Origin of the sequence: Plantimonas leprariae, from assembly GCF_008802405.1 — a bacterium.
GTDB classification, from domain to species: domain Bacteria; phylum Pseudomonadota; class Alphaproteobacteria; order Rhizobiales; family Rhizobiaceae; genus Plantimonas; species Plantimonas leprariae.
On record NZ_VZDO01000004.1, the window covers coordinates 221,828 to 279,498 of the forward strand.

Genomic DNA, 57,671 nt, shown 5'->3' on the forward strand with positions numbered 1-57,671 from the left:
TCTGGCTCACCGGATGGAGGAAGTCGGGCGGCAGGGCAACGTGCTCTTCGTCAACGACTCCAAGGCGACGAATGCCGAAGCCGCGGCACCGGCGCTTTCCGCCTTCGAGCGCATCCATTGGATCGCCGGCGGCCTGCCGAAGGCCGGCGGCATCACGGCCCTCGCGCCGCTCTTCGACCGGATCGCGAAAGCCTATCTCATCGGCGAGGCGGCGCCGGCTTTCGCCGCGACGCTGGGCGACCGCGTTCCCTACGAGATTTCTGGCACGCTCGATCGGGCCGTGGAGCGCGCCGCCGAGGAAGCCGGCGCGACCGGCCGGGAGGAGGTGGTGCTCCTGTCGCCGGCTTGCGCCAGCTTCGATCAGTTCCGCAACTTCGAGGTCCGGGGCGACAGCTTCCGGACCGCCGTCGGCCGGCTGTCCGGCATCGATCTCTTCCGGAAAGGCTGAAGGCATGGCCGGGCGCACCGAGCAGGGCATCGTCGCGGACTGGTGGCGGTCGGTGGACCGCTGGTTCCTCGCCGCGTTCATCTGCCTGATGGTGGGCGGCTTCGTCCTGTCCTTCGCCGCGAGCCCGCCGGTGGCGGAGAAGATCGGTCTCGAACCGTTCCACTTCGTGAAGCGGCACGCGATGTTCCTCGTGCCGTCGATGCTGGTGATGCTCGGCACCTCGATGCTGACGGCGCGCGGCATCCGCCGCATGTCGATCCTGCTGCTCGGCGGGTCGATCCTCCTGATGATCGGCGCGCTGTTCTTCGGCATGGAGGTAAAGGGCGCGCGGCGCTGGATCGAGTTCGGCCCGCTGACGATTCAGCCATCGGAATTCATGAAGCCGGCCTTCGTGGTCATCTGCGCTTGGCTCTTCGCCGAGCGGGCGCGCAAGAAGGAGATCCCCGGCAACCTGTTCGCGATGATGCTGCTTATCGTCGTCTGCGCGCTGCTCGTCGCGCAGCCGGACCTCGGTCAGACCATGCTGACGGCCGGCACCTGGGGCGGCCTGTTCTTCATGGCCGGCCTGCCGTGGATCTGGATCATCCTGCTCGGCGGCGTCGGCGTCACCGGCTTCTGCGCCGCCTATTTCGTGTTCCCGCATGTGGCGAGCCGCATCGACCGGTTCATGACCGGCGAGGGCGACACGTTCCAGACCGATACGGCGCGCGAAGCGATCATGGGCGGCAGCTGGCTCGGCAAGGGACCGGGCGAGGGCACCGTGAAGCGCATCCTGCCGGACAGCCACACCGACTTCGCGTTCTCGGTGATCGCCGAGGAGTTCGGCATCGTCACCTGCATGGCGCTGGCCGCGATCTTCTGCTTCATCGTGGTGCGCGGGCTGCAGGTCGCCTTCGCGCAGCGCGACCACTTCGCGCGTCTCGCGATCTCGGGTCTGGTGCTGCTGTTCGGCCTTCAGTCGATCATCAACATGTCGGTGAACCTGCAGCTGATGCCGGCGAAGGGCATGACGCTGCCGTTCATCTCCTACGGCGGCTCGTCGATGATGGCGATCGCCATCTCCGCCGGCTTCATTCTGGCGCTGACCCGCAAGAAGGCCGAGAACGCCTCGCAGACCGACGAACTGATGGCGCGCACGATGGCCCTTTACGGGGTTTGAGGTGGACGACAGCACTGTCGGCGGGCTTACGGACGGCGGAAGGAGCAGATCAAGCTGACCGCGAGCTACTTGAACGGGATCGCCGTCGGCCTGACTCTCGTAGGCGGACTTTCGATACCCACGTCGATCGCCTTGAACGGAACGGCGAGCAGCCAGCAGTTGCTCGCCGCCGGGATCAGCTTGATATCTTTCGCGTTGAGTGCCTATGTGCATCGATATGCAAAACGATCGCTGAGGAGGTTGGACGGATGAGCGACATTCTGTACTACGCCCTCGCGCTGATCGCGCTGCCGCTGGGATCGATCCTAGTGGTTTGGTATGCGGGCTGGGACCTTGACCGGCAGCTCAAGTCAGGACGTGAAAAGCGTCTCCATCACTAGGTAGGCCTAATCCCAAGTCCTAGTTCTTGCCTCCGCGGCACGTTGTGACAATTACGTCCTGAGTCGAAGCGTCTTGACGTCTCCTATCCTTCTTTCAGCCGGCGGGACGGGCGGCCATCTGTTCCCCGCCGAAGCTCTCGCGCATGAGCTGAAGGCTCGCGGCTACGAGGTGCATCTCGCCACGGATGACCGCGCCGGGCGCTATGCAGAGCGCTTTCCCGTCGAAGCGATCCACACCATTCCCTCGGCGACGTTCGGCTCGAAGAGCCCCGTCGCGGTCGCCGGCTCGCTCTGGAAGCTCTGGACCGGGTTCCGGACGGCCGGTGCGCTGATCCGGCGTATAAGGCCGGCGGTCGTGGTCGGCTTCGGCGGCTACCCGACCGTGCCGCCGATGATGGCGGCGGTGCAGGCCGGGCGGCCGACGCTGATCCACGAGCAGAACGCCGTGATGGGCCGCGCGAACCGCTTTCTGTCGAAGCGGGTGGAAGCCATCGCCGCCGGCATCCCGCAGGAGCACGCGGATGGCGGCATCGCCGCGAAGACCACCGTCACCGGCAATCCGGTGCGGCCCGCGGTGCTGAAAGCCGCTGGCGTGCCCTACCGCGCGAGCGAGGCGGACGAGCCGTTCCGCCTCGTCGTCTTCGGCGGCAGTCAGGGCGCGCAGTTCTTTTCCGAGGTGATGCCGAAAGCCGTGCCGCTGCTGCCCGAAGCTCTGCGTCGACGGCTGCGGGTGACGCAGCAGGCGCGCGCCGAGCAGCAGGAGGCGGTTCGCGAGTTCTACCGCGCGCAAGGCATCGACGCCGACGTTTCGCCTTTCTTCGGCGACATGGCGGCGCGGCTCGGTTCTGCGCATCTCGTCGTCAGCCGCTCCGGTGCCTCGACCGTTTCCGAGGTCGCGGTCATCGGGCGGCCGGCGATCCTCGTGCCGTACCCTTACGCGCTCGACCACGACCAGGCGGCGAACGCCGCGCTCATCGAGAAGGCCGGCGGTGCCGTCGTCGCGCGGCAATCCGAGCTGTCGCCGGAGCGCTTGGCCGCGATGATCGCGGACCTCGCTGGCGATGCGGCGAAAGCTTCCGCCATGGCGGCGGCGGCGCGCTCGACGGGCTTGCCCAATGCCTCTCGGTTGCTTGCCGACCTCGTTGCGTCTATGGCCGCGCCAGCAAGATAACCGCGACGTCATCCGGAGTTTCGTCATGAAAATGCCGCCGAATATCGGGCCGGTGCACTTCATCGGCATCGGCGGCATCGGCATGAGCGGCATCGCGGAAGTGCTGGTCACGCTCGGCTATACGGTGCAGGGATCGGACGCGAGCGAGAACGCCAACGTCCAGCGGCTGCGCGAGAAGGGCGTGCAGGTTTCCGTCGGGCACGCCGCCGAGAACCTCGGCAAGGCTGAGGTCGTGGTGGTCTCGACCGCGATCAAGCGCTCCAATCCCGAACTCGCCGCCGCGCGCGAGCGCCTGCTGCCGATCGTGCGGCGCGCGGAGATGCTGGCCGAGCTGATGCGGTTCCGGCAGGCGGTCGCGATCGGCGGCACGCACGGCAAGACCACGACGACCTCGATGGTCGCGACGCTGCTGGATGCCGGCGGGCTCGATCCGACCGTCGTCAACGGCGGCATCATCAACGCCTACGGAACGAACGCCCGCATGGGCGGCGGCGACTGGATGGTGGTGGAGGCGGACGAGAGCGACGGCACCTTCCTGCGCCTCCCGGCGGACGTCGTGATCGTCACTAACATCGATCCCGAGCACCTCGACCACTACGGCACCTTCGACAAGGTGCGCGCCGCCTTCCGCGCCTTCGTCGAGAATGTGCCGTTCTACGGTTTCGCCGTGATGTGCCTCGACCATCCGGAGGTGCAGACGCTCGTCGCCGAGATCGAGGATCGGCGCATCATCACCTACGGCGAGAACATCCAGTCCGACGCGCGCTTCGAGAACGTCAGGATGGACGGGCCGCGCTCGACCTTCGACGTTGTGATCCGCGACCGCGTCTCGGGGGAGAAGACCGAGATCCGCGATATCCAGCTGCCGATGCCCGGCCGGCACAACGTCTCCAACGCTACCGCGGCCGTCGCTGTCGCACACCGGATCGGCATCTCGGCCGACGACATCCGCAAGGGCCTCGCCTCGTTCGGTGGCGTGAAGCGGCGCTTCACGCATACGGGGCAGGTGAACGGCATCGACGTCTACGACGACTACGGCCATCATCCGGTGGAAATCCGCGCCGTGCTCGCGGCGGCACGCGCTTCCGCCAAGGGGCGCGTCGTGGCGGTCGTCCAGCCGCATCGCTACACGCGGCTGCAGAGCCTGTTCCCGGAATTCGCCGCCTGCTTCAACGATGCCGACACGGTGGTGCTCGCGCCGGTCTATGCGGCCGGCGAGGAGCCGATCGAGTTCGTGAACTCCGAGATGCTGGTGGAGCGCCTGAAGCTTGGCGGCCATCGCGATGCACGGCTGATCGACGGGCCAGCGGAGATTGCGCCGCTCGTTCACCAGCTCGCTTCGTCCGGCGACATGGTCGTCTTCCTCGGCGCGGGCTCGATCACGCAATGGGCCTACGCGCTGCCGAAGGAACTCGAAGCGCTGAACGCCAAGTACCCGCAATGAGCCTGTTCGACCGGCTCGGCGAGCGCTTCGCGGGCGTACGCGGCCGCATCACGTCGAACGCCGAGATGGAGAAGATCACTTGGTTCCGCGCGGGCGGGCTGGCCGAGATGCTCTTCCAGCCGGCCGACGAGGAAGACCTCGCGACGTTCCTTCGCGTTCTGCCGGAAGAAGTGCCCGTAACCGTCGTCGGCATCGGCTCGAATCTTCTCGTGCGGGACGGCGGTATCGATGGCGTCGTCATCCGGCTGTCGGCGAAGGGCTTCGGGCAGGTCGAGCGCGAAGGCGAGACCGCGCTCCGCGCCGGTGCGGCCTTGCCCGACAAACGGCTCGCGGCTGCGGCGTTGGATGCCGGGCTCGGCGGCTTCCACTTCTTCCACGGCATTCCCGGCTCGGTCGGCGGGGCGTTGCGCATGAACGCCGGCGCCAACGGCGTCGAGACCCGCGAGCGTGTCCGGGAAGTGCGGGCGGTCGACCGACGCGGCGAACTGCATGTGCTTTCGAACGCCGACATGGGCTACGCCTACCGGCATTCCTCGGCGTCGCCGGACCTGATCTTCGCCTCGGCGCTGTTCGAAGGCGAGCCGGCGGAAGAAGGCGCGATCCGCGCCAAGATGGACGAGGTGCAGCATCACCGCGAAGCGGTGCAGCCGATCCGCGAGAAGACGGGCGGCTCGACCTTCAAGAACCCGGAAGGTTCGTCGGCCTGGAAGGAGATCGACCGTGCCGGCTGCCGCGGCTTCCGGGTCGGCGACGCGCAGATGTCCGAGATGCACTGCAACTTCATGATCAATACCGGCGCGGCCAGCGGGCACGATCTGGAAACGCTGGGCGAAACCGTGCGCGAGCGTGTCCACGGCACCTCCGGCATCCTGCTCCACTGGGAGATCAAGCGCCTCGGCCGCTTCGCCGCCGGGCGCGAGGTGCGGGTGTTCGAGGCTTAGCGTCGACGCAGTCTTGGGCCGACCCTTCGAGCAAGGTCGTCATTGCCGGGGCAGGCCCTGAGAATGACGATCGGCGCGTGGGGTTCTGAAGACAGCGGCCGGAAAGCCTCATCCGAACAATCGCTTCACACGACCTTTCGATTTTCTTTCAAACTCTTCCCACCGTTAACTCCCGTTTAACCAAGCGGGCCGCATGAATGGGACCGAGCCCGCACGGTGGGCGCAAGGTCGTGTTTTCATGCCGAAACATGTCTCGGTTCTGATGGGCGGATGGTCGAGCGAAAGGCCGGTGAGCCTTTCCTCGGGCACCGCCTGCGCCGACGCTCTGGAGGCGGCCGGCTTCGACGTGACCCGGATCGACGTCGACCGCGACGTCTACAAGGTTCTGTCCGATCTCCGCCCCGACGTCGCGTTCAACGCGCTGCACGGGCCGTTCGGCGAGGACGGCACGATCCAGGGCGTGCTCGAATTTCTCGAAATCCCCTACACGCATTCCGGCGTGCTGGCCTCCGCGCTCGCCATGAACAAGGTCAAGGCGAAGACGATCGCCAAGGCCGTCGGCGTTTCGGTCGCGGAATCGAAGGTGCTGGAGCGCCGCGTCATCGCCGAGAAGCACGTGATGCCGACGCCTTACGTCGTGAAGCCGATCGCCGAAGGATCGAGCTTCGGCGTCTTGATCGTGCGCGAGGATCAGGCGCATCCGCCGCAGCAACTCCATGCCTCCGACTGGGCCTTCGGCGAAACGCTGATGGTGGAGCGCTTCGTCGCCGGCCGCGAGCTGACCTGCGCCGTGATGGGCGATGTCGCCCTGCCGGTCTGCGAGATCACCACCGAGGGTCACGCCTTCTACGACTACGATTCCAAGTACGCGCCGGGCGGTTCGGTTCACAAGATTCCGGCCGAGATCCCGGCCGCCGTCGCGAACCGCGTGCAGCAGTATTCGCTCGCCGCGCACCGGGCAATCGGCTGTCGTGGGGTGTCGCGCTCCGATTTTCGCTACGACGACCGGTTCGGCGAGGGGGGCGAACTCGTCTGGCTCGAGATCAACACGCAGCCGGGCATGACCCCGACCTCGCTCGTGCCGGACATCGCGCGGGCCGTCGGCCACGAATTCGGCGAACTGCTCACATGGATGGTGGAGGACGCGTCATGCCGGCGCTGAGGCACCACGAACGCCGCGATCCGCCGATGGAGGCGTCGCTCAGCCGTCGCGGCGCGTTCCGCATCTCCTTCCTCGGCCGCAAGCTGGCGAATGCCGGCCGCGCGTTCGGGAGGCTGCCGCGGCCGAGCTTCAACGCGCTCGCCGCCCTGTTCCTCGGCAGCACTGCGCTCTACGGCATGGTCCTCGGCGGCCATACGACGGGCGTCATCGACAACGTCTCGCAGCCGCTCGGCTTCTCGATCGACAAGGTCGACGTGTCCGGCAACGCCGAGACGTCGGAGATCGACGTGCTGCAGGCGCTTTGGTCGACCGGCGCGCAGAGCCTGCCGTCGCTCGACGTCGACGCCGCTCGCCAGACGCTCGAAGCCATGCCCTGGATTCAGTCCGCCTCGGTCGCCAAGACCTATCCGGACCGCGTGACGATCTCGCTGGTGGAGAAGCATCCCTTCGCCGTTTGGCAGAAGGGCGGCGAACTCCTGGTGATCGACCGCGAGGGCAGGGAGATCATGCCCTACCTGCCGAACCGCTTCGCCAGCCTGCCCTTCGTGGTCGGCCCCGGCGCGAACGAGGACGCGGCCGAGTTCCTCGATGCGATGGATGTCCTGCCAGAGCTTCGCGCAAGGGTCCGCGCCTATGTTCGCGTCGGCGATCGCCGCTGGGACCTCAGGTTGGAGAACGGTCTCACAGTGCGACTCCCGGAGGATGGGGCTGTGGAAGCTGCCGCCGAGTTGACGCGGATGGACAAGGAAACGGGGCTTCTGTCCCGCGACATCGCCGGCGTGGACATGCGGGTGGCCGACCGCGTCATCGTGCGCCTGACGCCCGATGCGCTGAAACGGCGCGATGCGGCGGTGAAGGAACGCGACAAGCTGATCAAGCGCAGCCAGAAAGAGAAGCCCGCATGAGCCTCGGTCCGTTCAATCGAGGGGCGAAGTCGCTGCCGCGCATGCGCGCGCTGCCGGGGAAGCGCACCCGCATCGTTTCCGTGCTGGACGTCGGCACGACCAAGATCACCTGCATGATCGCGCGGCTGAAGCCGCGGCCCGACAGCGAGGTGCTGCCCGGCCGCACGCATCTCATCGAGATCGTCGGCATCGGCTGCCAGCGCTCGCGCGGCATCAAGTCGGGCGTCGTCGTCAACCTCGAAGCCGCCGAGAAGTCGATCCGCTATTGCGTCGACGCGGCGGAGCGGATGGCCGGCCTCACCGTCGAGTCGCTGATCGTCTCCGTCACGGCCGGCCGTCTGAAGAGCGTGCGCGGCAGCGCCGAGATCGGCGTCGACGGCGCCGGCGTCTCCGCCGGCGACGTGAAGCGCGTCCTCGCGCAGGCCGTGCGGTCTCCGATCGAGCGGAACCGGCTCGTCCTCCATTCGGTGCCGTTCGACATGGCGCTGGACGGCGAAGGCGGTCTCGACAACCCCGCCGGCATGGTCGGCCAGCGGCTCGCGGCCGACATCCATCTTCTCTCGGCGGAAGAGACGCCGCTGCGCAACCTCGAAGCCGCGATCAACCGCGCCCAGCTCGCGGTGGAAGCCTTCGTGGCGACGCCTTTCGCGTCCGGCCTCGCCACCCTCGTCGACGACGAAGCGGACATGGGCTCCGCCTGCATCGACATGGGCGGCGGCTCCACCACGATCGCGATCTTCCAGAACGGCAAGTTCGTCTACGCCGACTCCGTCGCGCTCGGCGGCCATCACATCACGATGGACCTCGCGCGCGGCCTGTCGATCAGCCCCGAACATGCCGAGCGGCTGAAAGTCATGCACGGCTCGGCGATGGCGGAACTGCAGGACGACTCCGACACGATCGAGGTGGCGCCGCTCGGCGACCACGAGGCCGACGCGCCGATCAACGTCGCCCGGTCGCTGGTCGCGCGCATCATCCGGCCGCGCGTCGAGGAGACGTTCGAACTGATCCGCGATCGCCTGGCTGCCTCCGGCCTCGGCCACGTCATCGGCAAGCGGGTGGTCATCACCGGCGGGGCCAGCCAGCTTTCGGGCCTCGGCGGCGCAGCCCGCCAGGTCATGCAGCGCAACGTGCGTCTCGGCCGGCCGCTCGGTGTCGCCGGCCTCTCCACCGCCAACAAGAGCCCGGCCTTCGCGACGCCGGTCGGGCTCCTGATCTATCCGCAGGTCTCCACCATGGAGCACTTCGCGGAACGCTTCTCGCCGGGCCAACTCGTGTTCGACGAGCGCACCAAGGTCGGGCGCGTCGGCAACTGGTTCAGAAAGAGCTTCTGACGGGCGGTTCACGCTGCCCGCCGAACACCCAACAGCGCGCGCCGCGCGCCCCTCGAAGCGAAACCCAGACGACGGCCGGCGCGGCGCTGCGGCCCGAGATCGAGAAAAGGACGAAGGACATGCCGATCAATCTCGCCAAGCCCGACATCACCGAACTGAAGCCCCGGATCACCGTGTTCGGCGTCGGCGGCGGCGGCTGCAACGCGGTCAACAACATGATCGACGCCGGCCTCGAGGGCGTGGAGTTCGTCATCGCCAACACCGACGCGCAGGCGCTCCGCTCGTCCCGCGCCGAGCGCATCATCCAGATGGGCGTCGCGGTGACGGAAGGCCTCGGCGCCGGCTCGCAGCCGGAAGTCGGCCGCGCGGCCGCCGAAGAGTCGCTCGACGAGATCTGCGATCACCTGCTCGGCTCGCACATGTGCTTCGTCACCGCCGGCATGGGCGGCGGCACGGGCACGGGCGCGGCGCCGGTCGTGGCACGCGCCGCCCGCGAGAAGGGTATACTGACGGTCGGCGTCGTGACGAAGCCGTTCCACTTCGAGGGCGCGCGCCGCATGCGCATCGCCGACCAGGGCATCGAGGATCTGCAGAAGAACGTCGATACCCTCATCGTCATCCCGAACCAGAACCTCTTCCGCATCGCCAACGACAAGACCACCTTCGCCGACGCCTTCGGCATGGCCGACCAGGTGCTCTACTCGGGCGTCGCCTGCATCACCGACCTGATGGTCAAGGAAGGCCTGATCAACCTCGACTTCGCCGACGTCCGCTCGGTGATGCGCGAGATGGGCAAGGCGATGATGGGCACGGGCGAGGCCTCCGGCGAAGGCCGCGCGATGGCCGCCGCCGAGGCCGCGATTGCCAATCCGCTGCTCGACGAGACTTCGATGAAGGGCGCGAAGGGCCTGCTGATCTCGATCACCGGCGGCCGCGACCTCACCCTCTTCGAGGTGGACGAGGCGGCGACCCGCATCCGCGAGGAAGTCGACTCGGATGCGAACATCATCCTCGGCGCGACCTTCGACGAGAACCTCGAAGGCGTCATCCGCGTGTCGGTCGTCGCGACCGGCATCGATAAGGCGATGGAGATGATGGAGCGGCCGATCGAGGTGCGTCACGCACCGATGATGCAGCGCCCGATCGCCGCGCCGCCGGTTCCGATGCCGGCTCCCGCCGCGGTCGCGGCGGAGATGCCGTACGAAGCCGCGCCGCAGGCCTACGGGGCTCCCGCGATGGCTGCCGCGCCGGTCGAGGCTCTCGAGATGAACGACGACTTCTCGGCGGCGCTGGAAGCCGAGATCGCCGAGGTCGCCATCCGTCCGGCGGCCCCGCAGCCGGCGGTCCGCCGCGAGGCGGCGACGGCGCGCATGCCGCGCGTCGAGGACTTCCCGCCGATGGTGCAGGCCGAGATCACGCATCGCGCCTCTCAGGTCGAGACGTCGCCGGTCGCCGAGGACAAGGGCCCGATGAGCCTCCTCGGCAAGCTGACGCGCAGCCTCGGTCGTCGCGAGGAAGGCGAGACGCCGGAGATGACCGAGACCCGTTCCGCGCGGACGGAGCCCCGCCGCGCCGAGCAGAACCCCTACGCGCCGCGCCGTCCGGCTGCCGAATCGCCGTCGCGGCCGCAGTCGATGCACCGCACGGTGGCCGAAGACGATCAGCTCGAAATCCCGGCCTTCCTGCGCCGCCAGTCGAACTGATCGGGTACGTTGCACAACGACAACAGTCCCGCCGCTGCCCAGCGGCGGGACTGTTCGTTTAAGCTTATGTTTTCGTTAACGATTTTAACGGAAGAATTGCGGTGCGCCATTAACACGAGGTTAGAAACCGTGATTTGGCGCCTATGCAACGTATCCGTATCTTGCTGTCGGGGAAATCAAGACTTTCGGGGGTTTGTCTCGCGGGACGGAGGCAAACCGAAGCAAAGCGGAAGTCGAGCGTCGGGACCCGGGCTTGGGCCCTCTCGACGCGGATTGGCGTAAGGAACTGCTTGGCGTGATCATTTACCAGCAGACGATCGGGGGAAGGGTCGATTTCGCCGGTATCGGCGTCCACAGCGGTGAACCGGTCCAGCTCTCCCTGATCCCTGCTGATTCCGACAGCGGCATCCTTTTCAAGATCAGGTCCGATTGTGGCGCGATCAGGTCGGTGGCGGCCGTTTCCGCCAACGTTCCCGCGACCGATCTCTCCACCATCGTCGGCACGCCCGGAGGCGTACATGCGGCGACGGTCGAGCACTTGATGGCGGCCCTTTACGCCATGAACGTCGATAACGTCGTGGTCGAGATCGACAGCGGCGAAGTGCCGATCATGGACGGCTGCTGCGAGGCTTTCGTGGAGGCCATCGAGCGCGTCGGGCTGGTCAAGCAGGATGCCAAGCGCCGCTACATCCGTGTCGTCCGGCCGGTGCGCGTCGAGACCGCGAACGGCTGGGCCGAGTTCGTGCCGCACTACGGCAGCCGCTTCGAGATCGAGATCGATTTCGCGACGAAGGCCATCGGCCGTCAGGCGTTTTCCGGCGAGCTCACCGCTTCGATGTTCAAGGCGGAACTGGCGCGGGCCCGTACCTTCGGCTTCATGAAGGATGTGGAACGCCTTTGGGCTTCCGGGCATGCCCTCGGGTCGTCGCTGGACAATTCGGTGGTGATCGGCGACGACGACCGCATCATCAATCCGGACGGGCTCCGCTACCCGGACGAGTTCGTCCGCCACAAGACGCTCGACGCGGTCGGCGACATCTCGCTCGGCGGTGGTCGCATCCTCGGCTGCTATCGCTCGTTTCGCGGCGGTCACAAGCTGAACGCCCTCGCACTGCAGGCTCTGCTGCGCGATCACTCCGCACACGACATCGTCGAACTGCCGGCTCGTCGCCGCGACATCGTCCGCCATTCGCCGCTGATCGCCGCGGTCGCCGCGCCGGCCTACGGCCCGCAGACGCTTTAGACTCCGCCGCCTTTCCTCGATTGGTGACGATCTGCCGCCGTTGGACGCTAGACTTCCGACGCGGCGGCAGGCGAAGCAACGCGCCTGATGATTGCTTGCGTCATGTCGTTTCCAGACGATGCGTCATAAAAAAGGCGTCATAAAGCTTTTCTCGAAGATTGTGGGTTCGCGGCGGCTGACATAGAACGCGGCGGTCACGAGGGGACGATCAGGGGAAAATCGCAGCCATGCGCAGCATGTCGATGCGGGCGTCGTTCGTCCGTCTGTCCATCTGCCTCGCCGCCGCGGTCGGCGCGACGACGCTTTCGGGCTGTCTGTTCGGCGGCGGCAAGGACGATGTCGACCCGCTGGCGCTCGCGGCGCAGACCGAGCCCGCCGACCAGCTCTACAATCAGGGGCTCGCCAATCTCGAAGGCGGGCGTCTCGGCGAGGCGACGAAGAAGTTCGACGCGATCGACCGCCAGTATCCCTATTCCGAGTGGGCGCGCAAAGCGCTGGTGATGCGCGCCTTCGCCTCGTACCGGAACGGCGACTACGATACGGCCGTGACCTCCTCGAAGCGCTATCTCGCCACCTATCCCGGCACGTCCGAGGCGGCCTACGCCCAGTACATCCAGGGCCTTGCTTACTTTCGGCGGATCCCCGACGTGACACGCGACCAGCGCGACACCGCGCGCGCCGTCGCCGCTATGCAGGAAGTGGTCGATCGCTATCCCGACTCCGAATACGCCGAGGATGCGCGCTCCAAGGTGCGCGTCGCGCGCGACCAGCTCGCCGGCAAGGAGATGCAGGTCGGTCGCTATTACCTGGAGCGGCGCGAGTATCTCGCCTCGATCAATCGCTTCAAGACCGTGATCGAGACCTATCCGAACACCCGGCACGTTGAGGAGGCGCTGTCCCGCCTGACCGAAGCTTATTACGCCATGGGCCTCACCCAGGAGGCGCAGGCATCGGCCTCCGTGCTCGGACAGAACTTCCCCGATTCGCAATGGTACAAGGACTCCTACGCGCTTCTGGAGTCCAAGGGTCTGAAGCCGCAAGCAGGCGGCAGCGACTCGTGGTTCGCGAAGGCCGCAGGACTCATCACCGGTCGCGGTTGAGGCCGCCGCTTTGAAATCGGGCGCGAACTGATCTATCTTGGCGGAGTAGATGGCGGTCGAAACCGCCATCCACGTTGCTAGAGAATGAATTGGACCCGGAGCGTCACTCGCCAGTGTCTCCGGGTTCTTTTCATCTCAAGCGTGACGGTCAGCGGTAGAAACCACATCGCATCACCTCCGGTTCGAGAGCGAGGCCGTTGCCGCAGCCGGGGTGGCCCATCCTCCCCGGTCGCACCGCTGGCTCGGTGCGGGCTGCTTTCGCGCTCGAATGCACCCGGTCTAGCCGAGACGTCTTAACCGCCGGTTCGCTCGCAATTCCGCTTTCTGAAGCCGCCTCCAGAACCTATCTTCCCGTCGCTTGCCTTCAATCGCGTCCTGGACTAGCGACTCGGCTCCTATGCTTGTTCACCTTTCGATCCGCGATATCGTGCTGATCGAGCGTCTCGACCTGTCGCTGAAGGATGGTCTGTCGGTGCTGACCGGCGAGACCGGCGCCGGCAAGTCGATCCTGCTCGATGCGCTGTCGCTCGCGCTTGGCGGACGCGGCGACGGCGGCCTCGTGCGTCATGGCGCGAAGCAGGGCGAGATCACGGCTGTGTTCGATCCGCCCGCCGCGCATACCGTCCGCCGGCTCCTGGTCGAGAACGGCTTCGACGACGACGGCGACGTGATCCTCCGCCGCATCCAGAATGCCGACGGCCGCACGCGCGTCTTCGTCAACGACCGCCCATCGAGCGTCGCCCTGATGCGCGACATCGGCGCGGCGCTGGTCGAGATCCACGGCCAGCACGACGACCGGGCGCTGGTGGACCCGGAGGCGCATCGCACGCTGCTCGACGCCTATGGCGGTCTTGGCACCGAGGCCGCCGCCGGCTCCCGCGCCTATGCCGAGTGGCGGGACGCCGAAGGCGAACTCGTGCGCCACCGCGCGAAGGTGGAAGCTGCTGCTCGCGAGGCGGACTATCTGCGCGCAGCGGTAGAGGAACTCTCGGAACTTCAGCCCCTGGCCGGCGAGGAGGAGGAACTCGCCGAGCGTCGTCAGGTGATGATGAAGTCCGAGAAGATCGCGACCGACGTCAACGACGCCTTCGAGGAACTCTCCGGCAACGCCTCGCCGATCCCGGCGCTGGCCGGGCTGCTGAAGCGCCTCGACCGAAAGAAGGACGAGTTGCCGGGTCTGCTCGACGAGCCGATCGAGCGGCTGGACACCGCGCTGGACGCGCTGTCCGACGCGCAGATGGGGTTGCAGGCGGCGCTGCGCAGCCTGGAATACGATCCGCGCGCGCTGGAACAGTGCGAGGAGCGGCTGTTCGCCCTGCGCGCCGCCGGCCGCAAGTATTCGCGCGCGGTGGACGACCTGCCCGAGCTCGCTGCCAAGATGATCGGCGACCTCGCGGACCTCGATGCCGGCGAAGCGCGGCTCGCACAGCTTTCAGTCGAGGTGGCGGAGCGCCGCGCCGTGTTCGATCGGATCGCGGCCGATCTGTCGGGCAAGCGCCATGAAATTGCCAAGCACCTTGAAGACGCCGTGATGGCCGAGTTGCCGGACCTGAAGCTGGAGCGCGCCGCCTTCGTCGTGGAGATGAAGACCGACGCCGAGAAGCCGTCCGCCGCCGGCATCGATACGGTCGAGTTCTGGGTGCGCACGAACCCCGGCACGCGGCCGGGGCCGATGATGAAGGTGGCGTCGGGCGGTGAGCTCTCGCGTTTCCTTCTGGCGCTGAAGGTCGCGCTCGCCGACAAGGGGTCCGCGCCGACGCTCGTCTTCGACGAGATCGACACGGGTGTCGGCGGCGCGGTGGCGGATGCGATCGGCCGGCGGCTGGCGCGTCTCGCGAGCCGCGTGCAGGTGCTGTCCGTCACGCATGCGCCGCAGGTGGCGGCGCGCGCGACGACGCATCTCCTGATCTCGAAGTCGGAAAGCGAGGCCGAGCAGGGCCGGGTGGCGACGCGCGTCGCGGCGCTGGAGGCCGCGAACCGCACGGAGGAGATCGCGCGGATGCTCGCCGGCGAGAGCATCACGAAGGAGGCGAGGGCGGCGGCGAAGCGTCTGATCGGCGCTTCCGCCTGACGACTCCATCTTCACGTTTCGCGGTCTAGAATCCCGGCGACCGCCGGGCGTCGCGTCCGGCACGCATCGGCAGGGCACGGATGGCGAACGGCAAACCCGTCGAGGAACTGACGGCGGACGAGGCGGCGGAGGAGCTTGAACGCCTCGCCGCGACGATGGCCGAGTACGATCGCCTCTACTACGAAGAGGACGAGCCGGCCGTTTCCGACGAGGAATACGACGCACTCCGCGAGCGCAATCTCGCCGTCGAAGCGCGCTTCCCCGACCTGGTTCGCGGCGACTCGCCGTCGCTGAAGGTCGGCGCGGCGCCGTCGGCGAAGTTCAGGAAGATCCGCCATGCGCTGCCGATGCTGTCGCTCGACAACGCCTTCTCGGACGAGGACGTCGCGGATTTCGCCAGGCGGGTGCGGCGCTATCTGAAGCTGAAGGACGACGCGCCGCTCGCCATCACCGCCGAGCCGAAGATCGACGGCCTTTCGCTGTCGCTGCGCTACGAAAAGGGTCGGCTGGTGTCCGCCGCGACCCGCGGCGACGGCGCGGTCGGCGAGGACGTGACCGCGAACGCCCGGACGCTGCCGGACATCCCGAACCGGCTCCACGGCGAGGCACCGGACATCTTCGAGGTGCGAGGCGAGGTCTACATGACCCATGCCGACTTCGCCGCGCTGAACGAGCGTCTGGCGAAGGGCGACGATCCGGCGGCGGAGGAAGCGGATGAGCCCGCATCCGCTGCCGCTCCCGCGAGGAAGGTGCGGCAGTTCGCCAACCCGCGCAACGCGGCGGCAGGCTCGCTGCGCCAGAAGGACCCGGAGGTGACCCGCTCGCGCCCGTTGCGCTTCTTCGCCTATGCCTGGGGCGAGGCGAGCGAGGTGCCGGGCAGGACGCAGTCGGAAGTCGTGGCCGCGGTCGGAGGCTTCGGCTTCCCGATCAATCCGCTGATGATGCGCTTCGACGACATCGGCGGCCTGATCGAGCACTACCGCTCGATCGAGGCGCAGCGCGCGACGCTTGGCTACGACATCGACGGCGTCGTCTACAAGGTCGACGACCTCGCCCTGCAGAACCGGCTCGGCTTCGTGTCGCGTTTCCCGCGCTGGGCGATCGCGCACAAGTTCTCGGCGCAGAAGGCGACGACCGTGGTGCGCGAGATCGTCATCAATGTCGGGCGCACCGGCAAGCTCGCGCCGCTGGCTAAGCTGGAGCCGGTGACGGTCGGCGGCGTCGTGGTCTCGAACGTGACGCTGCACAACGAGGACTACATCGCCGGCAAGGATGCCGACGGCGCGCCGATCCGCGAGGGCAAGGACATCCGCATCGGTGACACGATCGTCATCCAGCGCGCCGGCGACGTGATCCCGCAGGTGCTGGACGTGGTGCTGGAGAAGCGCCCCGCCGGCGTCGAGCCCTATCGCTACCCCGACCGTTGCCCGGAATGCGGCTCGAAGGCCGTTCGCGAGATCAATCCGCGGACGGGCAAGCTCGATTCGAACCGCATGTGCACGGCGGCGCTCACCTGCCCGGCGCAGGCGAAGGAGGGGCTGAAGCACTTCGTCTCGCGCAACGCATTCGATATCGAGGGGCTCGGCGAGACGTTCATCGAGACGCTGTTCGATGCCGGCCTCGTGCGTCAGCCGGCGGACATCTTCCGCCTGCCGTTCGAACCGCTGCGCGCGGCGATCGAGGCGCGCCGGCGCGAGCTTTCCGAGGCGCGCCGCCACGCCGACGGCAAGGAGGAGCCTGCGAAACCCGCGAAGAAGGCCGAAACGACGAAGGCGATCGGGAACCTCCTCGCCGGCATCGACGCGCGCCGCGAGGTGCCGTTGGAGCGTTTCGTCTTCGCGCTCGGCATTCCCGAGATCGGCGAGACGAGCGCCAAGGCGCTGGCGCGCAAGTTCGAGGACGTGACGGCGTTGATCGCCGGCATCGACGCGGCAGCCAGGGCCGAGGCGAGCGACGCGTGGACCGAACTCGGCACGGCGAGGACGATCGGCGGCGGCACGTTCGAGCGCATGATGGCGCTCGATGCGACGACGCTCGCCGACGAGGCTTGGGACCCGTACAAGGACGCCGGACTCGCTCTGAAAGCCAACCAGCGGGTCGCGCTGCGGGAGCGCTTCGGCGAGGAGCCGGCGGCCCTGCGCGAGGCGATCCGACAAGCGCAGGCGGGCGCGCCGGGCGAGGCCTATCTCGACCTCGCGAAGGACGGCGATCTCGGGCCGGTCGCGACGCAATCGCTGATCAACTTCTTCGGCGAGCGGCACAATCGCGAGGCCGTCGAAGCGCTGCTCGCCGCGGGCGTTTCCACGACGAACGAGCGCCCGAAGGTGCCGTCCGCCTCGCCCGTCGCCGGCAAGACGCTGGTCTTCACCGGCTCACTGGAGCGGATGGCGCGGCCCGAGGCGACGAAGCGGGCGGAATCCCTCGGTGCGAAGGTCTCCGGCTCGGTATCGAAGAAGACCGACCTCGTCGTCGCCGGCCCCGGCGCGGGGTCGAAGCTCGGCGATGCCGAGAAGCACGGCGTCAAGGTCATCACCGAGGAGGAATGGCTTGCCTTGATCGGCGAAGGCTGATTCATCATCTCTCCGCAGCCCGGTATTTCCAATTGCCGGGCCCGGAAGCTTTCGCATGACAACCGTCGTCGCCATCGATTTCGAGACCGCCAACCGCTCGCCCACCAGCGTCTGCGCGGTCGGCCTCGCCTTCATTGAGGACGGCGAGGTCGTCCACCGTGCCTACAGCCTGATCCGGCCGCGCGACATGGCGTTCGATCCGATGAACATGCGCGTCCACGGTATCCGGCCGACGGACGTGCTGGACGCGCCGGAATTCCCGGACGTGTGGGGGGAGTTCGGCGACCGGATCGACGGCGCGCTGGTGCTGGCGCACAACGCCTCGTTCGACGTGCGCGTGCTCGGCGCGTCGCTTGCCGCCTACGGCCTGCCGGCGCCCGCCTTCCGCTCGTTCTGCACCGTGTCGATGGCGCGCCGCCTGTGGCCGGACGAGCCGAGCCGCCGCCTGTCGGCGCTGGCAGCGAAGTTCGCGGTCCGCTTCACCCATCACCATGCGGGCGAGGACGCCTACGCCTGCGCGTACATCGCGCTGCAGGGGGTGCGCGAAGCGGAGGCGATCGACGTGCTCGATCTCGCCGAGTCGATGGAACTGGCGAAGCCGGTTCGCGCCGTGGCGGCGCAGAGGCAGGGCGGCATCGCGGCGCGGGCGCTCGCCGCGCGCAACGCGCCGGCCTCGCGCGACGATCTCCTGCGCTTCCGCGTGGCGGGCTCGAAGGGCACGCCCTACGACATGCTGCTGCGGGTCGACGGGCGAGGGGAGCGGACGCTGTTCTGCTCCTGCCCGGGCGCGAAATTTCGCGGCGAATGCCGGCATACGAAGGCGCTGCTGGCCGGCGACCATCGGGCCCTCATCGTCGGGTCGCAGGACGAGGGGCGGCACCTCTCGTCGATCCTCTCGGCGCTGCTCTTCGTGGCCGAAGCCGCCTGATCCCGGCGTCCATCGGCGGCCGGATGACAAAAGCGCTTCTGCGTGCTTAAAGCCGCCTCGTTCAGAACCGCGCTGATGGCAACGAGGAACGCGGCAAGCGGCCAGGAACGGCCGGAAGGTTGAAGTCATGGCCAAGGAATGGACCCCGAAGAGCTGGCGTGGCATGCCGATCGAGCAGGCGCCCACCTATCCGGACCTCGCCGCCCTGGCCGATACCGAGAAGCGGCTTTCCAGCTTTCCGCCCCTCGTTTTTGCAGGTGAGGCGAGGAAGCTGACCCGCGCGCTCGGGGAGGTCGCCGAAGGTCGCGGGTTCCTGCTTCAGGGCGGCGACTGTGCCGAAAGCTTCGCCGAGCACGGGGCGGATAACATCCGCGACTTCTTCCGCGCCTTCCTGCAGATGGCGGTGGTGCTCACCTTCGCGGCTTCGCAGCCGGTGGTGAAGGTCGGGCGCATCGCCGGCCAGTTCGCCAAGCCCCGCACCGCGCCGACCGAGACGAAGGGCGACGTGACGCTGCCGATCTATCGCGGCGACATCGTCAACGGCATCGAGTTCGACGAAACCTCGCGCGTGCCGAATCCCGAGCGGCAGCTCGAAGCGTACCGCCAGTCGGCGGCGACGCTCAACTTGCTCCGCGCCTTCGCGCAGGGCGGCTACGCCAACCTCGACAACGTCCATCAGTGGATGCTCGGCTTCATCTCCGGCTCGCCGCAGGGCGAACGGTACGGCAGCTTGGCCGACCGCATCTCGGAGACGATGAACTTCATGCGCGCCATCGGCATCACCGCCGATACGCATCCCTCGCTGCGCGAGACGGACTTCTTCACCAGCCACGAGGCGCTGCTTCTCGGCTACGAGGAAGCGCTGACCCGCGTCGATTCCACCTCCGGCGATTGGTACGCGACCTCCGGCCACATGATCTGGATCGGCGACCGGACCCGGCAGTTGGAGAACGCGCATGTCGAGTTCTGCCGGGGCATCAAGAACCCGCTTGGGCTGAAATGCGGCCCCTCGCTGGAGCCGGACGCGCTGCTGCGCCTCATCGACGTGCTGAACCCGCAGAACAAGCCGGGCCGGCTGACGCTGATCACGCGCTTCGGCCACGAGAAGGTGCAGGCGCACCTGCCGAAGCTGATCCGCGCGGTGGAGCGGGAAGGGCGGAAGGTGGTCTGGTCGTGCGATCCGATGCACGGCAACACGATTTCGGTGAACGGCTACAAGACGCGGCCCTTCGACCGCATCCTCCAGGAGGTCGAGCGCTTCTTCGAGGTCCATCACGCGGAAGGCACCCATGCCGGCGGCATCCACATCGAGATGACCGGCAAGGACGTGACGGAATGCACCGGCGGCTCGCGCATGGTCTCGGCCGACGATCTTTCGGACCGCTACCACACGCATTGCGATCCGCGCCTCAACGCCTACCAGGCGCTGGAACTCGCCTTCCTCGTCGCGGAACTGCTGAAGAAGGACGTCGCGGCCCAGCCGAAGCAGGCGGCGAACTTCTAAGTAGCGCGTAATCCACATGCTGAAGACGGAGCAATGAGCCTCGGCGCCGGTCTGCTGATGTCAAGGTCGAACCCCTTGACGCTTGCGGGCTTGACGTTGCTGGTCTTCGGCTCCGCCTTGTTGGTGCGCGGCTTCGTCGGCATGGCAAACACCCGACCGCTCGTCGGCGACGTGGTTCAGCTGAGCGGTCGCGTCGTGAAGGTGGACTTTCGAAACGTCTCGTCTCCCAAGTTCGGGGCGATGGAGCGATATCGTATGATCGAGGTCACGTTGCCGGATGGTAGCGCGGCCCTGATCAAGGACGATGCCCTGGGTTTCCAGCAAACCTTCATCGGGGAACTCGTCCCAGTGCTGTACGACGCGGATCAGAATCTATTGCGCATAAGACGGCCGAACGCAGACATGCGTCGCCGCGGCATCGATACGGCGCTGGGCGGTCTGACGCTTCTCTTGGCGGGGTTGGCCTGCTTCGCGGCATTCATGCTGATGCCGCAACAGCCTACGCCGTAGCTTCTTACCGTGCTCGGTCGTTCGCCTCTTCCTTCTGGCGCTCGGCCTTTGTCGTGAACAGCGCTGGGCCCCATTGCCGCCAGGCGAACCAGATCGCCAGCGCGGCCGCGATGACGCCGAGCGTGATGCCGACGGCGTGCTCCATCATCTCCAGCCGCGCGAAGACGAGGTTGATCGCGGAGCCGAAGACGTAGCCGAGCGACGTGAAGATGCCGGCCCACAATCCCGCGCCGACGAGATTGAGGAGCATAAAACGCACGATCGAGATGGACGACAGGCCGAGCGCGATCAGCCCCGGCATGCGCAGGCCGTAGATGTAGCGGTTCACGATCACGAAGAAGGCGTGGAACTTGTCGACGAGCCGGATCGCCTTGGCGAATTTCGGCTTCGTCTTCCAGCGCCGCACCCAGCGATGGTTGGAGAAGAAGCGCGCGAACAGGAACACCGCCGAGTCGCCGCAGAACGAGCCGACGAAGGCGAGCGCCACGATGAATTCGAGCGAGTAGGAGCCGCGATAAGCGAGGAAGCCGCCGATGATCGCGAAGACTTCGCCTTCGAAGAACGTGCCGATCAGGACGATGACCGGACCGAACCTGCTGACGAGATCGAGTATTTCGTACACGAACGCTCCGTAGCGATTCGATCGCAGACCGCGGCTTCGCGCCGACGCGTTCCTATGTCAGGAGGAATGCCGATTTTGCAATCGTCCGGGCCGCATTAGAGTGCCTAACAGAACTCCTGGGCGGAGGGCCGGCGAGGGATTTTTCGTTCCCGGGAGGAGCCGAGCGCAGCCCATGCAGCGCATGGGCGAGCATCGGCGACGATGCGGGAGCGGAAAAGACCCGCCGGACCGATCCCAGGGGTTCTGTTAGGCACTCTTAGTCCGGCGAAGCCGGGTATCGCCCCGATCCGGCCGCTGGAGTGCCGGTTTCGAGACTGCTAGACGCGGCGTCGAACAATGCGCGCGAGCCCCATGCCCAACCGTCCGACCGTCCGCTTCGCTCCGTCGCCGACCGGCTACCTCCATATCGGCAACCTCAGGACCGCGCTGTTCAACTGGCTCTACGCCAAGGTGGAGGGGCGGGAGGGCACGTTCATCCTGCGCTACGACGACACCGACCGCGAGCGCTCGAAACCGGAGTACGCGGAAGTGATCGCCACCGATCTCGAATGGATCGGCATCCGCCCGGACGTGGTCGTCCGGCAGTCGGACCGGCTGGAACTCTACCGAGCGGCGGCGGCGCGGCTGCGCGAGGCCGGGCTGCTCTATCCCTGCTACGAGACACCGGACGAATTGGAAACGAAGCGCAAGCGCCTGCTGGCGCGCGGCCTGCCGCCGGTCTACGGCCGCGAGGCGCTGCGGCTGTCGGCGGAGGATCGCGCGCGGCTGGAAGCCGAGGGCCGCCGGCCGTACTGGCGCTTCCTCCTGCCGAACTTCGACGGCGAGCCCTTCGCGCAGCAGCGGACCGAGATCCACTGGCAGGATCTCGTGCTCGGCGAGCAGACGGTCGACCTCGCCTCGCTGTCGGATCCCGTGCTGATCCGCGCCGACGGCAACGAGCTCTACACCTTCACCTCCGTCGTCGACGACGGCGACATGGGCGTGACGCACGTCATCCGCGGCGGCGACCACATCACCAATACCGGCGTTCAGATCGCGCTGCTCCAGGCGCTCGGCTACGAGGTGCCGACCTTCGGCCACCACAATCTCCTGACGACGATCGACGGCGAGAGCCTGTCGAAGCGCTCCGGCGCTCTGTCGCTCCGCTCGCTGCGCGGGGCCGGCGTGCAGCCGATGGCCGTCGCCTCGCTGGCTGTCCTCACCGGCATGTCGGGATCGATCGAGGCGGCATCGAATCTGCCCGAACTCGGTGCACGGCTCGACCTGTCGACCGTCTCGGCCTCGGCATCGAAGTTCGACCCGGCGGAACTCGACCGCCTGTCGGCCGAGATCACGCATCGGCTGGAGCCGGGCGACATCCGGACGGAACTCGAAGCGATCGGCGTTCCGCCAGAAAGCGTCGAGGCATTCTGGCACGCCGTCCGCGCCAACTGCGTCAAGATGGCGGATGCCGCCGAGTGGCGGGCGGTTGTCTTCGGTGGCTCGCCGGTCCGGCCCGACCTTGGCGAGGACGACAGGCAGTTCACGCGTGAGGCCTTCGATCTGCTGCCGGACGAGCCGTGGGACGAGCGCACCTGGAAAGGCTGGGCGGACGCCGTGAAGGCCGCCACCGGGCGCAAGGGCAAGGCGCTGTTCATGCCCCTGCGCATCGCGCTGACCGGTCTCGATCATGGCCCGGAGCTGGCGAGCCTCCTGCCGCTGATCGGCCGCGAGCGGACGCTTAAGCGGCGACCTTAGGTCGGACGAAGGAGGGCGCTCGTCCGCCGGACGGAGCGCCGGCTTCACGCCTTCTGCACGGCCTCCGCGACGGCGATCGCCGCCATGTTGACGATGCCGCGCGAGGTGACGGACGGGGTCAGGATGTGCGCCGGCTGCCGGACGCCGAGCAGGATCGGCCCGACATGCAGCGCGTCGGTCATCACCTTCACCACGTTCATCGTGATGTTCGCCGCGTCGAGGTTCGGGAAGATCAGCAGGTTCGCGTCGCCCTTGAGGTGTGACGTCGGCATCACCCGCTGGCGGACGCTTTCCGACAGCGCCGAATCGCCGTGCATCTCGCCGTCGATCTCGATGTTCGGCGCGCGCTCCTGGATCAGCTTCAGGGCGCGCCGCAGCTTGCGCGTCTCCTCCGTGTCGTCGGTGCCGAAATTCGAATGGGAGACCAGCGCGGCTTTCGGCGTGATGCCGAAGCGGCGGATCTCGGCCGCCGCCAGCACCGTCATCTCCGCCAAGTCCTCGGCGCTCGGATGGCGCTGCACGTAGGTGTCGAGGAAGAACTTCGTGTCGGACTGGGTGATCAGCATCGACAGCGCCGCGAACTTCGACACGCCGTCGGCGAAGCCGAGGATCTGGCTGATATTGCGGATGTGCGGCGAATAGTTGCCCTCCAGCCCGCAGATCATCGCGTCCGCCTCGCCGCGCGACACGGCGACGGCGGCGATGACGGTGTTCGAGGTGCGCACCAGCGCCCGCGCGGTATCCGGGTTAATGCCCTTGCGGCCGACCTTCGAGAAGTAGTGGTCGACATAGTCGCGGTAGCGCGGGTCGTCCTCGGGGTTCACCACCTCGAAGTCGGTCTTCGGCCTGATGCGGAGGCCGTAGCGCTCCAGCCGGCTGGCGATCACCGACGGACGGCCGACGAGAATCGGCACGCCGATCTCCTCCTCCAGCACCACCTGCGTCGCGCGCAGCACCCGCTCGTCCTCACCTTCCGCGAAGATGACGCGCTTGCCCGAGCCGCGCCCCATCTGGAAGATCGGCTTCATGATGAGGCCGGTGCGGAACACGAAGCGGTTCAGCCGGTCGAGATAGGCGCCGTGGTCTTCGATCGGCCGTGCCGCGACGCCCGTCCGCTCCGCCGCCTTCGCCACTGCCGGCGCGATCTTCAGGATCAGCCGCGGGTCGAAGGGCGAGGGGATCAGGTATTCCGGCCCGAACAGCGGCGTTTCCGACCCGTAGGCCTTCGCCGCCACTTCCGAAACCTCCTCGCGGGCGAGCGCCGCGATGGCGTCCACCGCCGCGACCTTCATCTCCTCGTTGATCGAGGTCGCCGCGCAGTCGAGCGCGCCGCGGAAGATGTAGGGAAAGCAGATGACGTTGTTGACCTGGTTCGGGAAGTCCGAGCGGCCCGTGCAGATCATCGCGTCCGGCCGCACCTCGCGGGCAAGCGCCGGCATGATCTCCGGCGTCGGGTTGGCGAGCGCCAGCACCAGCGGTTTCGCCGCCATCTTCTTCAGGTATTCCGGCTTCAGCACGCCGCCGGCGGAAAGGCCGAGGAAGACGTCCGCGCCGTCGATCGCCTCTTCGAGCGTGCGAAGGTCGGTCTGCTTCGCATAGACCGCCATCCAGCGGTCGATGCGCGCGGGGCGGCCTTCGTAGACGACGCCGTCGATATCCGTGCAGACGATGTTCTCGACCTTCGCCCCGAGCGCCACGAGGAGGTTCAGGCACGCGATCGCCGCAGCGCCCGCCCCGGAGGAGACGATCCTGACGTCCTCGATCCGTTTACCCGCGAGTTCCAGCGCGTTGCGGACCGCCGCCGCGACGATGATCGCCGTCCCGTGCTGGTCGTCGTGGAAGACCGGGATGCCCATGCGCTCGCGCAGGCGCTCCTCGACCTCGAAGCATTCGGGCGCCTTGATGTCTTCGAGGTTGATGCCGCCGAAGGTCGGCTCCAGCGCGGCGACGACGTCGACGATGCGGTCGATCTCCTGCGCGTCGATCTCGATGTCGAAGACGTCGATATCGGCGAACTTCTTGAAGAGCACCGCCTTGCCTTCCATCACCGGCTTCGAGGCGAGGGGGCCGATATTGCCGAGACCGAGCACGGCCGTGCCGTTGGACAGGACGGCGACGAGGTTCTGCCGGCTCGTATAGTCGGCCACCGTCTGCGGGTTCTTGGCGATCTCGCGGCAGGGCGCGGCGACGCCGGGCGAATAGGCGAGCGCGAGGTCGCGCTGGTTGCCGAGCGTCTTCGTCGGCTGGATCGCGAGTTTCCCCGGCTTCGGGTGGAGGTGGTAGAACAGCGCCTGCGCGTCGAGATCGCCGTTCGCCGGCCTGTCGCTTTTCGCGCGATCCTCCGCCGGCCGCCGAACCTCGTTCTGCAGAGCCGAGTTCTCGACGCGATCGTTCATGGGGCAACCTCCGATGCCGGCGTCTTAAACCGTTTTGCGCGCCGGCCTCTAGCCCCAAAGCGCCGACGAGGGCGGCGAAACCGTGGAGCCGGCATAGATCAGCCCGTCCGGCCGGTCACGCTTCATCAGGAGCGGTCCGTCGAGGTCCACGAAATCGGCGCCTTGCGCGATGAGCATCGCCGGCGCCATGGCGAGCGACGAGGACACCATGCAGCCGACCATCACGCCGAACCCTAGCTGGCGCGCTTCCCGCACCAGCACCAGCGCTTCCGTGAGGCCCCCTGTCTTGTCGAGCTTGACGTTGACGCAGTCGTAGCGGTCCGCCAGCGCCGCGAGATCGGACGTCTGGTGCAGCGATTCGTCGGCGCAGATCGGCACCGGGTGCGGGATGCCGGCCAGGACCGCGTCCGCGCCGGCGGGGAGGGGCTGCTCCACCAGCGCCGCCCGCACTTCGGCGGCGACGAGCATGTTCGCGCGGATGTCGCCCGGCGTCCAACCCTCGTTGGCGTCGAGGATCAGGCGCGCGACGGGGCTCGCCGCCCGGACCGCGCGGATGCGCTCGGCGTCCCGGCCGTCGCCGCCGCCGACCTTCACTTTCAGGAGCGTGCGGTCCGCCACCGCGAGGGTCGCCACCGCCATCTCGTCGGGCGCGGCGAGCGAGATCGTGTAGGCCGTTTCCAGCGCCTGCAGGTCGCCGATTCCCGCCAACCCGGCGACCGCGCGGCCGGCAAGCTTGGCCTCGAGATCCCAGAGCGCGCAGTCGACCGCGTTGCGCGCCGCGCCGGCCGGCATGAAGCGCTGGATGTCTTCGCGCGACGCGCCGGCTTCGACCGCCTCCCGTGCCGCTTCGATCTGGGCGCGGACGCTCTCGACGCTCTCGTCGTAACGCGCGTAGGGCACGCATTCGCCGCGCCCGGATCGACCCGCTTCGGAAATCTCCGCGACCACCACCACCGCCTCGCGCTTCGAGCCGCGCGCGATGGTGAAGACCTGCGCGAGCTCGAACCCCTCCACTGTGACCGAAACACGACGCGGCATCGGAAATCCTTTCCCGGCTGGGACTTTGCTGAGGGCCGCGCCATGACAGCACCATGCAAGGATGGTTAACGTCCGCACGGCTTGGAGTCCGCGCTTCGCGACGCGGCTCCGGGTTCCCCTGTTTCCGCCAGCCGAGCGGCGACGGCAAGGCCGCGAGCTTCGAAAGACGACCACGCATGCTGGATCCGAAGGACGAGGAAGCGCCGGCAGGCGGCGACGGCGCGATGGGCCGTCGCGCGGCCCCGCCGTCGCTCACGGCCGAGAAGGCCGACGGCGGCGTCGTCCTGCAGCTTTCCGGCGACTGGCTGGCCCGCACGATCGGCACGGTCGAGAAGACGGTCGACGACACGCGCGAGGCCGACCTCGGCTCGAAGATCGCGGTGGATGTCGGCGATGTCGGCCGGATCGATACCGCCGGCGCGTTCTTGGTCGAAAGCCTCGTTCGGACCATCGGCGAGAAGGGCGGCTCGGTGGAGCTGCGCGGGGTCGACGAGGAGAACGCGCTGTTCAAGGCGGTGCGCGAGGCGATCGAGCGCGAACGCCCGGAGCCGCCGGGGCGCGGGCCGATGCTGTGGACGCTGCCGCTGGAGGCGATCGGCCGCGGCATGTACGCCATCAAGGACGAGATCGTCCTCGGCCTGAACATCGTCGGCGCGTCCATCTACGGCGCGGGCCGCCGCGTCACCGGGCAGACGCAGGTGCGGCTTGCCGCCATCGTCAACCAGATGGATCGAATGGGCGTGCGCGCGGTGCCGATCATCGCGCTGATGAGCTTCCTGATCGGCGGCATCATCGCGCAGCAGGGCGCGTTCCAGCTCCGCTCCTTCGGCGCGGAAATCTTCGTGGTCGATCTCGTCGGCATCCTGCAACTGCGCGAAATCGGCGTCCTCATCACCGCAATCATGATCGCCGGCCGCTCGGGCAGCGCCATCACCGCCGAGATCGGCTCGATGAAGATGCGCGAGGAGGTCGACGCCCTGACCGTCATCGGCCTCAACCCGATCGGCGTTCTCGTCTTCCCGCGCCTCGTCGCCCTGACCCTCGTCCTGCCGCTGCTCGCCTTCATCGCGGACATCGCCGGCATCGCCGGCGCGATGGTGACGACCTGGACCTATATCGGCATCCCGCCAGCGGCCTTCATCCAGCGCCTGCGCGAATCGATCGACGTCGCGACCATCTTCGCCGGACTGATCAAGGCGCCGTTCATGGCGATCATCATCGGCATCGTCGCCTCCTCGGAGGGGATGAAGGTCGGCGGCAGCGCCGAAAGCCTCGGTCTCCACGTGACGGCGTCGGTGGTGAAGTCGATCTTCCTCGTCATCGTGGTCGATGGCGTGTTCGCGATCTTCTACGCCTCCATCGGCTACTGACATGGCGGAAACGGAAACCAGCGAGCGCCCGACGGACGACGACGTGATCATCCGCGTGCGCGGCGTCGACGTCAGCTTCGGGCTGAAGCAGATCCTGAAGGACTGCAACCTCGACGTGAAGCGCGGCGAGATCCTCGGCTTCGTCGGCGGCTCGGGCATGGGCAAATCGGTGCTCTTGCGCACCATCCTCGGCCTCAACCAGAAGCAGGCCGGTACGATCGAGGTGTTCGGCGTCGATTACGAGAAGGCCAGCGACGAGGAGCGCCTCGCGGTGGAGCAGCGCTGGGGCGTGCTGTTCCAGCACGGCGCGCTGTTCTCGTCGCTGTCGGTCATGGAGAACATTCAGGTGCCGATGCGGGAATACCTCGATCTCTCGCCGAAGCTGATGGACGAGCTTGCCCGCCTGAAGATCGACCTCGTCGGCCTGCAGCCGGACGCGGCGCACAAGTACCCGTCCGAGCTTTCGGGCGGCATGATCAAGCGCGCGGCGCTGGCCCGCGCGCTCGCGCTCGATCCCGACATCGTCTTTCTCGACGAGCCGACTTCCGGCCTCGACCCGATCGGCGCGGCGGAGTTCGACGAGCTGATCATGACGCTCAGGGACACGCTCGGCCTCACCGTCTACATGGTGACGCACGATCTCGATTCGCTGTTTCAGGCCTGCGACAGGATCGCGGTGTTGGGTCAGAAGCGTGTCCTGGTCGAAGGTCCGCTCCAGACGATGCTCGAATTCGACGACCCTTGGGTCAAATCGTACTTCCACGGCAAGCGCGCCCGCACGGTGGTGACACCGGAACACGGCGAGGCGTCGATGGCCGAGAGACAAGAGAACTGACCCATGGAAACCCGCGCGAACTACGTTCTCGTCGGCGCCTTCACGCTTGTCGTCCTCGTTGCCGGCTTCCTGTTCGTCTACTGGACGGCCAACGTCGCCAATCAGGATAGCCGCGTCGAGCTGCTGGTGCGCATCGAGGGGTCGGTGAACGGCCTGTCCGTCGGCAGCCAAGTGCTGTTCAACGGCCTTCGCGTCGGCGACGTGCGGAACCTCCGGATCGACCCGAACGACCCGCGTACCGTGATCGCAACGACGCGCGTCGACGGCACGACGCCGATCACCACCTCGACCCGCGCGACGATCGGCTTCGCCGGCCTCACCGGCCAAGCGTTCATCGAGTTGAAGGGCGGCTCGGTGAACGAGCGCAACATCATCCAGTACGCGCAGGAGCAGGGCGCGGTGCCGGTCATCCGCGCCGACCCGTCCGACGTCACCGACATCCTCGCGACCGCCAAGGACATCGCCGACCGGGCGAACAACATCCTCGGCCAGTTTGAGGCGGTCGTGAACGACATCGGGCCGGCGGTGCGCACCACGGCCGACAACATCACGGCGACCTCCGGCAACGTCCGCCGCTTCACGGACACGCTCGCGAACAATTCCGACAACCTGCAGAACTTCCTCGCCAGCGCCGGCCGCCTGGCCGATTCCGCCAATACGGTCGCCACGGAACTGCCGTCGACCGTTCGTGCCGTGCGCGGCGTGGTGGAGGCAGTGAACCCTCAGGACGTGCGGGATACGCTGAACAACGTCGCCGTCGTCACCGCGAAGCTGCGCGAGAAGAACGGCGACATCGACACCATCTTCGAGTCCGCCCGGACCGCCGCGGCCGCCATCGGCCGGGTCGGCGACGCGATAGACCGCAACACGCCGAGCGTTGATCGCCTGATCGCCAATCTCGGTCCCTTGAGCGACAACGCGACCCGCGTCGCCGCCAACCTCAACCAGACCGTCGACCGGACGAATCAGGTTCTCGCCAGCATCGACGGCGACAGCGTGCGGCGGACGGTCGACAACGTCACGGCGCTCAGCCAGACGCTGCGCGACCAAGCCGGCAACATCGGGGGGCTGGTCGAATCGGCGCAGAGCGCCGTGCGCTCCTTCGGCCGCGTCGGCGACGTCTTCGCGGCGAACGCGCCGGACATCGATCAGCTTCTCGATCGGCTCGGGCCGATCAGCGCCGACGCGCAGCGCATCGCGGCCAACCTCAACCAGACCGTCGACCGCGCCAACGGCATTCTCGCCGGCGTCGACACGCAGAAGATCAACCAGACGGTGGATCAGGTTTCGAGCTTCGTCGCGGCTATCAACGCGAAGACGCCGACGATCCAGTCGGCGATCGACGTCGCCGAAAGCACGCTGCGCACGATCGACCTGACCGTCGGCAACTTCAACGGCACGCGCGAGCACGTCGACCAGATCCTCAGCGGCATCAACCCGGACACGATCACCCGCGCCGTGAACAATGTCGGGCAGGCGACCGACAACGTCGCGCGGGCGGCAGACTCGGTGGCGCGCGTCGCCAACGACGTCGGCAACCGGCGCGACGACATCAACGCCATCATCACGGATGCCCGCGAGACGACGCGGAAGGTCAACGAGGCGTCGACGCGGCTCCAGTCGGTCCTCGCCTCCGCCGACCGCTTCCTGAACGAGGATTCGACCAACGGCCTCGTGCAGCGCGCGACGACCTCGCTCGCCGCCGTGCAGGACGCCGCCAACCGCGTCGGCAGCGCGGCGACCGCGCTGAACAACCAGATTGGCCCGATCTCCTCGAGCATCCAAGGCTTCACCGACCGCAGCCTGCCGGACATCCGCAACTTCATCGGTGCGGCGACCAGCACGGTGAACAAGGTCGGTGCCGCCGTCGATTCCCTCTCGTCCAACCCGCAGCGCATCCTGTTCGGCGGCGACGAGATCAAGCAGTACAACGGCAGGACTCGCCGTTGAGCCGTTCGCCGATCAACAACGACGCGCGATCGCCGGCTCGTGCCGCGCGGTCGCGACCCGCAAAGGCCTGTCGATGAGTCACCGCTTCCGCATGTCCGCCGCCCTGGCGCTCGTCTCGGCGCTGAGCGGCTGCGCCGCGCTCGGCGGAACGACGCCGCGCGATACCTACGAGCTGTCCTCGCCCTCGACCGCTGCCTCCGCACCGGCGCGCAAGCGCCTGCAACTGCTCATCCCCGACCCGACGGCGATCAAGACGCTCGATTCGAACCAGATCGTCGTGAAGCCGACGCCTTATTCGGTGGAGGCGCTGCAGAACAGCCAGTGGAGCGACCGGCTGCCGCGCATCGTCCAGCTCCGCATGGTCCAGGCCTTCGAGAACACCGGCCGCGTCGGCGCGGTCGGCGTGCCGGGACAGGGCCTCGCGATCGACTATCAGGTGATCATGGAGATCCGGCGCTTCGAGATCGCGGCCGGGCAGGGCCGGCAGTCGGCGCAGGTCGAGATCGCGGTGAAGATCCTGAACGACCGGAACGGCACGGTCCGCGCGACGCGGACCTTCACCGGCGGCGCACCGGTCTCCGGCACAGGCAACGCCGCCTTCGTCGCCGCGCTGGACAAGGCCTTCGACGGCGTCGCTCGCGAGATCGTCACCTGGACGCTCCAGACCGTCTGAGATCGGGGTGTCTGCCGCGCAGCTGCGGCGACCGGACATGAAAAAGGGCGGCTCGATGGCCGCCCTTTTCGTTTGTCGCCTACCGCCTTCAGCCGTCGAAGCGGCCGGAGGCGTGGGCGAGCATGGTGTAGACCTTGCCGGTGTCGGAGCCGAGATAGGTCCGCGAGAGCGAGCTGTCCTTGTCGCTCTTGGCGATGTCGGCAAGCAGGCTTTCGAAGTCCGCGATGTAGCGGTCCACCGCCGAGCGGAACTCGCCGTCCCGCTGATACTTGCGGCGGATCTCGTCGAAGGTCTGCTGCCCCTTCAGTGTGTAGAGCCGCCGGGTGAAGACGTTCCGCTCGCCCCGGCGGTAGCGATCCCAGAGCTCGACCGAAACGTCGTGGTCGATCGCCCGGGCGATGTCGACCGACAGCGAGTTCAGCGACTCGACGACGTGCTCCGGCGAACGGGAGGCCGCGGAGGCCGGCGCGGTCGGGCGCTCGCCCGCCGGTTCGGCCGCACCCTCCTCGTCGCGCGAGGCGCGGCGCAGGAGGTCCGACACCCAGCCGCCCGAACGGGCCGGCTGGTCGGGTGCGGCGGGCTGCAGCGGTTGAGCCGCCGAGCTTTGCGCGGGGGTGGAGGCGACCGGAGGCTGCGATGCCGGCAGGATGCTGCCGGAAGCCGGACGCGGCGTCGGCGCGGGAGCCCGCTCCAGCTCGACGCTGCCGCGTAGGTCCTGCGCGAGGTTGCCCTCCGTGCCGAAGCGGGCCGCGGGCCGCAACGCGGGCCTCGGTTCCTCGCTCGGCGGCGCGGCCGGGCGGGCGATCGGTTCGAACGCCGCCTGCGCCGCAGCGCCGAAGCTCTTGATATCACGACCGGCCGAAGCGGTGGGGCGCGACTCCGACCCGTTGCCGCCGCGGCGCGCGCCGACGTCGAAGGCGCGGCCGGACTGGGCGACGATGTCACTCAGATCCCGCAGGGCGCGAATCTGATCCGACACCGCCCGGCGCATGGCTTCCGTGCTCTCGCGAGCCTCGTCCGGCAGTTCGAAGACGCCGCGCTTGATCTCGCCACGCGTCGCTTCGAGCTCCTCGCGGATGCTGGTCGCCGTGCGCCGCATCTCGTCGGTCGCACTCGCGAAGCGTTGCGCCGCGTCCTCGACGACGCCGCGCACCACGTCGCGGATCTGCGAAGCGGCCGCGCCGGACCGGCTCTCCACGTCGTCGAGCTGACGCCCGGCTTCGGTGAAGGACGCGCCGATCTCGGAGTTCAGCCGCTCCGTCACGAGACGCGAGCGCTGTTCGGTCCGCTCGAAGAGGCCTTCCACGACCTCCTCGAACGAGCGCATCAACTCGCCGATCTCCTCGGACCGGCGGACGAGGCCGCCGGACAGTTCTTCCAGGCCGCTCCGGCGCTCGGTCAGGGTAGTCTCGAGGTTGGCCTGCGCCGTTTCGATCAGGCGCGCGGCCTCGCCGAGGGCGTTGCCGTGGTCGTCGAACTTCGCGGTCATCGCCTTGACCTGATCGAAGGCCGCGTTCGACAGGCGGTCCAGCCGCGAAGCGTTGCCGTCGAGGAGGCGCGACGAGGACTCGATGACGCCAGCCGCGCGCTCGGCATTGTCGCTGAAGCGTTCGCCGGTCTCGCGAAGTGCCGCGTCGATCGCGCCGAGATTGCCCGCCGCATCGTCGATGAGCGTCCGGAGGCCGCCGTTCGTCTGGGACAGGCGGTCGACCAGCGAGCCGATCTCCCGGCCGAGGCGCTCCCGCGCTTCCGCCGCACCGCTGACGATGGCCTCGCCCGCGTCGGAGAACTGCGCGGCGATCTCGTCGCCCTTCTCGGTGATGGTTTGGCGTGCGGCGTCCGCCTCGCGAGCCAACATCGCCGACACGCCGGCGACGTCGTCCCGGAGCCGGGACGCGACGTCGTCGACATCCGAGCGCATGGTCTCGGACGCGCGGCGCAGCTCCTCGCGGATCGCCCCGGTCGCGCCGTCGAGATTGCCGCGCAGCGTCTCCGACGAGCCGCCGAGCGCATCGGTCAGCCGCTGCGAAAGCGCCTCCATATCGGCGGAGAACCGCTCGACGCGTTCGCTCAAGGTGTCGGCGATGCCGGTGCCGCTGTCCGCCAGCCGCTCCGCCACACCGGCATACTGCTCGACGAACTGGCCGGCGCTGTCGCCGATCTCGCGCTTCGCGGCCTCGGTGCGGTCGCGGATCGCGACCGCGGCCTGGCCGATCTCCGCGGCGATGGCGAGCGCGTCGCTTCGGAGATTGCCGCGCGACTGCTCGCCGGCCTCCCGCAGCCGCTCGGCCGCGGCCGACACCGCGTTGGCGATATCGTCGACCTGACCGTCGATCTGGTCCTTGACGGTCACCGCATCCTCGCGCAGTCGCGCCGCGGCGTTCTGCACGGCGTCGGCGATGGAGCCGGCGTCCTCGCGCAGAATGCCGCGCGAGTCCTCGCCGGCCTGCCGCAGCCGCTCGGCCGCCGCACTGACCGCGCCGGCGATGCCTTCAGCCTGCGTGCCGATATCGCGGCGCACCGAGTTCGCATCATCGAACAGCTTGGCGGACGCATCCGCCACGGCGCGCGAGATCGCCTCGGCCTGTTCGCCGAACGAGGCACGAGCCGCGTCGGCGTCGGCGCGGATGCGCTCCGCCGCCGAGCCGATATTGCCGACGAAATCGACCGCGAGCGTCGCCAGCCGCTCGCGCGCCGCTTCGGCTTCCGAGCGCATCGCGAGCGAGGCGCCGCCGATCTGCGTGGCGAGGCTGGCGCTTTCGGAGCCGAGCGTGTCGCGCGCCTCCTGCGCCTCGCGGCGGATATCGGCCGAGAGGCCGGATATGCTGCCGACGAGGTTTTCCGCCCCTTCCACCAACTCGCGCCGCGACGTGTCGCCCTTCGCGGCGAAGTCGGCGGCAACGGCGGCGAACTGCGTCGCGAGACGCTCCGCCTCTTCCGCCAGCCGGCCGCGAGTTTCCTCGCCGGCGGTGCGGAACACCGTCTCGATTTCCGCGACATGCGCGGAGATCGCCTGCGTCTCGCCTTCCAGGCCCTTGCGCGCCCGCTCCGCTTCCTCCGTCATCGCGGCGGTGGCCACGGTGATGGCGCTGCGCAGCGACTCCGCCACGAGGGCGGTGCGGCTGGTCAGTGTCCGGTCGACGTTGCCGAGGCCGCGCTCCAGCACTTCCGTGATGGTTTCCGTGCGCTGGTCGAAGGCCGTCGTCACCGAGACGGTGCCGGATTCGATCGCGGCGACGAGGTCCTCGCGCCGGGCTTCGAGCGAGCGGGACACGTCGGTGACGCTCTGCTCGATGACGCGGCGGATGTCGTCGGCGCGGTCGTTCAGCGTCGCGCCGGCCGACTGGGTGGCTTCCTCCAGGATCCGCACGATTTCGTCGCGCCGGTCGTCCAGCACCGTGACGAGGCGACCGTCGACGCCGGACAGGAGACCGGTCATGTGCTCGGCCGAGCGGTCGATCCGCTCCAGAAGACCGGACGCGCTGCGGTCGAAGTCGCCCGACAGCCGCTCGGCACGCTCGTCCAGCCCTTCCGCCACGAGGCGGCGGGCATCGTCGATCACGGACTGCAGCGTCGCCGCCTGCGCCGCGATGTTGTCGCGAAGCTCGACGGCACGGCCGTCGAAGCCGTCGACCAGGAGAGTGCGCGCTTCCTCCACGACCGCGCGGAAGCCGGCGGCTCGGGAGTCGAGGCCTTCGCGCAGTTGCGCGGCGCGCTCGTCCAGCGTCGAGGCAAGGCCGAGACGCTGTTCCTCGAGGCCGTTGCCGAGGCCGTCGCGCGTTTCCTCGACGATGCGACGCAGGGCGTCGATCTGCGAGCCGAACTCGCCGGACACGCGGTCGAGCACGTCGCCGAGCGCTCCGCGGACGCCCGAAACGCGCTCTTCCAGCAAGGCGAGGAAGCTTTCCTGCGTCTCGTCCGCCGCCTGGCGCAGCGCGTCGGTGCGCTCGGCCAGCGCCTCGCGGAGCGCGTCCTGCTTCTCGCCGAGCGTGGCGAGGCTGCGTGCTTCCGCCTCGCGGACGAGGGTTTCCGTCGCCGCGACGTGCCGGTTCAGGCTGGTGTCGAAGGTGCCGGCGCGGGCGTCCAGCGCCTCGATGATGCGCGTCGACTGGGCGTCGATATTGCCGACGAAGATGTCCGCGCGCTCGGTGAACAGCCGCTCCAGATGGAGACGCCGTTCCTCGATGGCGGACTGCAGGGCGCGTCCGCGCTCGTCCGTACCGGTGGTGAGGGTCGCTTCCGCATCGGACAGGACGTGGCGCATCCGCTCGACGCCCGCCTCGATGGAGGAGGCGAGGGCGCCGGACCGCTCGTCGAGGCCGCCGATCAGTGTGCGATGCGCCGACGCGAAGGACTGTTCGAGTTCGTCCGTGCGGCGGCCGAGATCGTGCGACAGGCCGCCGACCCGTTCGTCGAGCACAGCCCGCAGCGCGCCGGTGCGCGCTTCGATGCCGCCGAGAAGGCTGTCCTGCGCCGTCGCGAGTGCAGCCGCGATCGCCTCGGAGCGTTCGCCCAGCGAGCCCGCGACGTCGGCGAAGCGCTCGTCGACGATGCGGCGGAGGTTCTCGCTGCGGCCGTCCATGTCGGAATGGAACGCGCCCAGCCGTTCGTCCAGCGCGCCGGTGAGGGTGCCCGCGCGCTCGTCGATGCCGCCGAGGAGGTTGCGCTCGACGGATGCCAGCGCTGCCTGCAGATCCTCGGCGCGGCGGACGAGCGCGTCCGTAAGACCGCCGAGCCGCTCGTCGAGGGTGCCGTCGATGCCGCCGACCTGTGCTTCCAAGGTGGTACGGAACTCGCCGAGACGCGCATCCAGCATGGTCTGAAGCTCGCCGGCGCGACCCGCGAAGGCGGCCTCCGACCGCGCCAAGGCTTCGCTTGTCGCAGAGGCCAGTTCGCTGTTGCCGTTCTGGAAAGCGGCGACGATCTCGCGACTGCGATCGGTGAGAGCGCGCGCGAATTCCGAGGAGCGGTTCTGCAGGACACCGGCGATGCGCTCGCTGGCGTCGACGATGGTCGTGGTGCGCGCTTCGAGCGATTCCACCAGAGCGACGCCCCGTTCGCCGAAGGCCGCGTCGAGCCGGTCCAGACGCTCGTCCAGCCCGCCGACGATCGCGTCGCCGTGCTGCGATAGCAGCGTGCGGCTGCGCTCGCTGCCGGCGTCGATGCTCCGGGCGACCCGGTTGACGAAGTCGTCCTGCTGCTCGTCCAGGCGCTGCGACCGCTCGTCGAAGGCGAGGCTGAGTGCCATGAGGAAGGCCTGCGTCTCCTCGCCGAACCGGCCCGAACGCTCGCCGAGATCGGAGGACACGCTTTCGATCACCCGCCGCTGCTCGTTTTTGAGCGCAGTCGAGCGCTCGTCGAAGATCGCCGCGAGGCGTTCGACGAAGCTGTCGGTTTCGAGCGCGAAACGCTCCTGCCGGTTGCCGAGCTCGGCCGCCACGCCCGAGATGAGCCGCTGCCCCTCGGTTCCAAGGGCCGCCATGCGCTGATCCACCGCCACGCGGATTTCGCGGGCGAAGGCTTCGGTGCGGGCAACGAAGGTCTGGTCGTGCTCGCCGAGATTGCCGTTCATGTCGGCAAGGAAGCGGTCGGCGTCCGCGCCGAAACGCTGCTGCCGCTCGTCCAACGTCGAGGTGAGGTCGGCGAGGAAGCGCTCCTGCTCGCCGCGCACGCCCTCCGCGCGGGAGGCGAGGAGCGTCACGACCTCGTCGCTGACGCCGTTGACGCGGCGATCGAACTCGCCGGTGATCGCCTCCAGACGCTCGGTGAAATCCGCCGACCGGGACTGCCAGTCGGAGGCGCGGCCGTCCAGCGCGGCGGCGATCTCGTCGCCGGTGCGGCGCAACTGCTCCGTCGCCGCGTCGGCGCTCTCGCCGATCCGCGCGAGGAAGCCTTCGGTATTGCCGGAGAGCTGCTGTTCGAGGTTGCGGTTCTGCTCGTCGAACAGGTGCGCCAGCGCGCCGCTGCGCTCTTCGTAGGAGCGGGTCAGGTCGTTGCCGCGCTCGTGCAGCATCGCCTCGAACCGGGAGGATGCCTCCTCGATCCGCTGCAGGATCTCCGACGACGCGCCGTCGACCTCCGACACCAGCTTCTGGTGCGAACCGACCACGGAGGAGCGCAGCTTCTCGGCGTGCGACAGCATGGCCTCGCGCTCGCCGGCAAGGTCCTGGATCAGCGCGCGGATCCGCACCTCGTTGTCGGCATAGGAACGCTCCAGCGCCGAGACCTCGGTATGGACGACGGTTTCCAGCTCGGCGGTGCGGGCGAGCGCCCGCTCGACGCCTTCGCCGAGCCCCGCGATCTCGCGGCGGATCGCCTGACCGATGGTCGCGACGCGATCGGCCGCGATCGATTCCGGCTCGGCCAGACGAAGCGCCACCTCGGCCATCGAGCGGCTCATCAGGCGAAGATCCGAGGAACGGCGCACCATCACCGCGAAGGCGAAGATGAGCAGCACCGGGACGAGAGCGGCGGCGAGCACCAGCGGCAGGCCCGGCGCGGCCGCGACCTCGGACGCCGAGGTCGGCACGGTGAAAAGGCTCTGCCCATAAATCTCGTGGCCGACATAGACGGCGAGCGCCGCCCAGACGACGGACACCACCGCTGCCACATAGATCGGCGTGCGGGACGCGCGGCGGTTCAAGAGAGCCTGCGCGTAGACGGTCTCGCGGCGCGCCTCGTCGTTCGCCGGGCTCGGACGCTGAGTGGTCTGCACCGCCGGCGAGCCGTCGTCGCGGCTCGGCTCGCGGCCGGCTTCGGCGCGAAGGCCGGGCGTCGGCGGCTCGTTGGCCGCGCGCGGCGGAACCGTCGGGCGCGGCGGCATGGAAGCGGCGGCCGCCGCGGCGAGGCCGGCTCCGGCTGCGGCGGTCGGAACCGCCAAGCCGAGGTCGGGAGCGTCCGACGAGGCAGCGGGCGCGGTGTCACGCGGCGCTTCCGCGCGGAGGTCATCGGCGGGCGGCTGGGCTCCCTCGGCGCCAGCCATGAAGACGCCGGTCGCCTCCTGAAGCTGGCGGTCGAATTCCTCGAAAGCGAAATCGATGTCGACCGTGTCGGGCGCGAATTCTTCCGGCTCGATGCGCCCGGCCGCTTCCGCCGAGACGTTCTCGATCACGGCTTCGCCTTCGTCGGGTTCGTCGGGCAGTTCGTCGACGTCGTTGCCGAGCCGGAAGTCCGATTCGAGCGCTGCTTCCAGTTCACTCAGCGCTTCGTCGGACAGGAGTTCGGAGGTCTTGATCTTCGACATTGCCTGCCTCGCTACCCGTTACCCCGAAGCCGTCCGCATCGGCCCCGTGATCCGACCGCCGCGGAAATGACGCGCCGGTCGGCTTCGTTGCCGGCCTCGGTTCTCCAAAGCGGAGCGAAGCCGGCAGTTCCGCGATCTTCACCGTAGTTATGGTGCGATTCGAAAGAAATCGTAAAACCCCGCAATCCCTACAACTTTAAACATACGGTTAACAAACCGGCCGGGGATGCGAAAAATAGCGTCTGGACTCCGGACGTCGCGGGTCCGACGTTCACCCCTTCTACACGATTCCGCCGCACGATCGGCGCGACGCGGGATCAACCTGCGCACGAGGTTAACGCCGGTTCACGTCTCTTTCGCCGAGACGACGACCGCGCCGCAGCCGGGAGCGAGAACAGGCATGAACCAGCGACGACGCGTTCTCGACCGACAATCCGGGGAAACAGCGGAGGCGGCCCGTCCGTCGCGGGCGCGACCGATCGACCTCGTGCACCTCGCCGGCCAGACGCTCGGCGACCGGGCGCTCGAACGCGAGATCCTCGGCCTGATGGCGATCCAGGTCGAGCAGTGCTCGGCCCGGCTCGGCACGGCGAACGATGGCGAGCGGCGTTCACTTGCCCATGCCATCAAGGGCGCCGCCCGCAACATCGGCGCGTTCGCGCTGGCCGACCGCGCCGAGGTCTCCGAGAACCATCCGGGCGACAGCCTCGCGACGGCCTCGCTCCTCGCCGAGATGCAGCGCACCGGCGCCTTCATCCGCACGCTCCTCGGCTGACGGAAGCCCGTCGTGCTCGCGGGCGCGCGTTGACTCCGGGCGGGAACATGCCCTTAGAAGCGTTCCAAACCCGGCGGCCCGCGGCCGCTCGAACGGCGGCGTACATTCGACAATGACAAAACTGACCTTCGTTTCATCCGGCGGCGAGCGCTACGAGTTCGACGTCGCGAACGGCACGACCGCGATGGAGAACGCCATCCGCAATTCGGTGCCCGGGATCGACGCGGAGTGCGGCGGCGCCTGCGCCTGCGCGACCTGCCACGTCTATGTCGATCCCGAATGGACCGCGCTCGTCGGCGAGCCGGAAGCGATGGAAGAGGACATGCTCGACTTCGCCTGGGAGATGAAGCCGAACTCGCGCCTGTCGTGCCAGATCAAGATGCGGGACGAGCTGGACGGCCTCGTGCTGCACGTTCCCGAGCGGCAGGCCTGACGCGCCCCGCCCTATTGCGTCGCGCGCTCGCTTGCCAAGGCCTTCTCGATGTTCCGCTGCAGCAGCCGTTTCAGCCGCCGGTTGACCTCGCGACCCTCGACCTTGTCGAAATCGAGCTGCGCCCGCTCGTGCTCCTTCAGGTAACGCGCGGTGGTGGCGTTCACCGCCGCTTCCATGCTGCGGCAATCAGGCCGCGGCCCGAGATTGCGCACGGCGCTTTCCATCTTGCGCACGTAGCCGCGGGCGATCTTCGCGTGGTCTTCCTCGTGCCGGTAGATGTCCTCGGCGAGGGTGCGCCAGATGATCGCCGTCGCGGCGGAGGCCGAGCGCGTCGGCGTCCAGCGGGGCAGGATCTTCACGAGCTTCAGGGTGAAGTCGGTCCGGCCGACGCGGCAGGCGCGGCCCGACGGCGCATAGGTGATCCGGCCGCCGAAGCTGACCTGCGTCGCGCCCGGATGGCGGTCGCCGGCCGTACCCGCCGACGGCCCCTTGCGATTGAGCTCGCGGTCGAGCTGCTCCAGCGTCGAGCCCCGCACGGCGAAGTAGGTCGTCCGTTCGCTAATGGTCGCGGCACCGGCCGCGCCGGCTGCCCCGAGCGAAGCCGCGACGAGCGCAGCCGGCAACATACGTTTCATCCGGCGCTCCGCGACCTGGCCCAAGCCGAAAGGTTAGAGAAAAGCCGAGGGCGCACAAGCCGCTTGCGCAATCAATGCTCCGGCATCTATCGGCGTGGTGAAAGGAATCGGACGGTGCCGAAATGACACTGCCGGCGACGGCGCATTGGCGGGTCGGCCACGGCCGCACGGTCGAGCTCGGGCCGAAAAGCGTGCTGATCGGCATCCTGAACGTGACGCCCGACAGCTTCTCGGACGGCGGCCGCTTCATGGCGTTGGACGACGCCGTCGCGCAGGCGCGGCGCATGCGCGACGAGGGCGCGGCGATCGTCGACGTCGGCGGCGAGTCGACGCGGCCGGGCGCCGAACCGGTATCCGAGGCGGAAGAACAGCGGCGCGTACTGCCCGTGATCGACGCCCTCGCGGCGGAAGGCTTCCTCGTGTCGGTCGACACCTATCGCGCCTCGACGGCGCGGCTGGCGGTCGCGGCCGGCGCGCATATCGTCAACGACGTGTGGGGCGCGCAGCGCGAGCCCGACATCGCACGCGTCGCGGCGGAAACGGGGGCAGGGCTCTGCCTCATGCATACCGGGCGCGGACGGGAGCCGCTGCCGGACGCGGTGGAGGATCAGGTCGCCTTTCTCGATCGGTCGTTGGCGATCGCGCGTGGCGCGGGGGTCGCCGACGAGGCGATCGTGCTCGATCCGGGCTTCGGCTTCGGCAAGGAGAAAGCGGAGCTCAATCTCGATCTCGTCGCCCGCTTCGCCGAACTGCGCCGGCGTCTCGGCTTCCCGATGCTCGTCGGCACCTCGCGCAAGCGTTTCGTGCGCTCCGTGCTCGGCGAGGGCGCGAATGCCGATATCGCGACCGCCGCGACGAGCGTCATGCTGCGCGAGCGCGGCGCGGCGCTGTTCCGCGTGCACGACGTCGCGGCGAACCGCGACGCGCTGACGGTGGCGGACGCGGTTCTGGCGCGTGGTGCCCGATGACGCGGGCGCTCATCGGTCTCGGCGGCAATATCGGCGATCCGGCCACGGCGATGGCGCAGGCGCTCCGTTGGCTCGACGCGCGGGACGACGCCGAGGTCGTGTCCGTGTCCCGCCTGTACCGGACCCCGCCTTGGGGGAAGACCGACCAGCCGGATTTCCTCAACGCCGTCGCCGCGATCGAGACGAGCCTCGCGCCCTGGCCGCTGCTGGAGGTCTGCCTCGGGGTGGAGCGCGAGCTGAAACGTGAGCGCCGCGAGCGCTGGGGACCGCGGCCGATCGACCTCGACATCCTCGACCACGGCGGGCTGGCCTACCACGACGACGCGCTGACGCTGCCGCATCCGCGGATGGCCGAGCGCGCCTTTGTGCTGGTGCCGCTCGCCGATGTCGATGCCGGTTTCGGGATCGGCGGCCGGACCGTCTCGACTCTCCTCAGCGGCCTCGACCGCGCCGGGATCGAGCCGGCGACGGCGGACGGCTCGTGGTGGCGTTGATCAGTTCTCCAGCGCCGTCTGCTTCACCGGCGCGTCCTCGCGCTTGAGGCTCATGCCGATCACCGGTACGAGTTCCGCGCCGACCCGCACCGAGACCGTGATGTTGAGCTGGTCGCGCTCGGCCAGCTTCGCGATCATCGCGCCGTGAAGCTGCTTGCGGTTCAGGCCGAAGACCACCGTATTCCCGTCGATGTTGCCGGAAACGATGTCGAGGCCCTTGCCCTCCGCACCGTCGAGGAACGAGCCCTCGTAGCCGCCGTTCCGGCGCTGCACCTCGGCGCGGACGTTCTGCGAGAACAGACCCATGCGGCACGAGCCGTCCAGCGCCATGCCCGGCGCCTTCTCGGCTTCGATGCCGGCGAAGTTGCAGACGAACTTCGTGCCCTTGTACTTGCCGGCGACGATCTGGCCGGGGCCGGTCCACTGGCCGACCACCTGGCGGAAGAAAGCTTCGTCGCCGGCGAAGGCGGACGGCGCGGAAACTGCGAAGGCGGCGGCAGCGAGGAAGGCTCCCGCGACGAGCTTTTTCGGCATGTTCGGGATCCCCTCCAGCGAGACCGGCTGACCCCTTGCTTATCGCGCCGAATGGTTAAGCGATACTTTCCCGTGCCCGCTGATCATGTCCGGCCGGGGGCTTGCGGCCTTTCCGCATCACCCTGCAAGCGAACGAGATCGCCCATGAAATCGCCGATCCGCGGCCGGCGGGCGCGGAGGAACGGCAGGGGCCGGCAAAGGTCCATCGCCGCGATGCCGATGCGGGCGGTGAGGAGGCCGTTCACCACGCCTTCGCCGAGCCGGGCCGACAGCCGCGCCGCGATGCCGTGCCCGACGACCTGGCCGACGAGGTTGTCGCCGATCGAGATCGTGCCGGTGACGGCGAGATGGCCGACCACGTCGCGCGTCAGCTTGACGAGGCCGATCGCGCCCGGCCGCGCACCGTAGAGTTCCGACATCCGGCGGATCAGCCGGACATTCTCGAACAGGACGTAGGACACGTCGACGATCGCCTTCGGGCTCGCCGCCGTCACCACCGAGACGCGTTTGGCGGACAGCATCACCAGCGCTCGCGCCTGCCGGTCCACCGGACCGAGCAGCTCGCGTTCGGCGAGGCCGATCATGTCGCGGCCGTCGACCACGTCGTCCTTCAGCGCCGCGAGCCGCGCCCGTCCCCCGGCGGTCTCCGGTCGGTCGGCGAGCAGCGCGACAAGCTTTTCGACCACGGCCGCGGCTTCGCGTTCGGAATCGAGTTCGTAGGCGCGCAGGCCCGCCTTGCGCTCCGCTTCCACCGCCTTCAGTCGCGACAGGCCGAGGAGTTCCCGCGCGACGACGCCGAGAGCGCCGAGCAGGGCGACGAGCGCCAGCGCGAGCGCCGTCCAGCCGAGCCAGTCGGAACGGGCGAAGAGATCACGGACGAGGTTGTCGACCGCAAGGCCGATGGCGATCGAGACGAGCGCGCCGAGCGCCGCGACGAGGATCTTCGCGAAAGGAAAGCCGGCCCTTCGGTGCGGGGCGACGATCGCCTCCTCGGCCTCGATCGCTTCCGCCGCGTCGAGTTCGATGGCGGAAAGGTCCGGCAGCGCGCGGGGGATGCGGACGGCGTCGCCCTCGACCTCCGGCGGGACGGGTTCAAGGTCGGCGTCCAGCTTGTAGGCCGCCGGGCGGCGAGCGGGTTCGTCGCTCATGCGAGCCGGTCTCCCACGAGGAACTGCAGGGCACGGTCGAGCCGGATGTGCGGCAGCGAGAGCTGCACGCCCTCGCTCGTCCGCTCCAGCTTGGGCGGCCGGAAGCGCACGAAGTTCAGTGGATGCCCGTTCTGGGATGCGTCGTCCGGGTCCGCGAAGAGCTTCGCCGGATTCGCGGGCAGGTCGCCGGGAAAGATCGCCGTCTCGCGCGTCCCGTCGAAGCGCTCCGTGCCGATCGTCTCGCCCGCCATCGGCACGCCGACGATCACCGGCAGCCGGCTCCCGCCGTCCGGCACGGTCGCCTCGCGCGTCGCCCGCACCGAGGCGAGCGCAAGCGTCTCGACGCTCGCGCCGCGGAACTTCGCGCGCGCGGCCGCTTCCTCGACGAGACGCCGGACGATGGTCTCCAGCCGCGCATGGCTTTCGCGGTGCAGGTGGTCGGCCTTGGTCGCCGCGACGAGAATGCGGTCGATGCGGCGGGTGAGGAAGCCGCCGAGCCAGCTCGCGCGGCCGGGCCGGAAGCAGAGGAAGATTTCCGTCAGCGCCGTTTCGAGGTCGCGAACCGCAGCGGGGCCGGCGTTGATCGCCTGCAGTGCGTCGATCAGCAGGATTTGCCGGTCGAGACGGGCGAAGTGCTCGCGGAAGAAGGGCTTGGCGACGACGCTCTTGTAGCCTTCGTAGCGCGCGGCGAAGAGGCCGGCGAAGGAGTTCCTCGGGTAGCTCCGTCCGGCGTTGACCGGCAGCGGTGCGAAGGTGAGGGCGGGCGAGCCTTCGAGATCGCCCGGCATCAGGAAGCGGCCCGGCGGCAGCGTCGAAAGCGCCGAGCGGTCCTCCCGGCAGGCGCGCAGATAGGCGGCGAAGGCGCGCGAAAGCTCCTGCGCCGCCGTCTCGTCCGCCGCTGCCGCCGGGTCCAGCGCGTCGAGCCGGGCGAGGAACGGCGCGGCGGCTTCCGCCCGCTGCGGCAGGCGCGTCCGCTCGATCGCCTCTCGCGAGAAGGTCGCGAAATCCTTGTCGATCAGCGGCAGGTCGAGCAGCCATTCGCCGGGATAGTCGACGATGTCGAGCGACAGGCGGCCCGCCGGCAGCACCCGGCTGAGCAGGGAGGCGGACTCGTATTTGATCGTCAGCCGCAGTTCCGAGATCGCCCGCGTCGAATCCGGCCAGATGCGCCGCTCGACCAGCGTGCGCACGTGCTCCTCGTAGCCGAAGCGCGGCACGGCGACATCGGGCTGCTCCTCCAGGAAGCTGCGGGCGATGCGCCCCGACGCCTGCGCCTCGAACAGCGGCACACGGCCGCCGTGCAGCAGGTTGTGGACGAGGGCGGTGATGAAGACCGTCTTGCCGGCGCGCGACAGGCCGGCGACCCCGAGCCGGAGGGTCGGATGGAAGATCGATGTCGCCCGGTCGGCCAGATTGTCGAAGGCTATGCGCGCCTCGTCGGCGATCGATGGCATCGGGCGAAGGGCTTCCGGTGGGTCAGCGGTCTTTCGCGCATATAAGGATGCCGGCCGCGTCCACAAACGCCGATGGAGCGCGGATCAGCCGTTCGGCACGACGAAGTGCGTGAGATAGCCGTCCCGTTCGCCCGCCGACGCGAACGAGGCGCGAAGCTCGAAGCGGGCGAGGGACGCGGTAGGGACCCCCTGACCGTGCTGGTGCAGGGCGAGCGCATCGCCGTCGCCGGTGAGCGTCGAGACGAACTCGGCGACCATCGGGTTATGGCCCACCAGCAGGAGCGACGATGGTTCTCCGGCAGCGTGAAGCGCGGCGAGATAGGCGTCGCGGTTACCCGAGTAGAGGCTGTCGTCGAAGGTCACCTCCGCATCTGCAACGGCCGCGCCGAGATGTTCGAGCGTCTGGCGGGTGCGGGCCGCCCCGGAGCATATGACGCGTTCCGGCTTCCAGCCGCGCTCGGCGAAAATCTCGGCCATCCGGTGCGCCTCGCGGAGCCCGCGCTCGTCGAGCGGGCGTTCGTAATCCTCGCCTTCGGGGTCGCCGGCGGCGGCATGCGCGTGCCTGAGGACGAAGACGGACGGTACGGAAGCTGCCATGCCTAGGCGTAACCCTGTGGCACCTGTGGCGCAATAGTGCTCAAGGCTGGCACCAGCGCTTCATGCGATCGTCGCGCGCATATGCTGAAACACGCTGCAGTCGAGCACAAGACTTGTGCAGGGAAAGACCGGCTAAGGCTTTGCTTTCGCAGCAGGGAACGCTCGCAACCTGTTGCGCGAAAGCTTCTTGTTCACCGAACTTACGCCCGCTATAAGCCCGCCCACCGCCGTCAAGGGGATGCGATATGAGCGACGCCCTGCATATCGAGACCGACCTTTTCGAGAGCGGAGCCTTCATGAACGAGCGGCAGCGGGACTATTTCCGCAAGAAGCTGCTGGCATGGAAGTCCGAAATCCTGCGCGAGTCGCGCGAAACCTTGGCGGCGCTGGCGAGCGACAATTCGAACCTCGCCGATCTCGCCGACCGCGCGTCGTCCGAGACGGATCGCTCGATCGAGCTGCGGGCACGCGACCGGCAGCGCAAGCTCATCGCCAAGATCGATGCGGCGCTGGAGCGGATCGAGGACGGCTCCTACGGCTACTGCGAGGAGACGGGTGAGCCGATCAGCCTGAAGCGGCTCGATGCGCGCCCGATCGCCACCATGTCGCTGGAAGCGCAGGAGCGGCACGAGCGGCGCGAGAAGGTCTACCGCGACGAATAGGTCGGCCATCGCGGCCCGGACCGTTTCAAGGAAAAGGCGCCGCGAGGCGCCTTTTCCGTTCGCGCGCCTCGCGGTGTTCAGCGACGCGTGGCGTTGAAGTCGAAGTCGCCGAGGAGGCGCTCCATCTCCTCTTCGAGCGTCAGGCGACGCTCCGGTTTGTCTCCGTCCGACGCGACCGCCGGGGCTTGAGGCCGCGGCGCATCGGGCCCGCCCTGCCGCGGCGGATTCCAGTCGAGAGAACCGAGGTCGCTGTCGAGCTCGCGCGACAGCTTGTCGTCCAGGGACGGATCGTCCGTCGCGGGGACCAGCTGCTGCGGCTGCCGGGCAGGCGGGGCGGCCGGTGCCACGCGTTCCGGCCGGCCGGCTTCCGGCAGCGAGCGGCGCGATTGGATGGCGGACGCGAAGCTGCGGACGGACAGCGGTCGCCGCTCGGCCTCTTCCGACGCGCCGCTCGGCGCCGGACGCAGTTCGGCGGCAGCGGCCGGCGCCGCCTCCGTTGTCGTCGGATCGAGGCGAGCCAGGACGGGCGTGGCGGAGGGCGCGCGCTCCGGCACGAGCCGCACGGGCTCTGCCGGCCCGACCAGCGGCGGCTCGAACATTGCCGGATGCGCCGCGTCGATTTCCGCTGCGGTCCTCCCGAGGCTGATCGGCGGAATGGACTCGACTTCGGGTGCTTCGTTCACCCGCTCCGCATGGTCGCGCGCGATGGCGGGCATGGATGCCTCGTGCGCCTGCGGCGCCGGGACGGCAACCGGCTCGCTGCGCTTCAGGAAGGCGGGCACTTCCGGGTTCGCATCCCGCCGCTGCGGTTCCTCGGCCAGTGCGCTCGGCTTCGGCGGCGCGGCCGAACGGGTCGGCGGCGGCGCGGCGCGGATGGAAACGGGCTGCGGGCGCGGGGGCTCGACCGCCGGCGGCTTTGCCTGCGCCGCCACGGCGGGGGCCGGGTCGGCGACGATCGCGGGTTCCAGAAGCGGGCCCGGCTGAACCGGTGCGACCGGCCGCTCGCTCCGCGCCGGCGCCCGCTGCGGCTCGATCCTCGCTTCAGCTTCCGCAGGCGCGCTTCGCGCCGGCTGGACCACCTGTTCCGGCTCGCGGCGGGGGAGCGTCCGCCGAAGCGGGCTCGGCGCCTGCTTGCCCGCCTCGGCCGGCATAGGCTGTCGGCGCGGTTCGGGAGCGATCACCGCCGGGTGCGGCACCGGCCGTTCGACGGGCGGCGGCTGGGTGGCGACGGGCTCGACCCTTGCTGCCGGCACCCGTTCCTCCGCGCCGTTGTGGGCGGAGACGGGCGCGCGCAGGATGCCGCTCTCCACGACGAGGTCGTTCTGGCCGCCGATGAGCACGAGATGCTCGACGTCGTCGCGCCGCAGCAGCACCAGCTTGCGCCGCTGGTCCACCGCCGCGACGTCCAGCACCGCGAGCCGCGGCCCGCGGCTGCGGCCGGCCCCGATCGCCCCGCCTCGCTTCATGCGCCGGTTGAGGAAGACGACCAGCAGCAGCAGCGCGAAGAAGACCGCCGTCACCACGGCGTAGGTCGCGAGCGGACCGAAATTCGTTTCCAGCGACTGCGATAGGCCAGAGGGCATCTTCCGCTCCCGTATTTCGCGCGACTGTAGATCGGAATCGATGCGGCAGGACAAGGGCTTTCGCGCCGATCCTCCGTTTCGCCACGATCGTGCGCTCCAGCGCTGCGACAGGTTGCGACGCCATGGTCGCGGCGCGGCCTTCGACAAGCCTTTCGCGCGGCGCGAGGCTCGGCTACGAATGCTGATCGCCGATCCAGTCGAACCTTGGGAACCGAACACCGCGATGGACGGAGGCGGCACCAGCACGGGCGAAAAGTCCTTCATCGACCGTAGCGGCGAGGCGGCGGGCGTGCGCCGCCTGCTGATGCTCGGCGGCTCGCTGCTGTTCCTGGCGGCACTCCTCGCCATGTTCGGCCATGCCTATGGCGGCATGGCGCTCATCGCGATCTTCTCGTTCCTGGCGATGGTCGGCATCGCGGCGATCTTCGCCTTCGCCCTCGGCTTCGTTTCCTTCGGCCAGAACCATCCGACGCCGGAGATCGTGCGGCATTTCCTCGACACGCTGCCGACGGGAACGGTGATCGTCGACCGCAAGGGCCGCATCCTCTACGCGAACCGTGCCTATGGCGAGGCGACCGGTGCCGCGACGGGGGCGGACGCCAAGACGCTGGAGCGCATCCTCGTGCGCGAGCGGGAAGGGGCGGAGGCGATCTACCGTCTCGCCAACAAGGCGGGCAAGGGCGAGGCAGCCACCGAGGAGTTCCGGCTGGAACGGGACCTCGCCGGCCATTCGATGCGCGAGCCGCGCTGGTACCGCGCGACGGTGCGGCCGCTCGACGTGCTCGGCCAGGCGGCGCATGCCTGGCAGATCGCCGACATCACCGCCGAGCGGGTCGAGCAGGAGACCTTCTTCCAGAACCTCCAGAACGCGATCGACCATCTCGACCACGCGCCGGCCGGCTTCTTCGCCTCGGACGAGAAGGGGCGTGTCATCTACCTGAACGCGACGCTCGCCTCCTGGCTCGGGATGGATCTCGCCTCGTTCCGCCCGAGCGAGCGATCGATCGAGTCGATGCTCGGACGCGAAGTCGCCGCCTATCTCGCCGATCGGAGCACCGGCGAGGCCGGCACGATCGACATCGACCTCACCGCCGCCGACGGACGTTCCCGGCCCGTGCGCTTCCACATCGAGCGCGGCCCGGGCGGGGAGCAAGCCGGCGCGCCCGTGCGGGCGATCGTCGTGGCGCGCGACGCGTCCGGCGCGGACGAGAACGCGGTGCAGGCCGCCGAGCAGCGCTTCGCCCGCGTGTTCAACGCTTCGCCGATCGCGATCACCTCGCTCGACGAGAACGGCCGGGTGCTTCGCGCCAACGACGCCTTCGCGGCGCTGTTCGGCAATGAGGCCGCGACGAGCGGCGACCTGGCGGAGTTCATCCGCGAGGAGGGACGCGACACGTTCCGGCAGGCCGTCGCCGCGGCGAAGCGCTCGCGCTCCGTCGCCGCGCCGATCGACATCCAACTCGTCGGCGAGCCGGCCCGTTCGCTCCGCATCTATGTCAGCGGCATCTCCGGCTCGAGCGAAGGCGGGCGCGAGAGCGTCGTCCTCTACGGCGTCGACATCACCGAGCAGCGGACGCTGGAGGAGCAATTCGCCAAGGCGCAGCGCATGCAGGCGATCGGCAACCTCGCTGGCGGCATCGCGCACGACTTCAACAATGTCCTCACTATCATCACCGCCTCGGTGGACTTCCTGCTCCTGAACCACCGGACCGGCGACCCGTCGTTCCAGGACCTGCTCTTGATCAAGCAGAGCGCTAACCGCGCCGCCTCGCTGGTGCGCCAGCTTCTCGCCTATTCGCGCCGCCAGACCATGCGTCCGAAGATGCTGAGCTTGACCGACGTCATCGCCGACATGCATCTCCTCCTGAAGCGCATCTCCGGCGATCTCGTGAAGCTTGAGCGGCACCACGCCCGCGATCTCTGGCCGGTGATGGCGGATATCGGCCAGTTCGAGCAGGTGATCACCAACCTCGTGCAGAACGCCCGCGACGCGATGCCGGAAGGCGGCACGATCACGGTCTCGACCCGCAACGTCCTCGAAGCGGAAGCGCGCTCGTTCGGCTATTCCGAGCTGCAGGAGGGCGACTTCGTACTGGTCGAGGTCGCCGACAACGGTACGGGCATGCCGCCCGAGGTGGCCGAGCGCATCTTCGAGCCGTTCTTCACCACGAAGGAGATCGGCAAGGGGACCGGACTCGGCCTGTCGATGGTCTACGGCATCGTCAAGCAGTCGAACGGCTTCATCTTCGTCGAGTCGGTGCCGGGCGCCGGAACGACGTTCCGCATCCTCCTGCCGCGCCACATCCCGACCGAGGCGACCGCGCCGAAGACGGAAACCGCCGCGGCCATCCCCTCCGAGAAGGAGGACCTGTCCGGCACGGCCTCGATTCTCCTCGTCGAGGACGAGGACCACGTGCGCGCCGGCAACGTCCGCGCCCTGAAGATGCGGGGCTACGAAGTCTACGAGGCCTCGTCCGGTGTCGAGGCGCTCGACGTGCTGGCGGAACTCGGCGGCAAGGTCGACCTCGTCGTGTCCGACGTCGTGATGCCGGAGATGGACGGGCCGACGCTCTTGCGCGAGATGCGCTCGAAGCAGCCGGACCTGAAGTTCATCTTCGTGTCCGGCTACGCGGAAGACGCCTTCGCCAAGAACCTGCCGGACGGCGAGAAGTTCGGCTTCCTCGCCAAGCCGTTCTCGCTGCGCGAGCTGGCAGTAGTGGTGAAGCAGACGCTCGACGAATAGGGCCTATCGCGCGGACAGCGCCTCGCGCATGTCGCCTTGTGCGAGCGCCACGGCGATCCGCGCCGCGAGGCGCGCGTTGCTCTTCACCAGCGCGATGTTGGCTTCGAGCGAGCGGCCGTCGCTGAGTTCGAAGATGCGCTGCAGGAGGAAGGGCGTCACCGCCTTGCCGGAGACGCCGCCGGCCTCGGCGTCGGCGAGCGCTTGGCCGATCCACGCGCCGATCGTCTCGGCGGGTATCTCGCTCGCCTCGTCCAGCGGATTGCCGATCAGCATGCCGCCGTCGATGCCCATCCGCTGCCGCGCGCGCTGGAACGCCGCGATGGCCTCGGCGGAATCGAGACGGAGCGGCGCAGGCAGGCCGGAACGGCGCGACCAGAAGGCGGGGAACTCGTCGGTGCCGTATCCGACGACCGGAACGCCTTTCGTTTCCAAGACTTCCATTGTCTTCCTGAGGTCGAGGATCGCCTTCGCGCCGGCCGAGACGACGATCACCGGCGTCTGCGCCAGCTCCTCCAGGTCGGCCGAGATATCGAAGCTCGTTTCCGCGCCCCGATGTACGCCGCCGATGCCGCCCGTCGCGAAGACCCGCACCCCCGCGAGATAGGCGGCGATCATCGTCGCGGCGACGGTGGTCGAGCCGGTCCGCCCGGCGGCGACCGCATAGGCGAGGTCGGCACGCGACAGTTTCATCACGTTCTTCGCCTGGGCGAGGCGGTCGAGTTCGTTCGCTTCCAGTCCGACGCGGAGCGTGCCGTCCAGCACCGCGATAGTCGCCGGCACCGCGCCCTCCGAGCGAACGATCTCCTCCACCGCGACGGCCGTCTCGACGTTCTGCGGAAACGGCATGCCGTGCGTGATGATGGTGGACTCCAGCGCGACGACGGCCCTGCCATCGGCCAGAGCCGACGCCACCGCGTTGGATGGCGTAAATCGTTCGCCGCTCATTTGGCATCCTCGAATTCGTGGTCGTTCTCGGTCGGCGGCGGCAGTTTCCGTGCGGCTTCCCGGATCGCGTCGACAGTGAAATCGCCGCTCCGGCGCTCCGCCGAAACGTGGAGGCTGGCGGCTACCATGCCGAAGCGGACCGCTTCAAGGAACGGCTCGCCGGCAGCGAAGGCAAACGACGCCGCGCCGGCCAGCGTGTCGCCCGCGCCGGTCACGTCGTGGAGCGACCTGACCTCCGGCGGCATCTGTCGCCGCATCTCGCCATCGAAAACGATCGTGGCCGGGCGTGGTCCGTCGGTGACGACCGCGCGGCGGCAACCGGCTTCCGCCAAGCGCTCGGCCAAAGCGCCGGCCGAGCCGTCGGGCGACGCGCCGGTGATCGCGGCGGCTTCGGCGCGCGAGACGAATAGCGCTGCCAGCTTCGGCAGCGCCGGTGCCAGCCGCACCGCCTTCGCCGGCGAAACGCCGATAGCGAAGATCGGCCGCTTGCCGGCTTCGTTCGCCAAATGCTCGATGGTCTCGGCGGGGAGGTTCGCATCGAGGAGCAGCGCGTCCGCTGCGGCGAGCGCTTCGCGGATATGCCGGCGAGTGAAGACGCGAGGCCGCATCAGGTCGTAGAGCGCCATGTCGGCGAGGCCGCCGACGAGATCGCCGGTGACGTCGAGGATCGCCGTATAGGTCGGCGTGCGCCGATCGAGCCAAGTCATCGACATGTCGTCGATATCCAGCGCGGCGAGGGCCCTTGCTACGACCTCACCGCTCCCGTCGCCGCCTCGCGCCGATACGAGCCTCACCGGCGAGCCGAAGCCGCGCAGGACCCGCGCGGCATTCAACGCCGCTCCGCCGACCAGCTCGGTCATCGTGCCGGGGTTGGAAGCACCGGGCTCAAAAGCGTCGCGACAACGTCCGCGCCGGTCGATATGCGCGCCGCCGGCCACAAAGAAGGCGGCGTCGCGGTATGAGGCGGGATCACTCATGGGCGCGGTTCACAACGGAGCGTTGACCCATGCGAATCAGCTGCAAAAAGAGGGAACAAATGGCGATCATGACTTGCTGGATAGGAACAAAAAGAGTACATCTTCGGCATCGGCGGTGCGATTGCACCGAATCCCAACTGGTGGAATAAGGTGGCTTCAATGGTGCAGCGAACGCTCCGCCTCGTCGAGGAAGTTTCCGTGGACAAGACCAAGGCACTCGATGCCGCGCTCTCGCAGATCGAGCGGGCGTTCGGCAAGGGCTCCATCATGCGTCTCGGTGCGCAGGAGAAGCTCGACATCGACACGGTGTCCACCGGCTCGCTCGGTCTCGACATCGCGCTCGGCATCGGCGGCCTGCCGAAGGGCCGCATCGTCGAGGTTTACGGGCCGGAATCGTCCGGTAAGACGACGCTCGCCCTGCATACGGTGGCCGAGGCGCAGAAGCGCGGCGGCATCTGCGCCTTCGTTGACGCCGAGCACGCGCTCGATCCGGTCTATGCCCGCAAGCTTGATGTCGATCTCGACAACCTTCTGATTTCGCAGCCGGACACCGGCGAGCAGGCGCTGGAGATCGTCGACACGCTGGTGCGCTCCGGCGCGATCGACGTGCTCGTGGTCGACTCGGTCGCGGCGCTGACGCCGCGGGCGGAAATCGAGGGCGAGATGGGCGAGTCGCTGCCGGGCATGCAGGCGCGCCTGATGAGCCAGGCGCTGCGCAAGCTCACCGGTTCGATCAACCGCTCGAAGTGCATGGTGATCTTCATCAACCAGATCCGCATGAAGATCGGCGTGATGTACGGCTCGCCCGAAACGACGACGGGCGGCAACGCGCTGAAGTTCTACGCGTCCGTGCGCCTCGACATCCGCCGCACCGGCGCGATCAAGGAGCGCGACGAGGTGACGGGCAACCAGACCCGCGTGAAGGTGGTGAAGAACAAGCTCGCGCCGCCGTTCAAGCAGGTCGAGTTCGACATCATGTACGGCGAGGGCGTGTCGAAGATGGGCGAGCTCATCGATCTCGGCGTCAAGGCCGGCATTGTCGAGAAGTCCGGCGCCTGGTTCTCCTACAACTCGCAGCGCCTCGGCCAAGGCCGCGAGAATTCCAAGACGTTCCTGCGCGACAACGCCGACCTGGCGCAGGAGATCGAGAGCGCGATCCGGCAGAATGCCGGCCTTCTCGCCGAGCAGCTTCTGACCGATGTCGGCGGCGCGGAGGACGACGACGCCGAGTGATCGGCTCGTATCGGCTGCATGCGGTCCTTCGGTGCCGCCGGGCGTTTGCCGGCGGCATCGGTCTTTCATGCGCGGAGTAAGCGCCGTAGTATCCATTCCGATACGACGGAGGCTTGCGATGCTCGATCGCTTCCAGGCGTGTGGGCATGCTATCGTCCTTTGCGTCGGACTGACGCTGCCGGCGACAGCCGAAATGCCCGCCGGCTCCGTCCCGAAGATCGAGGTTGCGGGCGAGGGTGTGCAGAACATCGCTCTCGATCGCAGCGACCTATCGGCAATGCCGAGCGTCGAGCAGGAGATCGCTTTCCAGACATCGAAGGGTGAGCATCGCGGACGCTACCGCGGCGTCCCGCTGCTCGCCGTTCTCGAGCGGGTCGGCCTGCTCGCCGCCGACGGCCATCACGCGGAGCTGCGCCGCAGCGTGTTGGTGAAGGGGCGGGATGGCTACTCCGTCGCCTTCTCGGTCGGCGAACTGGAGCCGGACTTCGGCGATCGCGCGGCGATGATTGCGCTGACGGAGAACGGCCGGCCGCTGTTCGAGCGCGAGGGGCTGCGGCTGATCATGCCAGGCGACAAGCGCGGTGCGCGATCGGTGATGGATGTGGTGCGGATCGAGGTTAGATAGGACCTGCCACGCCGGCCGCGTGCCGACAGCGGTGATGATGGACAGTCCGGGACCGCGCCGTTAGAACCGCTGCTCGAAGTAGGAAGCCCGCCCGACAGGTGCCGTGGTTTTCTCCCCATGGCATCTCGGAAGGCTTGCGCATGAGCGGCGTCAACGACATCCGGTCGACGTTTCTGGACTACTTCGCCGCGAACGGCCATGAGCCGGTCGCGTCGTCGCCGCTCGTGCCGCGCAACGATCCGACCCTGATGTTCACGAATGCCGGCATGGTGCAGTTCAAGAACGTCTTCACGGGGCTGGAGAAGCGGCCATACAGCCGCGCCACCACGGCGCAGAAGGTCGTGAGAGCCGGCGGCAAGCACAACGACCTCGACAATGTCGGCTACACCGCCCGGCACCACACCTTCTTCGAGATGCTCGGCAACTTCTCGTTCGGCGACTACTTCAAGGAAGAGGCGATCGGCCTCGCCTGGAAGCTGGTGACCGAGGAGTTCGGGCTCGACAAGTCGCGCCTTCTCGTCACCGTCTATGCCGAGGACGACGTCGCCGCGAAACTCTGGAAGCAGATCGCCGGCTTCCCGGACGAGCGGATCATCCGCATCCCGACCTCCGACAATTTCTGGCAGATGGGCGATACCGGCCCCTGCGGGCCGTGCTCGGAGATCTTCTACGATCAGGGCGAAGAGGTCTGGGGCGGGCCGCCCGGCTCGGCGGAGGAGGACGGCGACCGCTTCCTCGAATTCTGGAACCTCGTCTTCATGCAGTTCGAGCAGCAGGCGCCCGGCCAGCGTATCGACCTGCCGCGTCCGTCGATCGACACCGGCTTGGGTCTCGAGCGCATGGCGGCGATCCTGCAAGGGGTTCATTCGAACTACGAGATCGACCTGTTCCGCACGCTGATCGCGGCGATCGAGGACGTCATCGGCTCGAAGGCCGAGGGCGATGCGCGGGCCAGCCATCGCGTCATCGCCGACCACCTGCGCGCTTCGGCCTTCCTGATCGCCGATGGCGTGCTGCCGTCGAACGAGGGGCGCGGCTACGTGCTCCGCCGCATCATGCGCCGCGCCATGCGCCACGCGAAGCTGCTCGGCGCGAAGGAACCGGTGATCTACCGGCTGCTGCCGACGCTGGTCTCTGAGATGGGCCGCGCCTATCCCGAACTCGTCCGCGCCGAGGCGCTGACCACCGAGACGATAAAGCTGGAGGAGAAGCGCTTCCTCGCGACGCTCGATCGTGGCCTCGCGCTCCTCGGGCAGGCGACCGACGGCCTGTCGTCCGGCGCGATGCTGGACGGCGAGACGGCGTTCCGGCTTTACGACACCTACGGCTTCCCGCTCGACCTGACGCAGGACGCGCTGCGGCAGCGCGAGATTTCGGTCGATCTCGCCGGCTTCCAGTCGGCGATGGAGCGGCAGAAGGCGGAAGCCCGTGCCAACTGGGCCGGCTCCGGCGAGAAGGCCGACGAGCGCGTCTGGTTCGAGATCCGCGAGCGGGAAGGCGCGACCGAGTTCCTCGGCTACGCGACCGAGACCGCCGAAGGGCAGGTGCGCGCGATCGTGCAAGACGGCAAGGAGCAGTCCTCCGCCGCGTCCGGCGACGAGGTTTCGGTCGTCCTGAACCAGACTCCGTTCTACGGCGAATCCGGCGGCCAGGTCGGCGATACCGGCGTGATGACGGGCGAGGGCGGCGTCCGCTTCGACGTGGCCGACACGCAGAAGGTCGCGAACGGCCTCTTCGTGCATCGCGGCCGGGTGGCGGCGGGTACGCTGAAGGTCGGCGCAGCGCTGGAGCTTGCCGTCGACCGTTCGCGCCGCTCGAAAATCCGCGCGAACCATTCGGCGACGCACCTCCTGCACGAGGGCCTCCGCGAGGTGCTCGGCACGCATGTGGCGCAGAAGGGCTCGATGGTATCGCCGGACCGGCTGCGCTTCGACTTCTCGCACCCGAAGCCGTTGTCGGCGGAGGAGGTCGCGCGGGTCGAAGCGCTCGCCAACGAAGTGATCCTCGAGAATGCGCCGGTGGAAACGCGGCTGATGGCGGTGGACGACGCGATCGCGCTCGGCGCCATGGCGCTCTTCGGCGAGAAGTACGGTGATGAGGTGCGCGTCGTCTCGATGGGGAATGCGCGCGAGGATACCGCGAAAGCCGCCTATTCGATCGAACTCTGCGGCGGCACGCATGCGCGCGCCACCGGCGATATCGGTCTCGTCCATGTCGTGTCCGAAAGCGCGGTGGGAGCCGGCGTCCGGCGCATCGAGGCGCTGACGGGCGAGGGCGTCCGCGACTACTTCAACGAGCAGGATGCGCGCGTCCGGCGCGTCGCGGCGGCGCTGAAGGTGCAGCCGGCCGATGTCGCCGAGCGAGTGGAAGCGCTGGTCGAGGAACGCCGCAAGCTGGAGCGCGAAGTCGCCGAGCTGCGCCGCAAGGTGGCGCTGGCGGGCGACGGCGCAGGTGCCGGCGGCGGCGCGGCGCCGCGCGAGATCGGCGGCGTCAGCTTCGTCGGGCGGGTGCTGGAGGGCGTCGCCGCGAAGGACCTCAAGGGTCTGGTGGACGAGACGAAGGCCAGCCTCGGCTCCGGCATCATCGCCTTCGCCGGCGTGGCGGACGGCAAGGCGAGCGTCGTCGTCGGCGTCACGCCCGACCTCACCGCGCGGTTCGACGCTGTGGAACTCGTGCGCCGCGCCAGTGCCGCCATCGGCGGCAAGGGCGGCGGCGGCCGCCCCGACATGGCACAGGCCGGCGGACCGGACGCCGCGAACGCGAGCGCCGCCATCGCCGCCGTGGAGGAAGCGCTGGGCCGTCAGGCCGAGGCGGCCTGACGGCATCGGTCAAAGCATGCGGCGGTACTGGATGAAACCGGATCGCTCCGCGACTTTATCGTAGAGTCGCCGGGCGGTCTCGTTCGTCTCGTGCGTCAGCCAGTGGACGCGGCTCGCACCCTCGCGCTTCGCGAATTCGCAAACGGCTTCGATCAACGCCGCGCCAGCTCCAGTGCCGCGCCGGTCGGGCGCGACGAACAGGTCCTGCAGGTAGCAGTAGTCGCCGGCCGTCCAGGTCGACCGGTGCAGGATCGCGTGCGCGATCCCGAACAGGCCTCGATCATCGAACGCGCCGAAGGCGGTCATCGGCTCGCTCGGATCGAGCAGGCGTTGCCAAGTGAGCGCCGTCCCGTCGTCGGCAATCGTGGCACGGTAGAATTCGAGATAACCGCGCCATAGCGGTAGCCAAGCCTCGCGGTCGCCTGCGGCGAGCGGCCGGATCACGACAGCTTCGGTCACTCGTTCCAGCGGGGCATGTTGGCGACGTCGTCGGCGCTGGCCGTCAGGAGGAGGCCGTTGGTCGACATCTGGAAGGCATCGAGCGGGATCGCCACGTCGTCGCGGTCGGCGAAGCCGGCGCCGTCCTCGAAATCCACCACGAGCGCGGTC

General features: G+C 68.5%; 45 protein-coding genes (2 of these 45 running past the window's edge). 31 read left to right on the forward strand and 14 right to left on the reverse strand.

The genetic code is table 11. The features are described from left to right. The 17 genes from murD to F6X38_RS07560 form a co-directional block, all read left to right on the forward strand. Positions 1-448, forward strand: partial view of a UDP-N-acetylmuramoyl-L-alanine--D-glutamate ligase gene (murD, locus tag F6X38_RS07485; protein ID WP_150968974.1) — the 3' portion only. Its footprint begins 944 nt before the window's first position; only the last 448 of its 1,392 coding nucleotides appear in the window; the start codon falls outside the window, past its left edge; its stop codon occupies positions 446-448. 4 nt (positions 449-452) lie between these two features. Further along, positions 453-1,607 carry a putative lipid II flippase FtsW gene (gene ftsW, locus F6X38_RS07490; RefSeq protein WP_150968975.1) on the forward strand — a complete coding sequence of 385 codons (1,155 nt, stop codon included), beginning with the start codon at positions 453-455 and terminating at the stop codon, positions 1,605-1,607. Positions 1,608-1,855: 248 nt separating this feature from the next. Further along, positions 1,856-1,987 (forward strand): hypothetical protein, encoded by a 132-nt coding sequence (locus tag F6X38_RS24095; RefSeq protein ID WP_281353054.1) that lies wholly within the window; start codon positions 1,856-1,858, stop codon positions 1,985-1,987. Positions 1,988-2,060: 73 nt separating this feature from the next. Beyond that, positions 2,061-3,158 (forward strand): undecaprenyldiphospho-muramoylpentapeptide beta-N-acetylglucosaminyltransferase, encoded by a 1,098-nt coding sequence (murG, locus tag F6X38_RS07495; protein WP_150968976.1) that lies wholly within the window; start codon positions 2,061-2,063, stop codon positions 3,156-3,158. 25 nt (positions 3,159-3,183) lie between these two features. After that, complete coding sequence (gene murC, locus F6X38_RS07500) at positions 3,184-4,602, forward strand: UDP-N-acetylmuramate--L-alanine ligase (protein WP_150968977.1); 1,419 nt, start codon at positions 3,184-3,186, stop codon at positions 4,600-4,602. Further along, complete coding sequence (murB, locus tag F6X38_RS07505; RefSeq protein ID WP_150968978.1) at positions 4,599-5,543, forward strand: UDP-N-acetylmuramate dehydrogenase; 945 nt, start codon at positions 4,599-4,601, stop codon at positions 5,541-5,543. The genes murC and murB overlap by 4 nt, the downstream gene beginning before the upstream one ends. A 238-nt stretch (positions 5,544-5,781) precedes the next feature. After that, positions 5,782-6,705, forward strand: a complete 924-nt coding sequence (locus tag F6X38_RS07510) for a D-alanine--D-alanine ligase (protein WP_150968979.1) — start codon at positions 5,782-5,784, stop codon at positions 6,703-6,705. After that, on the forward strand, positions 6,693-7,610 hold the full coding sequence (locus tag F6X38_RS07515; protein WP_246191235.1) for a cell division protein FtsQ/DivIB: 918 nt from the start codon (positions 6,693-6,695) through the stop codon (positions 7,608-7,610). The genes F6X38_RS07510 and F6X38_RS07515 overlap by 13 nt, the downstream gene beginning before the upstream one ends. After that, the gene (gene ftsA / locus F6X38_RS07520; protein WP_150968980.1) at positions 7,607-8,944 is read left to right on the forward strand and encodes a cell division protein FtsA; all 1,338 of its coding nucleotides are present in this window, start codon (positions 7,607-7,609) and stop codon (positions 8,942-8,944) included. Before F6X38_RS07515 ends, ftsA begins: the two co-directional genes overlap by 4 nt. 119 nt (positions 8,945-9,063) lie before the next feature. Further along, positions 9,064-10,647: a cell division protein FtsZ gene (gene ftsZ, locus F6X38_RS07525; RefSeq protein WP_150968981.1), complete on the forward strand. Its 1,584-nt coding sequence runs from the start codon at positions 9,064-9,066 to the stop codon at positions 10,645-10,647. A 295-nt stretch (positions 10,648-10,942) separates the two neighbouring features. Next, positions 10,943-11,890 (forward strand): UDP-3-O-acyl-N-acetylglucosamine deacetylase, encoded by a 948-nt coding sequence (lpxC, locus tag F6X38_RS07530; RefSeq protein ID WP_150968982.1) that lies wholly within the window; start codon positions 10,943-10,945, stop codon positions 11,888-11,890. A 227-nt stretch (positions 11,891-12,117) separates the two neighbouring features. Further along, positions 12,118-12,990 carry an outer membrane protein assembly factor BamD gene (locus F6X38_RS07535; RefSeq protein ID WP_161992653.1) on the forward strand — a complete coding sequence of 291 codons (873 nt, stop codon included), beginning with the start codon at positions 12,118-12,120 and terminating at the stop codon, positions 12,988-12,990. A gap of 397 nt (positions 12,991-13,387) precedes the next feature. Continuing rightward, on the forward strand, positions 13,388-15,061 hold the full coding sequence (recN, locus tag F6X38_RS07540; protein ID WP_150968983.1) for a DNA repair protein RecN: 1,674 nt from the start codon (positions 13,388-13,390) through the stop codon (positions 15,059-15,061). A gap of 80 nt (positions 15,062-15,141) precedes the next feature. After that, positions 15,142-17,631 carry an NAD-dependent DNA ligase LigA gene (gene ligA / locus F6X38_RS07545; RefSeq protein WP_150968984.1) on the forward strand — a complete coding sequence of 830 codons (2,490 nt, stop codon included), beginning with the start codon at positions 15,142-15,144 and terminating at the stop codon, positions 17,629-17,631. Between the two features lie 55 nt (positions 17,632-17,686). Next, entirely contained in the window at positions 17,687-18,559 is an 873-nt protein-coding gene (locus F6X38_RS07550; RefSeq protein WP_150968985.1) for a 3'-5' exonuclease, read from the forward strand. Between the two features lie 127 nt (positions 18,560-18,686). Continuing rightward, on the forward strand, positions 18,687-20,063 hold the full coding sequence (locus F6X38_RS07555; RefSeq protein WP_150968986.1) for a class II 3-deoxy-7-phosphoheptulonate synthase: 1,377 nt from the start codon (positions 18,687-18,689) through the stop codon (positions 20,061-20,063). 33 nt (positions 20,064-20,096) lie between these two features. Beyond that, positions 20,097-20,573 carry a hypothetical protein gene (locus F6X38_RS07560; RefSeq protein WP_150968987.1) on the forward strand — a complete coding sequence of 159 codons (477 nt, stop codon included), beginning with the start codon at positions 20,097-20,099 and terminating at the stop codon, positions 20,571-20,573. Between the two features lie 4 nt (positions 20,574-20,577). Here the strand turns inward: F6X38_RS07560 and F6X38_RS07565 are convergent, their stop codons facing one another. Further along, entirely contained in the window at positions 20,578-21,195 is a 618-nt protein-coding gene (locus tag F6X38_RS07565; RefSeq protein WP_150968988.1) for a DedA family protein, read from the reverse strand. A 351-nt stretch (positions 21,196-21,546) separates the two neighbouring features. Between F6X38_RS07565 and gltX the strand changes: the two genes are divergently transcribed. After that, positions 21,547-22,932 (forward strand): glutamate--tRNA ligase, encoded by a 1,386-nt coding sequence (gene gltX, locus F6X38_RS07570; protein ID WP_150968989.1) that lies wholly within the window; start codon positions 21,547-21,549, stop codon positions 22,930-22,932. A gap of 44 nt (positions 22,933-22,976) precedes the next feature. Here gltX and F6X38_RS07575 read toward each other — a convergent pair whose 3' ends face one another. Next, positions 22,977-25,328 carry an NADP-dependent malic enzyme gene (locus tag F6X38_RS07575; RefSeq protein WP_150968990.1) on the reverse strand — a complete coding sequence of 784 codons (2,352 nt, stop codon included), beginning with the start codon at positions 25,326-25,328 and terminating at the stop codon, positions 22,977-22,979. Between the two features lie 48 nt (positions 25,329-25,376). Then, a complete protein-coding gene (gene dgcA, locus F6X38_RS07580) occupies positions 25,377-26,366 on the reverse strand; it encodes an N-acetyl-D-Glu racemase DgcA (protein ID WP_150968991.1) in 990 nt (329 codons plus the stop codon). 176 nt (positions 26,367-26,542) lie between these two features. Between dgcA and F6X38_RS07585 the strand changes: the two genes are divergently transcribed. The 4 genes from F6X38_RS07585 (at position 26,543) to F6X38_RS07600 (ending at position 31,194) form a co-directional block, all read left to right on the forward strand. Continuing rightward, positions 26,543-27,736, forward strand: a complete 1,194-nt coding sequence (locus F6X38_RS07585) for an ABC transporter permease (RefSeq protein ID WP_150968992.1) — start codon at positions 26,543-26,545, stop codon at positions 27,734-27,736. Position 27,737: 1 nt separating this feature from the next. Then, positions 27,738-28,571, forward strand: coding sequence for an ABC transporter ATP-binding protein (locus tag F6X38_RS07590; RefSeq protein ID WP_150968993.1), 834 nt, complete (start codon positions 27,738-27,740; stop codon positions 28,569-28,571). Between the two features lie 3 nt (positions 28,572-28,574). After that, positions 28,575-30,521: an MlaD family protein gene (locus F6X38_RS07595; protein WP_150968994.1), complete on the forward strand. Its 1,947-nt coding sequence runs from the start codon at positions 28,575-28,577 to the stop codon at positions 30,519-30,521. A 73-nt stretch (positions 30,522-30,594) separates the two neighbouring features. Then, positions 30,595-31,194, forward strand: a complete 600-nt coding sequence (locus F6X38_RS07600; RefSeq protein WP_150968995.1) for an ABC-type transport auxiliary lipoprotein family protein — start codon at positions 30,595-30,597, stop codon at positions 31,192-31,194. 88 nt (positions 31,195-31,282) lie between these two features. Here the strand turns inward: F6X38_RS07600 and F6X38_RS07605 are convergent, their stop codons facing one another. Then, the gene (locus F6X38_RS07605; protein WP_150968996.1) at positions 31,283-38,437 is read right to left on the reverse strand and encodes an apolipoprotein A-IV repeat region-like domain-containing protein; all 7,155 of its coding nucleotides are present in this window, start codon (positions 38,435-38,437) and stop codon (positions 31,283-31,285) included. 400 nt (positions 38,438-38,837) lie between these two features. Here F6X38_RS07605 and F6X38_RS07610 point away from each other — a divergent pair, with 400 nt between their 5' ends. Both F6X38_RS07610 and F6X38_RS07615 read left to right on the forward strand, forming a co-directional pair. Further along, positions 38,838-39,212, forward strand: coding sequence for an Hpt domain-containing protein (locus tag F6X38_RS07610; RefSeq protein WP_150968997.1), 375 nt, complete (start codon positions 38,838-38,840; stop codon positions 39,210-39,212). Between the two features lie 112 nt (positions 39,213-39,324). After that, positions 39,325-39,645, forward strand: coding sequence for a 2Fe-2S iron-sulfur cluster-binding protein (locus F6X38_RS07615; RefSeq protein ID WP_150968998.1), 321 nt, complete (start codon positions 39,325-39,327; stop codon positions 39,643-39,645). Between the two features lie 11 nt (positions 39,646-39,656). Here F6X38_RS07615 and F6X38_RS07620 read toward each other — a convergent pair whose 3' ends face one another. Beyond that, positions 39,657-40,280 (reverse strand): DUF922 domain-containing Zn-dependent protease, encoded by a 624-nt coding sequence (locus F6X38_RS07620; protein WP_150968999.1) that lies wholly within the window; start codon positions 40,278-40,280, stop codon positions 39,657-39,659. A 122-nt stretch (positions 40,281-40,402) separates the two neighbouring features. Here F6X38_RS07620 and folP point away from each other — a divergent pair, with 122 nt between their 5' ends. Beyond that, positions 40,403-41,248 carry a dihydropteroate synthase gene (gene folP / locus F6X38_RS07625; protein WP_150969000.1) on the forward strand — a complete coding sequence of 282 codons (846 nt, stop codon included), beginning with the start codon at positions 40,403-40,405 and terminating at the stop codon, positions 41,246-41,248. Then, positions 41,245-41,742, forward strand: a complete 498-nt coding sequence (gene folK, locus F6X38_RS07630; RefSeq protein ID WP_150969001.1) for a 2-amino-4-hydroxy-6-hydroxymethyldihydropteridine diphosphokinase — start codon at positions 41,245-41,247, stop codon at positions 41,740-41,742. The genes folP and folK overlap by 4 nt, the downstream gene beginning before the upstream one ends. On the opposite strand, the gene F6X38_RS07635 is transcribed toward folK, so the two are convergent. From F6X38_RS07635 to F6X38_RS07650, 4 genes are all read right to left on the reverse strand, one after another. Further along, positions 41,743-42,276: a hypothetical protein gene (locus tag F6X38_RS07635; RefSeq protein ID WP_150969002.1), complete on the reverse strand. Its 534-nt coding sequence runs from the start codon at positions 42,274-42,276 to the stop codon at positions 41,743-41,745. Positions 42,277-42,359: 83 nt separating this feature from the next. After that, positions 42,360-43,424 carry a YcjF family protein gene (locus F6X38_RS07640; protein WP_150969003.1) on the reverse strand — a complete coding sequence of 355 codons (1,065 nt, stop codon included), beginning with the start codon at positions 43,422-43,424 and terminating at the stop codon, positions 42,360-42,362. Then, positions 43,421-44,878 carry a YcjX family GTP-binding protein gene (locus F6X38_RS07645; RefSeq protein ID WP_150969004.1) on the reverse strand — a complete coding sequence of 486 codons (1,458 nt, stop codon included), beginning with the start codon at positions 44,876-44,878 and terminating at the stop codon, positions 43,421-43,423. Before F6X38_RS07645 ends, F6X38_RS07640 begins: the two co-directional genes overlap by 4 nt. An 84-nt stretch (positions 44,879-44,962) precedes the next feature. Then, positions 44,963-45,475: a SixA phosphatase family protein gene (locus F6X38_RS07650; protein WP_150969005.1), complete on the reverse strand. Its 513-nt coding sequence runs from the start codon at positions 45,473-45,475 to the stop codon at positions 44,963-44,965. A gap of 245 nt (positions 45,476-45,720) precedes the next feature. Here F6X38_RS07650 and dksA point away from each other — a divergent pair, with 245 nt between their 5' ends. Beyond that, entirely contained in the window at positions 45,721-46,137 is a 417-nt protein-coding gene (gene dksA / locus F6X38_RS07655) for an RNA polymerase-binding protein DksA (protein WP_150969006.1), read from the forward strand. Positions 46,138-46,214: 77 nt separating this feature from the next. Here the strand turns inward: dksA and F6X38_RS23675 are convergent, their stop codons facing one another. Then, positions 46,215-47,720, reverse strand: a complete 1,506-nt coding sequence (locus F6X38_RS23675) for a flagellar biosynthetic protein FliO (protein ID WP_202617947.1) — start codon at positions 47,718-47,720, stop codon at positions 46,215-46,217. 223 nt (positions 47,721-47,943) lie between these two features. Here F6X38_RS23675 and cckA point away from each other — a divergent pair, with 223 nt between their 5' ends. Then, positions 47,944-50,463, forward strand: coding sequence for a cell cycle histidine kinase CckA (cckA, locus tag F6X38_RS07665; protein ID WP_150969166.1), 2,520 nt, complete (start codon positions 47,944-47,946; stop codon positions 50,461-50,463). A 3-nt stretch (positions 50,464-50,466) separates the two neighbouring features. Here cckA and F6X38_RS07670 read toward each other — a convergent pair whose 3' ends face one another. Beyond that, the gene (locus tag F6X38_RS07670; RefSeq protein WP_150969007.1) at positions 50,467-51,408 is read right to left on the reverse strand and encodes a pseudouridine-5'-phosphate glycosidase; all 942 of its coding nucleotides are present in this window, start codon (positions 51,406-51,408) and stop codon (positions 50,467-50,469) included. Next, positions 51,405-52,385, reverse strand: coding sequence for a PfkB family carbohydrate kinase (locus F6X38_RS07675; protein ID WP_150969008.1), 981 nt, complete (start codon positions 52,383-52,385; stop codon positions 51,405-51,407). The genes F6X38_RS07670 and F6X38_RS07675 overlap by 4 nt, the downstream gene beginning before the upstream one ends. A 159-nt stretch (positions 52,386-52,544) precedes the next feature. Between F6X38_RS07675 and recA the strand changes: the two genes are divergently transcribed. The 3 genes from recA to alaS all read left to right on the forward strand — a co-directional run bounded on the left by recA (position 52,545) and on the right by alaS (position 57,062). Beyond that, the gene (gene recA / locus F6X38_RS07680; protein ID WP_150969009.1) at positions 52,545-53,618 is read left to right on the forward strand and encodes a recombinase RecA; all 1,074 of its coding nucleotides are present in this window, start codon (positions 52,545-52,547) and stop codon (positions 53,616-53,618) included. Positions 53,619-53,736: 118 nt separating this feature from the next. Next, positions 53,737-54,243, forward strand: a complete 507-nt coding sequence (locus tag F6X38_RS07685; protein ID WP_161992654.1) for a molybdopterin-dependent oxidoreductase — start codon at positions 53,737-53,739, stop codon at positions 54,241-54,243. Between the two features lie 140 nt (positions 54,244-54,383). Beyond that, positions 54,384-57,062 carry an alanine--tRNA ligase gene (alaS, locus tag F6X38_RS07690; RefSeq protein WP_150969011.1) on the forward strand — a complete coding sequence of 893 codons (2,679 nt, stop codon included), beginning with the start codon at positions 54,384-54,386 and terminating at the stop codon, positions 57,060-57,062. Positions 57,063-57,071: 9 nt separating this feature from the next. Here alaS and F6X38_RS07695 read toward each other — a convergent pair whose 3' ends face one another. After that, on the reverse strand, positions 57,072-57,521 hold the full coding sequence (locus F6X38_RS07695; protein ID WP_202617948.1) for a GNAT family N-acetyltransferase: 450 nt from the start codon (positions 57,519-57,521) through the stop codon (positions 57,072-57,074). Then, on the reverse strand, positions 57,518-57,671 hold the 3' portion of the coding sequence (locus F6X38_RS07700) for a PRC-barrel domain-containing protein (RefSeq protein WP_150969013.1). The gene runs 224 nt beyond the window's last position; only the last 154 of its 378 coding nucleotides appear in the window; its start codon lies off the right edge, out of view; the stop codon is at positions 57,518-57,520. The genes F6X38_RS07695 and F6X38_RS07700 overlap by 4 nt, the downstream gene beginning before the upstream one ends.

Coding starts and splice junctions, on each gene's coding strand:
- ftsW (WP_150968975.1), top strand. CDS start 453: ATGGCCGGGCGCACCGAGCAGGGCATCGTCGCGGACTGGTGGCGGTCG.
- F6X38_RS24095 (WP_281353054.1), top strand. CDS start 1,856: ATGAGCGACATTCTGTACTACGCCCTCGCGCTGATCGCGCTGCCGCTG.
- murC (WP_150968977.1), top strand. CDS start 3,184: ATGAAAATGCCGCCGAATATCGGGCCGGTGCACTTCATCGGCATCGGC.
- murB (WP_150968978.1), top strand. CDS start 4,599: ATGAGCCTGTTCGACCGGCTCGGCGAGCGCTTCGCGGGCGTACGCGGC.
- F6X38_RS07510 (WP_150968979.1), top strand. CDS start 5,782: ATGCCGAAACATGTCTCGGTTCTGATGGGCGGATGGTCGAGCGAAAGG.
- F6X38_RS07515 (WP_246191235.1), top strand. CDS start 6,693: ATGCCGGCGCTGAGGCACCACGAACGCCGCGATCCGCCGATGGAGGCG.
- ftsA (WP_150968980.1), top strand. CDS start 7,607: ATGAGCCTCGGTCCGTTCAATCGAGGGGCGAAGTCGCTGCCGCGCATG.
- ftsZ (WP_150968981.1), top strand. CDS start 9,064: ATGCCGATCAATCTCGCCAAGCCCGACATCACCGAACTGAAGCCCCGG.
- F6X38_RS07535 (WP_161992653.1), top strand. CDS start 12,118: ATGCGCAGCATGTCGATGCGGGCGTCGTTCGTCCGTCTGTCCATCTGC.
- recN (WP_150968983.1), top strand. CDS start 13,388: ATGCTTGTTCACCTTTCGATCCGCGATATCGTGCTGATCGAGCGTCTC.
- ligA (WP_150968984.1), top strand. CDS start 15,142: ATGGCGAACGGCAAACCCGTCGAGGAACTGACGGCGGACGAGGCGGCG.
- F6X38_RS07550 (WP_150968985.1), top strand. CDS start 17,687: ATGACAACCGTCGTCGCCATCGATTTCGAGACCGCCAACCGCTCGCCC.
- F6X38_RS07555 (WP_150968986.1), top strand. CDS start 18,687: ATGGCCAAGGAATGGACCCCGAAGAGCTGGCGTGGCATGCCGATCGAG.
- F6X38_RS07560 (WP_150968987.1), top strand. CDS start 20,097: ATGAGCCTCGGCGCCGGTCTGCTGATGTCAAGGTCGAACCCCTTGACG.
- gltX (WP_150968989.1), top strand. CDS start 21,547: ATGCCCAACCGTCCGACCGTCCGCTTCGCTCCGTCGCCGACCGGCTAC.
- F6X38_RS07575 (WP_150968990.1), bottom strand. CDS start 25,328: ATGAACGATCGCGTCGAGAACTCGGCTCTGCAGAACGAGGTTCGGCGG.
- dgcA (WP_150968991.1), bottom strand. CDS start 26,366: ATGCCGCGTCGTGTTTCGGTCACAGTGGAGGGGTTCGAGCTCGCGCAG.
- F6X38_RS07585 (WP_150968992.1), top strand. CDS start 26,543: ATGCTGGATCCGAAGGACGAGGAAGCGCCGGCAGGCGGCGACGGCGCG.
- F6X38_RS07590 (WP_150968993.1), top strand. CDS start 27,738: ATGGCGGAAACGGAAACCAGCGAGCGCCCGACGGACGACGACGTGATC.
- F6X38_RS07595 (WP_150968994.1), top strand. CDS start 28,575: ATGGAAACCCGCGCGAACTACGTTCTCGTCGGCGCCTTCACGCTTGTC.
- F6X38_RS07600 (WP_150968995.1), top strand. CDS start 30,595: ATGAGTCACCGCTTCCGCATGTCCGCCGCCCTGGCGCTCGTCTCGGCG.
- F6X38_RS07605 (WP_150968996.1), bottom strand. CDS start 38,437: ATGTCGAAGATCAAGACCTCCGAACTCCTGTCCGACGAAGCGCTGAGT.
- F6X38_RS07610 (WP_150968997.1), top strand. CDS start 38,838: ATGAACCAGCGACGACGCGTTCTCGACCGACAATCCGGGGAAACAGCG.
- F6X38_RS07615 (WP_150968998.1), top strand. CDS start 39,325: ATGACAAAACTGACCTTCGTTTCATCCGGCGGCGAGCGCTACGAGTTC.
- F6X38_RS07620 (WP_150968999.1), bottom strand. CDS start 40,280: ATGAAACGTATGTTGCCGGCTGCGCTCGTCGCGGCTTCGCTCGGGGCA.
- folP (WP_150969000.1), top strand. CDS start 40,403: ATGACACTGCCGGCGACGGCGCATTGGCGGGTCGGCCACGGCCGCACG.
- folK (WP_150969001.1), top strand. CDS start 41,245: ATGACGCGGGCGCTCATCGGTCTCGGCGGCAATATCGGCGATCCGGCC.
- F6X38_RS07635 (WP_150969002.1), bottom strand. CDS start 42,276: ATGCCGAAAAAGCTCGTCGCGGGAGCCTTCCTCGCTGCCGCCGCCTTC.
- F6X38_RS07640 (WP_150969003.1), bottom strand. CDS start 43,424: ATGAGCGACGAACCCGCTCGCCGCCCGGCGGCCTACAAGCTGGACGCC.
- F6X38_RS07645 (WP_150969004.1), bottom strand. CDS start 44,878: ATGCCATCGATCGCCGACGAGGCGCGCATAGCCTTCGACAATCTGGCC.
- F6X38_RS07650 (WP_150969005.1), bottom strand. CDS start 45,475: ATGGCAGCTTCCGTACCGTCCGTCTTCGTCCTCAGGCACGCGCATGCC.
- dksA (WP_150969006.1), top strand. CDS start 45,721: ATGAGCGACGCCCTGCATATCGAGACCGACCTTTTCGAGAGCGGAGCC.
- F6X38_RS23675 (WP_202617947.1), bottom strand. CDS start 47,720: ATGCCCTCTGGCCTATCGCAGTCGCTGGAAACGAATTTCGGTCCGCTC.
- cckA (WP_150969166.1), top strand. CDS start 47,944: ATGGACGGAGGCGGCACCAGCACGGGCGAAAAGTCCTTCATCGACCGT.
- F6X38_RS07670 (WP_150969007.1), bottom strand. CDS start 51,408: ATGAGCGGCGAACGATTTACGCCATCCAACGCGGTGGCGTCGGCTCTG.
- F6X38_RS07675 (WP_150969008.1), bottom strand. CDS start 52,385: ATGAGTGATCCCGCCTCATACCGCGACGCCGCCTTCTTTGTGGCCGGC.
- recA (WP_150969009.1), top strand. CDS start 52,545: ATGGTGCAGCGAACGCTCCGCCTCGTCGAGGAAGTTTCCGTGGACAAG.
- F6X38_RS07685 (WP_161992654.1), top strand. CDS start 53,737: ATGCTCGATCGCTTCCAGGCGTGTGGGCATGCTATCGTCCTTTGCGTC.
- alaS (WP_150969011.1), top strand. CDS start 54,384: ATGAGCGGCGTCAACGACATCCGGTCGACGTTTCTGGACTACTTCGCC.